Here is a 42,709-nt window from a genome sequence, read left to right as displayed (position 1 = left end):
GCACTTCGATTTCCGTCTCTCTCTGTATGGTGGTCTTTGTTTGTGGGGTGGGGCCGGACGCACGGCGCACCGCTACCCACGACAGAACAGGATCCATTCGTGCCCATCGACCCCTCGATCGCGATCGGCGCCGAACTCCCGGCCCAGGACTTCACCTGGACCGCCTCGGACGTCCAGCTCTACCACCTCGGTGTCGGTGCGGGCGTGCGTCCGCTCGACGCCGCCGAACTGCGCTACCTCGACGACGCCGCCCCGCAGGTGCTGCCGACCTTCGCCACCGTCGTCGCGAACATCCACGCCACCGAGGCCCCGAAGGTCTCCTTCCCCGGCGTCGAGATCGACCTCGCCAAGGTCGTGCACGGCAGCCAGGAAGTCACCGTGCACCAGCCGATCCCGGCATCCGGCAAGGGCCGCACCACGACCCGGATCGCCGAGGTCTGGGACAAGGGCAAGGCCGCGGTGATCGTGCAGGAATCGGTCACCACCGATCCCGACGGCAACCCGCTGTGGACCGCCCGGTCGTCCATCTTCGCCCGCGGCGAGGGTGGATTCGGCGGTGAGCGCGGACCGTCCGAGGCGGTCGCCCTTCCGGATCGCGCGCCGGACCACGAGGTCGAGATCGCCACCCTGCCGCAGCAGGCGCTGCTGTACCGGATGTGCGGGGACCGTAACCCGCTGCACTCGGATCCCGACTTCGCCACCGGTGCAGGGTTCCCCGCCCCGATCCTGCACGGGCTGTGCACCTACGGCATCGTCTGCAAGGCCGCGGTGGACACCGCGCTGGCCGCCGACGCGTCGAGGGTGAAGGGCTACAAGGCCCGGTTCGCCGGTGTGGTCTACCCCGGGGAGACCCTGCTGGTGCGAATCTGGGCGGAACGGGACCGGCTGCTGATCTCGGCTTCCGTTCCGGCGCGCGAGAATTCGCCCGCTTTGGCAGACGTGGTTCTTACGCTCGCCTAAACTTCCGGGTCAGCGCTGTCGGGACGCGCGCCCTCGCTCGGTCTCACCCCCCTCGTTACGACTGGAGTACTTGCATGCCGAAATCGGACAACGCCACCGGGTTCTCCCGGCGCGGCTTCCTCACCGCGGGCGCGGGTGCCCTCGCGGTCACCGCGATGGGCGGGTGGACCCCGGTCTACGCCCTCCCCCTCGACACCGGATCGCTCGGCTCCGGGTCCGGGTCCGCTGGCGGCGCAACGCTGCCCGCGCCGCCGGACTTCCCGACCGACATCGAACTCGCCCAGCAGGCGTACCAGAACTGGTCCAAGGAGATCATGCTGGACGCCACCTGGACCGCGTTCCCCCGTAACGCCGGTGACGTTGTCCGACTGACCAACTGGGCGCACAAGAACGGCTACACCATCCGTCCCCGCGGGGCGATGCACGGCTGGACCCCGCTCACCGTGGAGAACGGTGCCAACGTCGACAAGGTGATCCTCGCCGACACCACCACGCACCTGGCGAGCATCGCGGTCAACGCGGGCAGCCCGGCCACCGTCACCGCGGGACCGGGCGCCACCCTCGGCGCCATCACCAGCGCGCTGCAGGACAAGGGGCTCGGCTGGGCGAACCTGCCCGCGCCGGGTGTGCTGACCATCGCGGGCTGCCTCGCGGTGGATGCGCACGGCGCCGCCCTGCCCGCGGACGGGCAGAGCGCGATGAAGGGTCACACCTACGGGTCGCTGTCGAACCTCGTCACCGAACTGACCGCGGTGGTGTGGAACGGCACCGAGTACGCGGAACGCACGTTCTCCCGCAGCGATCCCAAGATCAAGCCGCTGCTGGCCGGACTCGGGCGCACCTTCATCACGTCGGTGACGATGCAGGCCGGGCCGAACTTCCGGATGCGCTGCCGGAGCATCACCGACATCGGGTGGGAGGAAATGTTCGGCGCCAAGGGCGCGGACGGTCGCACCTTCGAGAGTTTCGTCAAGTCCGACGGCGGCGTCGAGGCCATCTGGTACCCGTTCACCGACAAGCCGTGGCTGAAGGTGTGGACGGTGGCCCCGGACAAGCCCGCCGGGTCCCGCGAGGTCACCGGGCCCTACAACTACCCGTTCTCCGACAACCTGCCCGAACCGATCACCGACATGATCGGTCAGATGAACGCGGGCGTGCCGGGCATCGCGCCGCTCTTCGGCCCCGCGATGTACGGGGTCACCGTCGCGGGACTGGCCGCCACCAACTCGACCGACATCTGGGGCTGGTCGAAGGACGTCCAGTTCTACATCAAGGCGACCACGCTGCGGCTGACCGAGGGCGGCGGCGCCGTCATCACCAGCCGGGCGAACATCGGTCAGGTGATCCACGACTTCACGCACTGGTTCAACGAGCGGATCGAGTACTACCGCGGCAAGGGCGAATTCCCGCTCAACGGCCCGGTCGAGATTCGCTGCTGCGGTCTCGACGAGGCCGCGGACGTGCTCGTCGACTCGGCAGGCGCGCCGACGATCTCCGCGATGCGGCCGCGCCCGGACCGCCCCGAATGGGACACCGCGATCTGGCTGAACGTGCTCGGCGTGCCCGGCACCCCCGGCATGTTCGCGTTCTACCGCGAGATGGAGCAGTGGATGCGCTCGCACTACACGGGCGCCGACTACACCTTCCGTCCCGAGTGGTCGAAGGGCTGGGCGTTCGGCCCGGACAAGCCGTACACCGACGGCGGCATCATCAGCGGCGCGCTGCCGAAGAGCTACCGCGACGGCCTTCCCGCATCCGACAACTGGGACACCGCCGTGCAGGTGTTCAACGAGTTCGACCCGCACAAGGTGTACAGCAATTCGTTCATGGACCAGCTGCTGCCCTGATCCACGCTCCCCGGCCGAAGGCCCGGTGCCGCTGCGGCACCGGGCCTTCGGCCGGTCAGCGTCCCCGCAGCGGAAGCAGCGCGACGAGGACCGCCGCCACCGACACCGCGGCACCGATCCAGTACATGGCGGTGAAGGCCCCCAGCGTCGGTACCGTCACCCCCGAGACGGTGAGGGTGGACGCGGCGAGTACCGCCGCTCCGACCGCGGCCGCCGACGAGGTGCCGACGGATCGGAGCAGCCCGTTGACGGCGTTCGCGGTCGCGGTCTGGTCCACCGGGACCGCGTCGGTGATCAACACCGGCATCGCCGCCAGCGTCAACGCCACCCCGCCGGAGATCATGGCGGCGCTAACGGTCACGTTCGCGACCGACGGCCCGAGCACCGCCCGCAGGAGGTAGCCCGCCGCGATGACGATCGCCCCGACGACCAGGGTGACTCGGGCGCCGCGGCGCCTCGTCATCCGCGCCGACAGCGGGGCCAGCACCACCATCAGCAGCCCGCCCGGCATCATCGCCAGCCCGGCCGCCGCCTCGGACAGCCCGGGGCCATAACCGGATTCGACGGGGGCCTGCAATTCCTGCGTCGCCGTGTACGCGCTGAGGAACATCGCGAAACCAAGCAGGACCGCACACACATTGGAGATGAGTACCGGAGGCAGCAACGAGGTCCGCAGGTCGACCAGCGGGTCCGGGATGCGCAGTTCGAGCCATACCCACACCGTCAGGGTCAGCGCGCCGCCCACCACGCATCCCACCGTGACCGGGGCACCCCAGCCCCACTGCCCGCCCTTCGAGATGGCGAGCAGCAGGGCCGTCAGCCCGGTGGTCAGCAGCACCGCGCCGGCGATGTCGAATCGTCCCCTCGCCCGGACCGTCGACTCGGGGACGGTGAGCGGCAACAGGATCGCCAGCAGCACACCGACACCGCCGGAGACCCAGAACAGCGCCTGCCAGCCGAGGTGCGCGTAGATGACACCGGCCATCGGCATGCCGATCATGCCGCCGATCCCGAGGGTGCCGCTCATCAGCGCGACCGCACCGCCGAGGCGGGCGGGCTCGAGCACATCGCGCAACAGACCGATCCCGACCGGCAGCAGCGCGATCGCGAATCCCTGCATCACCCGACCGGCCACCACCATCGGAAAGCTCTGCCCGAGCGCCGCGACCACCGACCCGCCGACCATCACGACCAGGCACAGCAGCATCATCTTCCGCTTGCCGGTCAGGTCGGCGAGCCTGCCGATCAGGGGTGTGGCCACCGCCCCGGTCAGCAGCGTCGCGGTCACCAACCAGGATGTCGTGGTGTGCGACACGCCCAGCGCCGAGCTGAACGCAGGAAGGATCGGCACCACCAGCGTCTGCTGGAGCGCGACGACCACACCGGTCAGGCTCAGCACCGCGACGATCAGGCGTTGGCGCGCCGCACCGGTCGAGACGTCGGGCGCCGCGACGCCGACCGTCACCCGGTCACACGCGCGGCGTTGCCTGCGTCGATGGGCAGCACGGTGCCGCTGATGTGGGCGCTGGCCTCCGCCGCGAAGAACAGGACCGCGCGGGTGATCTCGGTCGGGTCGAGCCACGGCACCGGCTGCGCGTGCAGCGACTCGAACACCGGGGCGACGTCGTCGCGGGTCGGGGACTCGAGGTCGGGGCGCATCATCGAGTACAGGGCGGCGTTGTGAATCATCGGCGTCGAGATGTTGCCAGGGGAGATCGCGTTGACGGTGATGCCGTCCTGGGCGAGGTCGAGCGCCGAACTCTTGGTCAGGCCGATCACACCCCACTTCGATGCGGAGTACGCCGCCATGTTGGTGTTGCCTGCGCGGCCGAGCATCGACGAGATCGTCACGATCCGGCCATACCCGCGGGAGATCATGCCCGGCGCCACCGCGCCGATGGTGTTGAAGACACCGGTCAGGTTGCTGGCGATCGCCTCGTTCCACTGCGCCGAGGTCATCGACTGGACCGGTGCGGCCACCGAAACGCCCGCATTCGCGACCGCGATGTCGACGCTGCCGAACTCGGCCTCGGCGCGCGCGACGAGGGCGTCCATCGCGGCCCGATCCGCGGTGTCGGCCTTGACCGCGATGCAACGCCGGCCGGCGGCCTCGACCAGGCGCGCGGTCTCGGCGAGGTCCGCCTCGGTGGCGAGCGGGTAGAAGACCACGTCGCTGTCCTCGCAGCGGTCGCAAATCACCACGTCGGCACCCTGCTCGGCGAACGCGACCGCGTGCGCGCGGCCCTGCCCCCTGGCGCCGCCCGTGATCAGTGCGACCTTGCCGTCGAACTCGCCCATGTCGTTGTCCTCCTCGTAGTCGGGTGCACGTCATCACTACCGCGCGGGCCGCGTTCGGCGCATGGCAATCCCGACCACCGGTACCCCGGCGGGCGGGCCACCGTCCACCATGCCCCGAATTGTCCTGTTCCTCCACGGATGGGGACCGGCGGTCGATATCGTGAGCACCCGCCCGCCGCCGACCTCGATGGGGCTCCATGGATTCCGCGCTCGCCACGACCGCCCTTCCGATCGCGCTGGCGATCATCATGTTCGGGCTCGGCCTGTCGCTCACGGTCGCCGACTTCGCCCGCGTCGCCCGGCATCCGCGGGCGGTCGCGATCGCGCTGGTCTGCCAGCTGCTGGTGCTCCCGGCGATCGCGTTCGGGCTGGTACTCGCGTTCGGCCTGTCCCCGCTTCTCGCGGTCGGCATGATGTTGCTCGCCGCGTCACCGGGCGGGACGACGGCGAACCTGTTCTCGCACCTGTTCCGCGGCGACGTCGCGCTCAACGTCACGCTCACCGCGGTCAACTCCGTGATCGCGGTGGTCACGCTGCCGCTCGTCACCAACCTCGCGATCGGCTACTTCGAGCCGTCCGAGGGCGGCGAACTGGGGCTGCAGTTCGCCAAGGTGGTGCAGATCTTCGCGATCGTGCTGGTGCCGGTCGCGCTCGGCGTGTGGGTGCGCCGGATCCGTCCCGTGTTCGCGGACCGGATGGATCGTCCGGTGCGGATCGGGTCGGCCGTGGTGTTGGCGCTGGTCATCGTCGGCACCGTCGCCGCCGAACGGGAGAACGTCGGCGGCTACCTCGCGGACGTCGGGCTGGTCGTGTTGATCTTCTGCCTGGCGAGCCTGGCCATCGGGTACCTCGTCCCGCGGGCGCTGCGCGTCTCCGATCGGCAGTCCATTGCCTGCGCCATGGAGATCGGGATCCACAACAGCACCCTGGCGATCACGATCGCCATCAGCCTCCTCGACAGCACCCGCATCGCGGTCCCGGCGGCGGTGTACGGCGTGGTCATGTTCCCGGTCGCGGCGCTGGTCGGGTGGGTGATCACCCGAAGGCGCGACGACGCACAACAGCACGCGGTGTCTCACGCTGTTCCGTAGCCGATCGTGACCGCGCCCGCGCCTGCCGCGACGAGCACGATCACGAGCAGGAGGACGTTTCCCCCCAACTCCGCCCGTACGCGCCCCCTCGCGAACTCGCCACACACCCGCCGGTGTCGCCGGGGTGCGGAGGCAAGCAGCGCCCCCGCACCCACCAGCATCGCGACGCCGACCGCCGCCGTCGCACCGCCCGCCGCGGGCACACATCGGAGATAGATCGCGCCCAGTGCGGCGAGAGCGGACGCCGACCGTACCCAGGACAGCGTCGTCCGTTCCGGCTGCAGACCGGGGTCAACGCGCACGCCGACGTTCACCCGATCGTCAGGACCGCGAGCAGTGCCAGCGCGACCCCGCCCACCAGCACAGCCACCAGCGCACCCAGGGACGGGACCGGCAGGCTCCGCCCCATCCGCATCGCGCGCTCGACACCGAGCCAGCGAACGAACGCGAAGCCGGCGATCACGGCTGCTCCCGCAAGCATGCCCAACACGAGCACCAGTTGCACCGCAGGCCGGACGATCTCGGCGCCAAACGCCTCGAATCCCACCGCGCCGGCGATCAACCCCATCGCCGTCCGCATCCAGGCAAGGAAGGTGCGCTCGTTGGCGAGGGTGAACCGCGGATCCGGATCGTCGCCGTCCCGTAGTGCGCGCGGTCGCCACCGCCCGCTGCCCGCGGGTCCGGTACCCGCTACCCGCTCCGTGTCCAGGAGGTCAGCGCGGGACATCGCCGAGAATCGCCACCCGCTCCATCACCCTCCGGTGCGGGAAGTAGTCGCTGGCCGCGTAGTGCTGGGTGGCCCGGTTATCCCAGAAGGCAATGGAATTCGGTTGCCAGCGGAACCGGCACTGAAAGTCCGGGACCTTGGCCTGGTCGAAGAGGTGCCGCAGCAGCGCTTCCCCTTCCTCCGGGTCGAGGTCGGGGATGTGGGTGGTGAACAGGCTGTTCACGAACAGCGTCTTGCGGCCGGTCTCCGGGTGGGTCCGCACCATCGGGTGCCGCACCGGCGGGTACAGCTCCTGCATCTGGGCCTGCTTCTCCGGGGACATCGAGCGACCGAACGAGGGCATGAAGTCGTGCACGGCCTCGAGGCCGTCGATCCGAGCCTTGACCTCGTCGGACAGGCAGTCGTAGGCGTTACCCATGTCCGCCCAGAGCGTGTCGCCACCTGCCGGGGGCACGTCGATGGCACGGAGCACGGATCCGAGCGGTGGACGCTGCTGCCACGTCACGTCGACGTGCCAGATGTTCTCGGTGCCCGGACTGTCCTCGCCGCGCTCGAACCGGACCACCGAGGGCACCTCGCCCTGCGGGAGCAGCGGGTGTACCTCCAATTCACCCCAGTTCCGGGCGAAGTCGCGATGCTGCACACTGCTGATGTCCTGATCGCGGAAGACGATCACCTTCCACTCGAGCAGTGCCCGGCGCAGGTCGTCGATCACCTCCGCACTCGGGTCCCGCAGATCCACCCCATGGATCTCCGCCCCGATGAACGGCGTCACCGGCCGAACCTCGAATCGCTCGTACGGCATCGATTCGACACCGTCCGCGTTCAACCGCATTCCGCGTGGACCGAACTCGATGGAGTGCCCACCGATCTCCACCGTCCGCGACGTGGTCAGAGTTGACAAGTTTCCTCCGTAGATGTTGGGCGCCGGGCGTCGCCGACTCAATCCGTGTCCGAACAGGGAGCGCCCAGCGCCCCCACTGACATGTCGATCACGTGGTGCACGGTGTCCTCGAAACTCGTGTGCACCACGATGTTTCCGCTCGCATGGCGTTGCTCGAAGGTCGCGAGCGCGGAGACCGCCATGTTGAGCATCAGGTCCACCCGAGCCACCGCCACCCGGCGCGGCAGGTGGCCGAGGACGCCCATCAGGCGTCGGGAGACCTCCCTGCTGCCCGCGGAGATGCCGGCCATGTCGGGTTCGTCGAAGTCGATGGCCGGCGACACCCGAACCAGGAACTGGGCATAGTAGGAATCGACACCGCGTTCGGCGATGTAGTCCGCAAGGGGAACCACCACCGCCTCGACGAGGGCGCGCACGTCCTTGCCCCGGCCCTCGGCGTCGATAGTGGCGATGAACTGCTCGCGAGCGGCGTTGACGGTCGCCATCCGGCGGCGGAACACCTCAAAGATGAGCCCGTCCCGGCCACCGAAGTGATATTGCACGGCCGAGTTGTTCTTCTGCCCGGCCGCCGAGGCGATATCCCGCATGGATACCCCGTCCAGACCGCGTTCGGCGAACATGCGTTCGGCGACCTCGATCATGACATCCTTGGCACTAACTTGGTTCGACACCATTGTTACACCCCGCTAAATCAGTGTCTTAACAGATCGTTCAGAGCGTAGCTCCTCGGGCTAGAGCTTGCTCGCGGTCGGATCCCACAACTTTCGCGCGGTTTCCCCGATCCGGTTGAGCGAGAACACCGTCAGGAAGAGCGCGGCACCGGGGACCAGCACCAGGTACGGGTTGTCCTGGAACTCGCTCTGGCCTGCGGCGATCATGTTTCCCCACGTCGGCTCGGGACGGGGAATGCTCAACCCGAGGTAGCTGAGCGAGGCCTCCGCGACGATCAGCACCGCGACCACCATGAAGCTGTACGAAAGCACCGGCAGGACCAGGTTCGGTGCGATCTCCCGGACCATGATCCTGCGGTTACTCGCCCCGAGAGATCGGGCCGCGGTGACGAACTCGCGAGAACGCAGGCTCATGGTGTTGGCCCGCACCAGCCGGATGTAGGTGGGCACCACCATGATGCCGAGCGCGATCGCGACGTTGCGGACGTTGGGCTCGAGGATCGTCACCAGGGCCATCAGCAGGATCAGCGGCGGGAACGCCAGCATCGTGTCGCTGAGCACCGAGACCAGGGTGTCCGTGCGGCCGCGATAGTAGCCGGCGACGATCCCGATCGCCCCGCCGACCAACACCCCGCAGATCACTCCGCCGAGGCCAACGATCAGCGAGACCCGGGCCCCGTAGATCAGCCCGCCGAGCAGGTCGAGACCCTGCTTGTCGGTGCCGAGCGGGTTGGCGGACAACAGGTTCGGCGGCTGCATCGACGGGGTGAGCAGGGTCTTCGATGGGTCGCGGGACTCGCTGAGCGGAAGCCAGTCCGCGACCACGGCGGCCAGGGCGACCACGGCAAGCCAGGCCAGGGCCAAGGCGGTGCCCAGGTCGAGCCTGCGCGTCACGCGCGGCGTGGGTTTGCTCTCGACTGCGGGGGTGGCGGGGCGGGCGGTCCGGACGGATTCGGGGGTCAGGGTGTCAGGCACGGCGGATCCTCGGGTCGATGGCGGCGTATGCGATGTCCACGAGCGCATTGATCAGCACGTAGACGATGGCGATGACGAGCACGCCACCCTGGACGACGGGAAAGTTCTTGAGCTGAACGGCTTCGACGATCATCGTCCCCATGCCGGGGAGGTTGAACATGGTCTCGACCACGACGGTGCCGCCGATCAGCCGCCCGAGGCTGACGCCGGCGATGGTGATCAGGGAGACGGTCGACGGGCGCAACGCCTCCTTGACCAGGACGTGCCCGGCTGGCATGCCCTTAGCCTTGGCCGAGAGCACGAAATCCTGCTGCAGCGTGGAGATCATGTCGGTGCGCAGCACCCGGGTGAAGATCGCGATCTCGGTCAACGCCAGGGTCAGCGCGGGCAGGAAGACCGTCCGCAGGTTCTCCCCAAGGCCAGCCGGGTCGGTCAGCCGGGAGAAGCCCTGCCGCGGGAACTCGGGCAGCAGGTACCCGATCACGCACAACACCGCGGCGACACCCATGCCTGCCAGCAACGACCGCCCCCAGCGGGCGCCGAGCGCGCCGCCAACACCGCGCCGGAGAATCGGCCCGAGCGCAACGGCCGCACCGATCAGGACACCGATACCGATGATGATCTGTTGGGCGAGTGAGTGGTTGAAGACGAACAGGTAGATCAGCAGCAGACCGGCGAGGAAGCTGGGGGTCGAGATCAACGCGAAGGACGCGGCCGAGGACACCCTGTCGAAGGTCCGGCCCGCACGATAGGCGGACCAGATCCCGACCGGCACGGCGATCGCGAGCGACAGCACGATCGCCACCAGCGCCAGTTCCAGGGTCACCGGCAGCTTGGACATGATGATGTCGGTGACGTCCTGACGCGGCGGCAGCAGCGAGGTGCCAAGGTCACCGGTGAGCGCCGACCCCGCCCAGCCGAAGAACCGCTCCGCAACCGGCGCGTCGAGGGCAAGTTCGGCCCGCACGGCCTCGTACTGCTCGGCCGTGCCGTTGGGTCCCACGACCGCGGCAGCGGGGTCACCCGGGGTGAACTCGAGGATCAGGAAGGTCAGTGTGGAGACCAGCGCCACCACGACCGCGACATGGGCGAGTTTGCCCAGCGTGTAGCGAAGCAAGGGTAGGGACCCCTTCCGGGAGAAGTCGACGCGACGACGCGTCAATGCAGTGCATTAAACAGAGTGGGAGTTTCCTTGACAACCCCCCAATTGTTCGGTGACACTCACCACATCGTCCGATTAAGAGTGATTCTTATCTCCGATATCGAGGCGCCGCACCCGGCCGTCCCACCGAGTGAAATCCGTCAGTAGCAACGAGGAGAACTCGATGTCCGACCCCACACCGTTGCTGTCCGTGACCAAGCTGCGCACCACCCTCGCCACCCCCGGCGGTCCCCTGACCGCCGTCGCGGACGTCGACCTGACCCTCGATCGCGGTCAGAGCCTCGGCATCGTCGGCGAGTCCGGTTCGGGCAAGTCGATGCTGGTGCGGTCGATCATGGGCATCGCGCCATCCGCGGCCACGGTGCACCCGGACAGCCGGATCCTCTTCGACGGCAAGGACGTCACCCGCCTCGACCGCAAGCAGGCCCGGCACTTCTGGGGCACCGAGATCGCGATGATCTTCCAGGACCCGCTGACGTCGCTGAACCCAGTGCGCACCATCGGCAGCCAGATCACCGACCCACTGCGATTCCACCTCGGCCTCGGCCGGAAGCAAGCCCGGGCCCGGGCGCTCGAACTGTTGGATCTGGTCCGCATCCCCTCCGCGGCCAGCCGGCTCGACGAGTACCCACACCAGCTGTCCGGCGGCATGCGCCAGCGCATCGGGATCGCGATCGCGCTGGCCTGCGATCCCACCCTGCTGATCGCCGACGAGCCGACGACAGCGCTGGACGTCACCGTGCAGTACGAGATCCTCGAACTGCTGCAGTCCATCCAGATGGAGCGACAGATGGCGATGATCCTGGTCAGCCACGACCTCGGTGTCGTCTCTCGGTACACCGACCGGATCGGGGTGATGTACGCCGGCCGACTGATCGAGACCGCCGCGACGACCGGTCTGCGCGGACAGGCCCGGCACCCCTACACCGAGGCGCTGCTCGCGTCGATACCCCGCACCGATCTGCCCCCGCATACCCGACTGCAGGCCATCGACGGGCGGCCCCCGGACCTGCTGCACCTCGAGCCGGGGTGCCGGTTCGCGCCGCGTTGCGGATATGTCCGGGACCGCTGCCGCACCGAGGAGCCCCTGCTGCACCTCGACGACCGGCGTGAGCATCCCGCCGCGTGCCACTTCCCCCTCGGCCCATCCCACCCCGACTCGTCCACCACCGAACTGATCGGAGCGCACTGATGGCAGGCACCGGCACCGCGCACCTGCGCGAGGACGCCATGGTCACGCTCGACCGAGTGGTCGTCGAGTACCCCACCGCGAAGGGCACCGTGCGGGCCGTCTCCGGCATCAGCCTCGACCTCGTGCGCGGCGAGACCCTCGGCCTGGTCGGCGAATCCGGTTGCGGCAAGTCCAGCCTCGGGCGCGGCGTGCTGCAGCTGCCCGCGCCGACGTCGGGTTCGGTCCGACTGCGGGACATCGATCTCTGCACGCTGAGCGGGGACGCGCTCAAGGAGCAGCGCCGGCACGTGCAGATGGTGTTCCAGGACCCGATCTCCTCGCTGAACCCCAGGCGCAGGGTCGGCGACATCGTGGCCGAGGGCCTGCGGATCCAACGACCCGAGATGTCCAAGGAGGAGGTCACCACGGTCGTCGACGGCGTCCTCGAGGCCGTCGGCCTTGACCCCGCCAGGGCCCGCACCCGGCGCGCGTCGGAGTTCTCCGGAGGACAGTGCCAGCGCATCGCCATCGCCCGCGCCCTGGTGCTCGAGCCGGAGTTGCTCGTGTGCGACGAGCCGGTCTCCGCCCTCGATGTCTCGGTGCAGGCACAGATCCTCAACCTGCTCGAGGACATGAAGGACCGCTATGGCCTGACCATGTTGTTCATCTCCCACGACCTCGGGGTGGTACGCAACATCAGCGACCGGGTCGCGGTGATGTACCTCGGCAAACTGTGCGAGATCGCGCCGACGCTCGACCTCTACGACCGGCCCGCCCACCCCTACACCCAGCTGTTGCTGTCGTCGATCCCGACTCTCGACGACGAGGCGGTGACGCCCGTCCGCAAGGTCGACGCGGAGCTGCCCTCCCCCCTCGATCCCCCCTCGGGTTGCCGATTCCGCACCCGTTGCCCCTTGGCCACCGACCAGTGCGCCGCTGTCGAACCGGAACTGCGCGAGGTGCAGCCCGGGCACTACGCCGCCTGCCACCACCCACTGTTGGAGAACTGATGAAGTCGATCACCAAGACCACCACCGCGGCCGTTGCCGCGGCCCTGCTGCTGGCCGGCTGCGGCTCGGGCGGCGGCTCGACCACCGCCTCCGGCACCGGCGGCGACGCCACCCCCGTCGACAACGGTCAGCGGTGCACCGCCGAACGGGTCGGCGGCACCATCTCGATGGGCGAGTACTTCATGCTCCCCAGCTTCGCGCCCGGCCAGGGCGGCTTCGGGGCGCGCGGCGGCGGCCAGTCCGCCGCGGTCTTCGACCGGCTGATGCGCTGGGATCCGGCCACCAACGACTACACCCCGAAGATGGCCGAGTCGATGACCGCCGACGAGACCAGCACGGTGTGGACCCTCAAGCTGCGGCCGAACGTCAAGTTCAGCAACGGCGACCCAGTCACCGCCGAGGCCGTGAAGTTCAGCGTCGAACTGCATAAGGACCCCGCCCTGCGCTCGAGCGCACTGCAGGACGTCCAGTCGATCACCGGCATCGAGGTCGTCGACCCCACCACCGTGAAGTTCACCCTGGACGGTCCGTGGACCACCTTCCCCTACGTCCTCGCCGGCCCCGCCGGTGAGGTGGTCAATCCCGCCGTCTACCAGTCGATGCCTGCGGACCAGTACGCACTGAACCCGGTCGGCGCAGGCGCAGGCGCCTACACCGTCAAGCGCAACGCCCCCGGCGAGGAGCTGCTGCTTGAGCCGAACCCCAACTACTACGGCGGCCCGGTCTGCGCGGCCCTGCGGTTCGTGATGGTGCCCGGCGCCCAGGCCACCTACGACGCGCTCACCACCGGCGAGCTGCAGGCCGCGTTCCTGCGCGAGGCGCCGATCATCGCGAAGGCCAAGCAGGACGGCACCAAGGGCTACTCGGAACTGGCCAACTCCGGCAAGATCCTCGTCCTCAACAACGGCAACGGCGGATACACCGGCATCACCACCGACGTCCGCGTGCGCAGGGCCATCGCAGCGGCGATCGACCCGGCACTGGTCGACCAGCGCATCAATGGCGGCACCGGGGATCCCGGCTCTGCGCTGCTCAGCGAGAAGTCGACCCTGTTCGACGGCACCGCAGGCCCCCAGTACGACCCGGAGCAGGCCAAGAAGCTGGTGGCCGAGGTCAAGGCCGAGAAGGGTTGGGACGGAGGCCTGAAGATGCTGATGGCGTCCACCCCGGAGGGCACCGAGCAGGGCATCGTCCTTAAGGCGCTGCTCGACGCGGTCGGCTTCGACGTCACGATCAGCAACGTCCCCGTCGCCCAGGTCACCGCCCAGACCTTCCAGGGCGACTTCGAGGTGGGTACCGGCGGAATGGTGCTGCGGGATTCACAGCCGTACGCGGCACTGGCGAATTTCCTGGGTACCGGCGGCTCGACCAACATGACCGGCTTCGGCAATCCCGAGCTCGACGCGACGGTGGCCAAGCTCAAGGCTGCCACCAGCCTCGACGAGCAGAAGCAGATCATGGGCGAGGTCCAGACGATCCTCAACGAGCACCAGCCGATCGTCAGCTACGGCGCGGTCGAGGAGTTCGTGGCTGTCAGCCCGACCGTCAAGGGCGTCGTCCCGACCCTGAACGCGGTCATGTTCTTCGACGGCGCCTACCTCGAGAAGTAGCACACGCCTTCATCATTCCTCCCGGGGCGGGCGTATCCAATGCGCCCGCCCCGACCCGTACAGAGAGCACCCCATGACCGCAGAGAACACCGAGTTTCCTGGCCGGATCACGACCAGCCTGTCGACATCACAGCCGTGGTGGCCGCCGCGGACGCAGGCGCCTACCGACGCGCCGAACGTCGTCGTCATGATCGTCGACGACATGGGCTATTCCGACATCGCCCCGTTCGGGTCGGAGATCCCCACCCCGCACCTCGACGCCGTCGCCGACGAGGGCATCCGAATGTCGGACTTTCACGTCACCTCGATGTGTTCGCCAACCCGGGCCGCGCTGCTGACCGGATGCAACGCGCATGCCGTCGGCGTCGGCGCCGTCTGCAACACCGATCCCGGGTTCCCCGGCTACGCGGGCGAGCTGCCCGCCGACCAGCCGACCCTCGCGGAAATGCTGCGGGGCAACGGGTACAGCACCCTGATGGTCGGCAAATGGCACCTGTGCAAGGAGAGCGACCTCAACGCGGCAGGGGACCGTCACTCCTGGCCCCTGCAACGCGGATTCGACCAGTTCTACGGATTCCTGGAGGCGCAGACCAACTTCCACCACCCACACCAGCTGTACGAGGGCAACAACCCGCTGCACGTCGACGAGTACCCCGCTGGCTACTACCTCACCGACGACCTGACCCGACGCGCCACCGAAATGATCTGCGACAGTGTGGCATCCGATCCGGACAAGCCGTTCCTGCTGTACTACGCGCACGGCGCGGTGCACACCCCGCTGCACGCCAAGGACTCGTACATCGAGTCCTTCCGCGGGGCGTACGAGGAGGGCTGGGACGCCATCCGGCATCGCCGGTTCACCCGTCAGCAGGAGTTGGGCTTGATTCCCCGGTCGGCCGACCTGGCGCCCCTGGACGACCCCACCGGACCCGACGTGCCCGCCTGGGCGGACCTCGGCCCGGACGGCCAGCGACTGGCCGCCCGGTACATGGAGGTCTACGCCGCGATGGTCACCTCCATCGACGAGAGCGTCGGCCGGATCCGTGAGGTCCTTGGCCGCCTCGGCCAGCTGGACAACACGGTCTTCGTGTTCCTCAGCGACAACGGCGCGGCAGGCGACGGCGGCACCGACATCGGGGTGTTCAATCACCTCGGCAACCTGGACCGCTCCGCCAAGCGCACGGTCGCCGAGCGGCTGCCCGTCGAGCTGGCCCGGATCGACGAGATCGGCGGGCCCACCTCCTGGCCCGCCATCCCGGTTGGCTGGGCCACCACCTCGAACACCCCCTTCCGCAGGCACAAGTTCAGCACCTTCCGCGGCGGGCACCAGGTGCCGTTCCTGATCTCCTGGCCGCGCGGCCTGGACGGGGTGGGCGGCGAGATCCGGCACCAGTACGCGCACGTGACCGACGTGGTGCCGACCCTGATGGACCTGATCGGACTTCCGGTCACCGTCGAACGGCACGGCCGCCGCGGCCGCGACCTCGACGGGGTGAGTCTGGTTCCGACACTACGCTCGGCCGACCATCCGTCCGACCACCACGAGCAGTACTACGAGTCCTTCGGCGAGCGCGCTTACCTGCGCGAAGGCTGGGAGGCAGTCTCGGTCCGCACCCCGCTGACCCCGTTCCGGGACGACCGCTGGGAGCTGTTCGATCTGTCCGACGACCGCACCCAGTGCCGAGACCTGGCCGCCGAGCACCCGGAGCGGGTGGCGGAGCTGGTACGGGCATGGGAGGAGGCCGCCGGGGAGAACCAGGTGCTGCCGATGGCGGACGGCACCCCGCTGCACTGGTTCCAGCGTCCGCCGCACGAGCAGCGGTTCACCCGGCCGGTGACCCTGCTGCCCTGCACACCCACCCTCGAACGGTTCCGGTCCGGCCACCTGATCGACGGCCGCTCGTTCGAGATCGTGGTGGACCTCGACGCGTTCACCCTGGCCGACAGCGGGGTCCTCGTCTCACACGGCGGACAGGAGGGCGGCTACGTCCTGTACGTCGAGGACGGGTACCTGCACTTCGTGGAGAACGCGTTCAGCCGGATGATCGAGGCGCCGCCGGTGCCGTTGCCGCGGCGGTGCAGCCGCATCACCGTCGCGGTCACCGCACCGGGCAAGGCCCGCTGGTCGGTGCAGATCCGCATCGACGACGAGGTGGTGTCGCGGTCCGGCGAGTTCATTCAGCTGTCTTGGCTGGTGCCCTACAACGGGATCAACGTCGGCGTGGCCCGCCGCTCCCCGGTGTCCTGGGAGCTGGCCAGCAAGTACGGCACCTTCCGCTACAGCGGGCGGATCACGGGCGTCACCTACGTTCCCGGCACGCTGGCCCCGGACGCCTTCCCGATGATGATCGAGCATTTCCGCGAACTGGGCATGGCCACCCAGTGACACACTCGCACACTCTCTTTCGGAGGACCTCATGAACCGTCACTCGATTCCCGTTGTCGGACAACGGCACCAGCCCGCGGCCGCCGTCGACTACCGCGACCAGGAGGAGCCGTTCGTCCGGCCGCAGCCGGTGCGGCCGCCCGCGGGTGCGCCCAACGTCCTGCTGGTGATGCTCGACGACGTCGGGTTCGGCGCCGCGTCGGCGTTCGGCGGTCCGTGCCGCACCCCGACCGCCGACCGGCTGGCCGCCGACGGGGTCAAGTACACCCGCTTCCACACCACGGCACTGTGCTCGCCGACCCGCGCGGCGACCCTGACCGGACGCAACCATCACAGCGTCGGATTCGGCGTCATCGCCGAACAGGCGACGGCCGCACCGGGTTACAACGGAACGCGACCCGACTCGGCGGCGACGGTGGCCCGGATCCTGCAGGGCAACGGTTACGCGACGGGCGCGTTCGGCAAGATGCACCAGACGCCCACCTGGGAGATCAGCGAGGCCGGTCCGTTCGACCGGTGGCCCACCCGTGAGGGATTCGACCGCTTCTACGGCTTCCTCGGCGCCGAGTCGGACCAGTTCTCCCCGGTCCTGTACCGGGACTTCACCATCGTCGATCCCCCCGCCACGCCCGCCGAGGGCTACCACATGTCGGAGGATCTCACGGACCGCGCCATGGAGTGGATCGAGTCGGTGTCCGCGATGGACCCGGACAAGCCGTGGTTCTGCTACCTGCCGTTCGGCGCCTGCCACGCACCGCTGCAGGTACCCGATCGCTACCTCGACAAGTACCGGGGCGAGTTCGACCACGGCTGGGACCGGCAGCGGGAGATCACCCTGGAACGGCAGAAACGGCTCGGTGTGGTCCCGCCGGAGACCGAACTCGCGCCGTGGGCGCCCGACCTGCCGCACTGGGACGAACTGGACGAGGACCAGAAGACCGTCTCGGCCCGGCTGATGGAGCTGTACGCCGCCTTCCTCGAGCACACCGACGACCAGGTCGGCAGGCTCGTCGACCGGTTGCAGCAGCTCGGCATGCTCGACGACACGCTGGTGCTGTACATGCTCGGCGACAACGGCGCCTCCGCGGAGGGCGGCATGGAGGGCTCGTTCAACTACCTCGCCGGACTCAACGGGTACAAGCAGACCACCGCCGAGGTGCTTGAGCGGTTCGACGAGCTGGGCACCCCGACCAGCTACCCGCACTACCCGGCATCCTGGGCGATGGCCCTCGACACCCCGTACCAATGGACCAAGCAGGCGGCCTCGCACTACGGCGGCACCCGCAACGGTCTAATCGCGCACTGGCCCAAGGGCATCACCGACACCGGCGGGCTGCGACACCAGTGGCATCACTGCGTGGACATCACCCCGACCATCCTCGCGGCGGTCGGGGTCCCCGCCCCGGACACGGTCGACGGCGTGCCGCAGCAGCCGATGGAGGGGGTCGCGATGAACTACACGTTCACCGACGCCGCCGCCCCGGACCGGCACACCACCCAGTACTTCGAAATCTACGGCAACCGCGGCATCTACGACCACGGCTGGACGGCGGTGACGCTGCACCGCGCGCCGTGGCTGATGGCGACGCGCGGGCTGACCCTGCCCGCCTTCGAGAAGGACCGGTGGGAGTTGTACGACACCACCGTCGACTGGTCGCAGGCCCGGGACCTGGCGGCCGAGCACCCGGAGAAACTTGAGGAGCTCAAGGAGAAGTTCCTCGTCGAGGCCGCGCGGTACCAGGTGCTCCCCCTCGACGACCGCACCGTGACGAGAAACGCGGCGCCGCGGGACCGTCCGCCGCATCCGCTGCGCGGTCGGACGAGCATCACGCTGTACCCGCACATGAACGGTCTGGTCGAGAAGGCCGCGCCGCCGATGTTCAACCGCTCCTACGTGATCACCGCCGCGCTCACGACCGGCGGCCGACCATGCGAGGGCGTGCTGGCCAGTCTCGGCGGACGTTTCGGCGGGCTGGCACTGTATGTCGCCGACTCGAAGCCGGTGTTCTGCTACAACTTCAGCGGCGGTGGCATGACCTTCGTCCGTCCGGATGTGGAACTGACCGGCGGCACCCGCGAGGTGCGTCTCGAATTTGTCTACGACGGCGGCGGAATCGGCAAGGGCGGCACGGCGATTCTGTCGGTGGACGGTGTCGAGGTGGGTCGGGAGCGGATCGCGGAAACCACCCGCGCGATCTTCAGCATGAACGAGCAGCTCGACATCGGCGTCAACCGCGGCAGCCCGGTGTGCGCCGACATCGTCGGCCGGTTCGTGTTCACCGGGCGACTCGACCACGTCCGCGTTGACCTGCCCGGCGAGGAGCGCCCCGAAACCGTGGAGGCGCGGCGCCGGATCGCGCTGGCGACGCACTGACGATGGCGGGTCGAGCCGTATCTGCGGCCGCACCGGGTACCTGCCCGGCGAACTCGTGCCGCGGTCGGCTCCGCCGCCCGTGAGTCCTTTCGGCCCGCAGGGGGGCCAAAAGGACTCACGGGCGCGCAGCGCTTATGCGGTGAGCACGAGTCCCGAGGTGGGGACGCCGGTGCCGGCGGTGACCAGCACCTTCTCGGCTCCGGGCACCTGGTTGACGGAGCTGCCGCGGATCTGGCGGACGCCCTCGGCGATGCCGTTCATGCCGTGGATGTACGCCTCGCCGAGCTGGCCGCCGTGCGTGTTCAGCGGCAGCGCGCCGCCGACCTCGAGGGCGCCGGGCTGCCGGACGAAGTCCTTCGCCTCGCCGCGCCCGCAGAACCCGAGGTCCTCGAGCTGCATCAGCACGTACGGGGTGAAGTGGTCGTACAGCACCGCCATGTCCATGTCCTGCGGACGCAGACCCGACTGCTGCCACAGCTGGTTGCCGACCAGTTCCATCTCCGGGATGCAGGCCAGGTCGGGCCGGTAGTAGCTCATCATCGTGTACTGGTCCTTGGCGCTGCCCTGCGCCGCGGCCGCGATGGACACCGGTTTCTGCTTGAGGTCCTTGGCGCGCTCCGCGGACACCACCACGATCGCGATGCCGCCGTCGGACTCCTGGCAGCAGTCCAGCAGGTGCAGCGGCTCGGCGATGAACCGCGAGTTCTGGTGGTCCTCGAGGGTGATCGGCTTGCCGTAGAAGAAGGCGTTCGGGTTGGTCGCCGCGTGCTTGCGGTCGGCGACCGCGATCCGGCCGAAATCCTCACTGGTGGCGCCGTACTGGTGCATGTACCGGCGGGCCATCATCGCGACCGTGCCCGCCGGGGTGCTCAGCCCGTGCGGGTACGAGAACGCGTAGTCCGCCCCGGACGAGTCGACGCGGTTGACCAGGCCGGTGTCGACCTGGCCGAACCGATGCCCGGACCGCTCGTTGAACGCCCGGTACGCCACCACCACGTCCGCGACACCCGACGAGACGGCGAGGGCCGCCTGCTGGATCGTCGCGCACGCGGCGCCGCCGCCGTAGTGGATGCGGGAGAAGAACTTCAACTCCGGGATGTCGAGCGCGCGGGCGACCGCGATCTCGATGTTGGTGTCCATCGTGAACGACACCAGACCGTCGACGTCGGCGGCGGTCAGCCCGGCGTCAGCGAGGGCTGCGTTCACCGCCTCCGCGGCCAGCCGCAGTTCGCTGCGGCCGGAGTCCTTGGAGAAGTCGGTGGCGCCGATGCCGACGATCGCCGCCTGCCCTGACAGACCGCTCATGCGGCCGCCCCCTTCGCGTCCGAACCGTCCATGACCAGCGTGACCGTGGCCGTGATGTGCTTGCCGAGCGAGTCGGTGCCGGTGACCGCGACGGTCACCAGACCGTCGTCGATCGACTCGACCGCGCCGGTGAGGGTGAGCGTGTCGTACGCGTACCACGGCACACCGAGGCGCAGCGAGATGGACCGGACGACGGCCTTCTGACCCGCCCAGTCGGTGACGTACCGCTGCACCAGGCCGGTGTCGGTGAGGATGTTGACGAAGATGTCCTTCGAGCCGCGCTGCTGGGCACGGTCCCGGTCGTGGTGGACGTCCTCGAAGTCCCGGGTCGCCAGCGCGGTGGCCGTGATGAACGTGGGCGTGCCCTCGATCGCGAGCGGCGGCAGCGCGTCGCCGACCGCGACGACCGGCGGCTGCGCCGGGGGTACCTGCACGGTCGTGGTCATCGCTGCTCCTCAACGGGTCGCCAGGCGTACAGGGTCCAGGGGCCCCGCTTCTCGTTGTCCGGGTCGGCCGGGAAGTCGAGGAAATCGACGGTCACCGGCTGCCCGATCTCGACGGCCTCGGGGTCGACGCCGCGCAGCTCGCCGAGCATCCGCACCCCCTCCTCGAGTTCGATCAACGCGATCACGAACGGCAGCTGCCTGCCCGGAACCTGCGGTGCCCGGTGCACGACGTAGCTGAAGACGGTGCCGCGGCCGGAGGCGACGACGTAGTCGGTGGTCTCGCCCTTCGGCTTCCACAGCGCCGGCACCGGCGGATGCTGCAGCGACCCGTCCGGCCGCTGCTGCAGGCGCAGCTCGTGGGCGGCGACGCCGTCCCAGAAGAACTGGGTGTCGCGCGAGGCCTGCGGACGCATCAGCCGGACGCCGTCGAGGTCGTCGACAGGGTCGCCGCTGGCCGCGCGGGCCGCGGTGGGCTGCTCGGCCGCGGCGGGCTCCGCGGTGGGCGGCCGGAACTTGAGGATCCGGAACTCCATCTCCGCGACGACCTCGCCGTCGGCGTCCCGCCAGAAGTTGCGGGTGGTGAAGAACCAGCCCTCCCCCAGCCCGGTCTTCTTCGGTCCCACAACATCTTCGAGGACCGACTCGATGGTGACCTCGTCGCCCGGGGCCAGGTACCGGTGGTACGTCTGGTTGCAGTTGGTGGCGACAACCGAGGTGAACCCGGCCTCGTTCAGGATGTCGGTCATCCGGCCGAGCGGGTCGTCGGCCTCGCGCACCGCGCCGAGCCCGCGCATGGTCCACACCTGCGCCATCGCGGGCGGGGCGACGATGCCGTCGTGCCCGGCCGCCTTCGCGGCGTCCGCGTCGACGTAGATCGGGTTGCGGTCGCCGATCGCCTCGACCCAGTTGTTCACCATCGGCTGGTTGATCGGGTCCCGGCCGCGCCGCGGCGCGCTGCCGCCGGCGTTCCGAACCTGCTGCGCGGCAGCGAGAATGTCGATGTCGGTCATCGCCGCGCCACCTTCGGCAGGCCGAGGCCGCCGGTGGAGATGAGGTCACGCATGACCTCATTGACGCCACCGCCGAAGGTGATCACCAGGTTGCGCTTGGTCTGCGCGTCCAGCCACCGCAGCAGGTGCCCGGTCTCCGGGTCCGCCGGGTCGCCCCAGCGTCCGACGATCTCCTCGGCGAGCCTGCCCATCCGCTGGATCTGCTCGGTCGCGAACACCTTCGTCGCCGACGCGTCCGACATGTCGAGCGCCCCGGTCTGCGAGGCCACCTGCCAGTTGAGCAGCTCATTGAGCCGGTAGATCGCGCGGATCTCGCCGAGCGCGCGCTGCACGTCGGGCTGGGTCAGCAGCGGGTTGCCGTCCGGTCCGGGACGCCCGGCCCACTCGCTGACGTGGTCGTAGAGTCCGCCGACGCGGCCGCACGGGCCGAGCATGACACGCTCGTGGTTGAGCTGGGTGGTGATCAGGCGCCAGCCCTTGTTCTCCTCGCCGACCAGCATCGACGCCGGGACGCGGACGTTCTCGTAGTAGGTGGCGTTGACGTGGTGCGCGCCGTCGGCGGTGATCACCGGGGTGGAGGAGAAGCCGGGATCGGTGGTGTCGACGATCAGGATGGAGATGCCGCGGTGCCGGTCCTCGGTGCTGCCGGTCCGCACCGCGAGCCAGATGTAGTCGGCGGCGTGGCCGCCGGTGGTGAAGTATTTCTGCCCGTTGACGATGTAGTCGTCGCCGTCGCGGACCGCGGTGGTGCGCAGCGACGCCAGGTCGGTGCCCGCCTCGGCCTCGGTGTAGCCGATCGCGAAATGCACTTCGCCGGAAAGGATGCCGGGCAGGAACTTCGCCTTCTGCTCCTCGGTGCCGTACACCTGCAGCGTCGGGCCGACGGTCTGCAGCGTCACCGACGGCAACGGCACGTCCGCGCGAACCGCCTCATTGGTGAAGATCTGCTGCTCGATCTCACCGAAACCCTTGCCGCCGAACTCCGTCGGCCAGCCGACACCGAGCCAGCCGTCGCGGCCCATCCGGCGGATGACCTCGTGGTACTCCGGTCCGTGCCGGTCGGTGAGCATCGCCTCGGCCTCGTCGGGCGAGATCAGGTCGGCGAAGTACTTGCGCAGCTCCGCCTGGAGCTTGCGCTGCTCGGGGGTCAGATCGATGAGCATGCTGCCTCCACACCGAGGTCGCGGGCGCTGAGCGCGCCAAGAATGGTCAGTCGGGACGAGGGACCGCCGACGAGGCGGGCCAGGTCCTTGGTCTGCTCGTAGAACAGGTGCGCCGGGTAGGTGACATCGGCGCCCATGCCGCCGTGCAGGTGGCTGCACTGCTGCATCGACACCGGCAGCTGCTCCGCGAGCCAGTAGGCGGCGACCGCGGTGTCCTCGGTGGCGTCGAGTCCCTCGGCGAGCCGCCAGCAGGCCGAGGTCGCGGCCAGTTCGAGGGTGCGGGCGGTGACGTAAGAGTCGGCGAGCTGCTGCGAGACGGCCTGGAAGACCGCGATCGGCTTGCCGAACTGTTCCCGACCGCTCACGTACTTCGCGGTGAGGTTGGTCATCCCGGTGCCGAGGCCCGCCGCCTGCGCGGCGACCGCGGCGAGCGCGATCCGGTACAGCGCCTCGACCGGGGCGCCGGTGAGCAGGGCGCCGGCGTCGATCCGCACCCCGTCGAGCGCCATCGTGTACTCGGGGGCGAGCGAGGCGGTGAAGGTGCGGGTCAGGGTGACCCCGTCGGCGTCGGGGGCGACGACGGCGACACCGGCGGAGGTCGGCACCAGCACGTAGGCGGCCTGCTCCGCGTAGCGGACACCGACCTTGCGACCGGTGACCACGAAGCCGTCGCCGTCGGCGGTCGCCGTGGTGGCGGGGACCGCGGGCAGCGGGGCACCCGGTTCGGCGAGCGCCGCGGTGAGGATCCCGCCGCCCGCGACGCCGGCGAGGAACCGCTGCGGGTCGCCGCCGAGCGCGAGCAGCGGCAGCACACCGAAGCCGAGGGTCTCGAGCACCGGCACCTGAGCGGCCTTGCGCCCGACCTGCCCGAGCAGCACGCCGATCTCGGCGATGCCGAGGTCGTCGCCGCCGAGCGATTCCGGCAGCGGCAGCGACAGCACGCCCTCGTCCGCCAGCCGACGCCACAGCGTGGTGTCCCACACCGGGGCGCCACGGTCCATCGCCGCGAGCGCCTCGGCGCTCGCGGCTGTCTCCAGCACCGCGGCGGCCACCTCGGCCACCGCCTGCTGTTCACTACCGAAAGTGAAGTCCACCTGAGATTTCCGTCCTGTAGAAGTGCGTAGTGGTCAGCCGCGCGGCAGCCCGAGCAGGTGCTCGGCGGCGACGGTGAGCAGGATCTGCTCGGTGCCGCCCGCGATCGACAGGCAGCGGGTGTTGAGGAACTCCCGGGACAGCGGGCCCTCGACCGCGCCGCCGACGCCTGCCAGCTCGAGCGCGTACTCGGCGACCGCCTGCCGGTGCCGGACACCGACGAGCTTGCGCACACTCGACGCCGGACCCGGGTCCTGCCCGTCGAGCTGCCGCAGCGTGGTGCGGTGCTCGAGCAGCGACCCAACCAGTGCCTCGCCGACCAGGAAGCCGATCCGGTCCTCGGTCACCGGGTCGGTGCCGCCGCGGCCGGCCAGGTCGAGGAGCTCCTCCATCGCCTTGCCGAGCGAGGAGCCGCCGCTCATCGCGACCCGCTCGTTGGCGAGGGTGGTGCGGGCCAACTTCCAGCCGCCGTTCACCTGCCCGACAACGCACTCGTCGGGCACGAACACGCCATCGAGGAACACCTCGTTGAACAGGGCGTCGCCGGTGATCTCGCGCAGCGGGGAGATCCGGATGCCCGCGGACTTCATGTCCACCACGAAGTAGGTGATGCCGCGGTGCTTCGGTGCGTCCTTGTCGGTGCGGGCCAGGCAGATCGCCCAGTCCGCCTCCATCGCGAGCGAGGTCCAGACCTTCTGCCCGTTGAGAATCCAGCCGCCGTCGACCTTCTCCGCGGTGGTGCGCAGGGCGGCGAGGTCGGAACCGGCGCCCGGCTCGGAGAACAGCTGGCACCAGATCAGGTCGCCGCGCAGGGTCGGCATCGCGAACCGTTCGATCTGCTCGGCGGTGCCGTGCTCGAGGATGGTCGGCACCGCCCACCAGCCGATGACCAGGTTCGGGGTCTCCAGTTCGGCGCGCACGAGTTCCTCGCCGATCAGGATCTGCTCGGCGGCCTTCGCGGACTTGCCGTACGGCGCCGGCCAATGCGGTGCCAGGTAGCCGGATTCAGCGAACGCCACCCGGCGCTCCGCCTCGGGGAGCGCGACGATCGCCTCGATCTCGGTGCGCACCGCGGCACGCCGCGATTCGAGATCGCCGAGGTCGACGGTGAGGTGCCTGCGGTCACCCGCGCGGGTCAGTTCCGCGACCCGGGCGCGCCAGGCGGCGCCGCCGCCGAGCAGCTGCCGCAGCGCCACGACCCGACGCAGGTAGAAATGCGCGTCGTGCTCCCAGGTGAACCCGATGCCGCCGAGCACCTGAATGCAGTCCTTCGCGGTGTCCACGGCGGCGTCCAGCGCGACCGACGCGGCGACCGCGGCCGCGATCGGCAGCTCCTCACCGGACTCCGCCGCGACGGCGGCGTCCCACGCGACGGCACGGATCTGCTCGGTGCGGCACAGCATTTCGGCGCACAGGTGCTTGATCGCCTGGAACGATCCGATCGGCTTGCCGAACTGCTCGCGGATCTTGGCGTACTCGACGGCGGTGTTCAGGCACCAGCCGGCGATCCCGGCCGCCTCGGCGGCCGCGAGTGTCGCGGCGAGGTCGCGGACCAGCCCCGGCCGCAGGTCGGACAGCACCCGCTCGGCGGGCACCCGCACCCCGTCGCAGCTGACCGACGCGAGCGGAACGCTGACGTCGACGTTCTGCACGGCCTCAACCGACAGGCCCTCCGCCCCGGCCTCGACCAGGCACCAGACCTCCCGACCGGAGACGGTGGCGGGCAGCAACACCCCGAGATCGGGGGCGCCGCCAAGCACCAGGCCTGCCGCACCGCGAAGCACCAGGCCGCCATCGGGGCCCGGCTCCGCCGCGACGTCACCGTCGAGGGCAACCCCGACCGGGAGGGCACCCTCGGACAGCTCCGGTCCGCACTGCTTCGCTGCCGGTTCGCCGCTGCGACCGACGACGAGCGCCGCGAGCGCCGTGGACAGTACCGGGCCCGCGACGAGGGCGGCGGCGGCCTCCTCGAGCATCGCCGCCAGGTCGACGATCTCGCCGTCCGCGCCGCCGACCTCCTCCGTCTGCGCGACCATGAACAGGCCGAGCTCGGCGAGCGCGCTCCAATGCTCGCGCCACGAGTCGGCCGGACCCTGACGCAGCGTCTCGACCGGGTTCGCGGAACGGGCCCAGGATCGGATCGATTCCTGGACCGCCCGCTGCTCCTCCGTCGTGGCAATACTCACAAGCCTGGCCGCCCTTTCCGTGCTGACAAAACAGTCTAGAACGTGTTCTAATCTCTTAGTCGGCTCTCAGTCAAGGCCGGACGCCAAGCGCACATAGAACCTTTAGACATTGAGCAGCACAACAAGGAAGCTCGTTGATGACCTCCTCTTCACGCACCCGTTCCGCAGGCAAGGGCAATGGAACCGTCTCCACACTGACGGACGACGACCTCAGCTCCAACGCCCAGCGTGAACGGCGTAAGCGCATCCTCGACGCGACCCTCGCGCTCGCGTCGAAGGGCGGTTACGAGGCGGTGCAGATGCGGGCGGTCGCCGAGCGGGCCGATGTCGCGGTCGGCACCCTGTACCGCTACTTCCCGTCGAAGGTTCACCTGCTGGTGTCCGCGCTGGCCCGCGAGTTCGAGAAGATCGACTCCCGCAAGAAGATGCCGCCCGGCGACAGCCCGATCGAGCGGATGAACCTGATCCTCGGCCAGATCACCCGGGCGATGCAGCGCGATCCGCTGCTGACCGAGGCGATGACCCGCGCGTTCATGTTCGCCGATGCGTCGGCGGCGGCCGAGGTCGACCAGGTCGGCCAGCTGATGGACTCGCTGTTCGCCCGCGCGATCAGCGACGGCACCCCCAGCGAGGAGCAGCTGCAGATCGCCCGCGTCGTCTCCGACGTGTGGCTGTCCAACCTGGTCGCGTGGCTGACGCGGCGCTCCTCCGCCACCGATGTCGCCAAGCGTCTGGAACTGACCATCGAACTGTTGCTCGGTGGGTACCAGGATCCGGCGACTTCCTAAGTAGACTCTGCGCAGTGAGTGCGCAGGATCTGCCAGTCGAGCTCCGTCGGCGTCTCGTGTCGATCGCGAGGACGCCGCGCCTACTTGTCGCGTCCGATTACGACGGCACCATGGCGCCGATCGTGTCGGACCCGTCGAAGGCGTTCCCCCACGCGGACGCGGTGCGTGCCCTGCGCGCGCTGGCGATCCTGCCGGGAACCACCTCCGCCGTGATCTCCGGTCGCGCGCTGCGCGACCTGGCGATGCTGTCCCGGCTCCCGGTCGAGGTGCAGCTCGTCGGCAGCCACGGGTCCGAATTCGACGTCGGGTTCGTGCACGAGATCAGCGACGACGCTCGCCGCCTGCTCCGGGAACTGACCGCGGAACTGCAGGCCGTCGCCGCCGACGGCCCGGGGGTCGACGTCGAGGTCAAGCCGGCGAGCGCGGCACTGCACGTGCGCAACGCCGCGCCGGACGTCGCCGAGGACGCCCTGGCCCGGGTCCGCGACGGCGCGGCCAAATGGAACGGCGTTCAGGTCACCGAGGGCAAGGCGGTGATCGAACTGGCGGTGATCGTCACGGACAAGGGCGAGGCCCTCGACATCCTGCGACATCGGGAGGGCGCCTCGGCGACCGTGTTCTTCGGGGACGACGTCACCGACGAGAAGGCCTTCGCCCGGCTGCAGGGACCGGACGTCGGCATCAAGGTCGGCGACGGCGAGTCCCTCGCGGAGTTCCGGATCGAGCGCACCGAGGACGTCGGGGCGGCGCTGGCGTTTCTGCTCGAGGAGCGGCGGACCTGGCTGCACGGGGAGAGCGCCCCGCAGATCGAGCGGCTCACCATGCTCGCCAACCCCCGGACCGTTGCCCTGCTGACGCCGGACGCGACGGTGACCTGGCTATGCCATCCGGAGCCGGATTCCGCGGCGGTCTTCGCGCATCTGCTCGGTGGGGTCGGCGCGGGCCACTTCACGGTTGAACCGCTGCGTCCCGGGTTGCCGCTGAGCCAGAGTTACGTCGACGGCACGATGACGGTGCAGACCCGATGGGCGAGCCTGCAGGTCACCGACTACCTGCCGCACGATGTCCCGCAGGGACACACGGAGCTGACCCGGGTCATCACCGGGCGCGCCAAGGCTGGAGTCACCTTCGCGCCGCGCCCCGAGTTCGGTCAGGTGCAGGTGCACCTGGAGGTCGAGGAGAACGGCCTGCGGGTGTACGGCACCAACGACCCGGTGGTGCTGCGGTCGCCCGGGGTCGAATGGGAGATCACCAGCGACGGCATCCAGCAGACCGCGCACGCCGTTGTCGACCCGAGCAATGGCCCGATTGTTCTCGAATTGCGCTGCGGAACAACAGATCTTGGTCCGTCCGCGGTCCCGGAGGCGGAGCGACGCAGCACCAGCGAGGCGTACTGGCAGGACTGGGCGGACGGCCTGGAGCTGCCGTCCCGCAAGACCGGGCTGATGAAGCGGTCCGCGTTGACCCTGCGCGGGCTCGTGCACGCGGACTCCGGCGCGATCCTCGCCGCGGCAACCACCTCACTGCCCGAGGAACTCGGCGGGGTCCGTAACTGGGACTACCGCTACTGCTGGCTGCGGGACGCATCGATGACCGCGTCCGCCCTCGTCGCGCTCGGATCGGTCGGCGAGGCCGAGGGACTCCTCGAGTGGGTGCACCGCGTGCTCGAGACCATCCCCGGACCGGAACGCCTGCACCCGCTGTACACGATCCACGGCACCAATCTGCCGCCGGAGGCGGTGATCGACTCGCTGCCCGGCTACGGCGGCTCCCGGCCCGTTCGGGTGGGCAACGCGGCGAACTCCCAGGTCCAGTTGGACGTGTTCGGGCCGATCGTGGAGTTGATCGCCGACCTCGCGCAGGCCCGCAAGAAGAAGGGTGCCGCCGAGCCGCTGACCGACCGGGACTGGGACCTGGTCCTTGCGATGGTGTCGGCGGTGCAGCGCCGGTGGGCGGAACCCGACAACGGGATCTGGGAGATCCGCGGAACCCCGCGCCACCACGTGTACTCGAAGGTGATGTGCTGGGTGACCGTGGACCGGGCGCTGGCGCTGGCCGCGGACTTCGGTCGAGTGCCGGGCGCCGACTGGGAGGCGCTGCGGCGGGAGATCTCCGACGAGGTGAAGGACCGCGGCTGGAGCGACCGCGCAGGCTCGTACACCGCGGCCTACGAGGGCACCGACCTCGACGCCGCGACCCTGCACATCGGGCTGTCCGGCCTGATCGACCCGTCCGACCCCCGGTTCGCGGCGACCGTCACCGCCACCGAGGCCGAACTGCGGAGCGGCGCAACGGTGTACCGGTACCACCACGACGATGGACTGCCCGGCGGGGAGGGCGGCTTCCACCTGTGCGCGGCGTGGCTGGTGGAGGCGTACCTGCTGGTGGGGCAGCGCGCCGACGCGGAGGCGCTGTTCGCGCAGCTGGTCGATGCCGCGGGCCCCACCGGCCTGCTCGCCGAGGAGTACGACCCGGTCGCGGAGCGCTCGCTGGGCAATCACCCGCAGGCGTACAGCCACATCGGCCTGCTGCGCTGCGCCCAGCTCCTCAGCTGAATCGGCTCCGCCGCCGTGCGTGATGTGCACCCCGGTCGGGGTACCCATCACGCACGGCGCGCAGCGCCTACGACACGATCATGTCCGACGGCGCCCAGTAGGCGCGGAGGGCGACGATCTCGCCCGCGTCGTTGAACCGGAAGGTGTCGATCGGCTCGGTCGTGTATGTCGTGTCGCCCGCCTTCGAGGCGACCCGGAAGTGCGCGGCCGCCTCATTGCCCGCGACGCGAACCCGGAGCAGCTCGGTGGTGTTCTCCATCGCGGCGGCGCGGTCGTAGAACTCTGCCAGGGCGGCCCGCCCGACCTTGGGCTCGCTGCCGACCGGGTCCTCCACGCTGCCGTCCTCCGCGTACAGCGCGGCGATCTCCGCGCCGGTGCCCGTCGCGATCAGGTGCACGTAGCGCTCCACGACTGCCCGCAATTCCTCGGCCGACGCCATCGATGAACCTCCCATGTCACGGGCGGGCACCGGTGGCCGGTTTCGGCACACGCACTGCAGTGACCCGCCCGACGGTCAACCTAGGTCGGATCGGCGACGGTCGCCGGCGGGTCCTACTCAGCGAGACGTGCTGGGGTCACTCGGCGGGGCCACACTGCTGGGGTCACTCGGCGGGGCCACGCTGCTCGGGTCACTCGGCGGGGCCACGCTGCTCGGGTCACTCGGCGGGGCCACGCTGCTCGGGTCACTCGGCGGGGCCACGCTGCCAGGTGCGGGGCGGCGCCGAGGTGCGGCCACGGATGAGTTCGGTGTCGAGCATCTCGACGTCGACGATCCCGGACTGCGCGGTGCGGTGCAGCAACTCGCCTGCCCGCCTGCCCTTCTCCTCCGCGGGCTGCCGGACGGTCGTCAATCCCATGCGCAGCGCCCTGGACACCCCGTCGAAGCCGGTGACGGTCAGTTCGGCTGGCACGTCGATGCCGCGCCACCTGGCGAATTCCAGTGCTCCCAGCGCGAGGACGTCGGTGGTGCACACCAGCGCGGTGATGTGCGGGTTGATCGCCAGGGCGCGTTCGGCTGCGGCGTATCCGGCGTCGCCGGTGTGGTCGGCGCTCTCGATGACAGTGAGCGTCTCGGGGTCGTGGCCCGCGGCCACCATCGCATCCTGCACGCCGCCGATGCGTTCCCGTTGGACGTGGGAGTGGGGCGACCGGAGCCGTTCGGGGTCGGCGCGACCGTTGCGGGCGTCGCGCCCGAGACGCATGCACAGGATCCCGATTTCGCTGTGCCCCAATGAGGTGACGTGGTCCGCCAGCTCGCGCATTGCGCCGCGGTCGTCGATGCCGACCAGTGCGGCGTCGGGGACCCGGCGGGGCTGGTCACACACGACGACGGGCAGGCGGCGTTCCAGGACGGCGGCCAGGTGCGGGTCGTCGTCGGCGACGGAGTAGACGACGAATCCGTCGACGCCTGCCTTGTGAACGGCTGCGGCGGCGTCGTCGGCGGCGCGACCCGGCCCCGCAGGGATCAGCAGCAGGCCCTGCCCCGCCTCTTCACAGGATTCGGAAAGGCCCGCCAGGAAGCTCATTGCCGCGGGGTCGCGGAACGAGTAGCTGAGCGCCTCGGTCAGCAGCAGGCCGACCGCACCCGCCTTGCGGGTGCGCAGCGACCGCGCGACGGGGTCGGGGCCGGGGTAGCCGCGCCGCTTGGCCGCCTCGAGGACTCGAGCGCGCAGCTCGGCGGAGAGCTGATCGGGCCGGTTGTACGCATTCGAGACGGTGGTGCGGGACACCTTCAGCTCCGCCGCGAGGGAGGCCAGGGTCGCCTGGCGATGCGGATGAGGGGAGCGGGGCATAACGGGACGGTACGCGCCCGGTCGGGTGACCGAACGCACGACCCCGCCAATGTACAACGGAAACGGTTTCCATTAATGTTATGGGCATGCCGTTCCCCCCGCCGTCGCCCCACCGCGCCCCGCGCCCCGCTCGCGGCGGGCTCGGCCGCCGGGCCGGGGCGGCACTGGGACTGGCGGCCGTCACCGTCCTTGGCCTGAGCGCCTGCGGAACCGCCGCCTCCGACGCCGCCGGGGACGGGCGCATCCAGGTCGTCGCCTCGACGAACGTGTGGGGCTCGGTCGCGACCGCCGTCGCCGGTGAGCACGCGGACGTCACCGCGCTGATCGACGAACCGTCCGCCGACCCCCACTCCTATGAGGCGTCACCGCGGGATGCCGCAGCCCTGACCGACGCCGATCTCGTCGTGCACAACGGGGGCGGCTACGACGAGTTCATCGACGACATCCTCGCCGCGCTGCCCGACAAGCCCGCCGTTACCGCCGTCGACCTGCTCGGGATCGAGTCCGACCTGCACGCGGGCGACGACCATGCCGGGCACGACACCGCGGCGCCTGCCGACGACACCGAGGCCGGGGACGGACACGGCCACTCGCACGGCGGCAGCAACGAGCACGTGTGGTTCGACGTTCCGACCGTCGACTCCGTCGCCCACCGCGTCGCCACCGAACTCGCCGCACTCGACCCCGCGAACGCCGCCGCATACACCGCGAATGCCGAAGCGTTCCACGGGAAACTGCATTCCGTCGCGGACGTCACCGCTGGCATCGCCGCACGGCACCCCGGGACGGCGATCGCCCAGACCGAGCCGATCGCCCACTACCTGCTCGCGGCAGCAGGCCTGCGCGACGAAACGCCGGCCGACTTCACCCGCGCCATCGAGGAGGGCAACGACCCGCCGCCCGCCGCGATTGCCGCCACCCGGGACCTGCTGGCAGGTAAGAAGGTGTCCGTGCTCGTCTACAACGGCCAGACCGAGGACAAGGTGACCCGCAGCATCCGCGAGGTCGCCGAGGCCGCCGGGATCCCCGTCGTCGAGGTCACCGAGACCCTCCCCGACGGCATCGACTACGTGCAGTGGCAGATCGGCACCGCGGAACGGCTCGCGCAGGCGCTGGACGGCGCCGCCGCCGCACCCGCCGCATGAGCACCGCCAGCGCACTCGAACTGAAGGGTGCCGAACTGTCCTACGGCGCCCGCACGCTGTGGTCGGGGCTCGACCTCGACGTCGCCCCTGGCGAGTTCATTGCGGTCCTCGGCCCCAACGGGTCGGGCAAGACGTCGCTGCTGAAGATGCTCCTCGGCCAGGTTCCGCTGACCGCGGGCAGCGCCCGGATCGCGGGCAGCCCGGTCCGGGTCGGCAACCCGCACGTCGGATACATCCCGCAGCAGAAGTCGATGGACGAGGGTTTGCCGCTGCGGGGTCGTGACCTCGTCGGCCTCGGCGTCGACGGGCACCGTTGGGGCACCGGGCTGCGGGGGCGGCGGACCAGGAGGGCGATCGTCGACGCTGCGATCGCCGAGGTCGGCGCCCAGTCGTACGCGAATGCCCCGATCGGCGCCCTCTCCGGCGGGGAGCAGCAGCGTCTGCGGGTCGCGCAGGCACTGGTCGGCGACCCCCGGGTGCTGCTCTGCGACGAGCCACTGCTCAGCCTGGACCTGGCGAACCAGCATCGCGTGTCCGACCTGATCGACCGCAGGCGCCGCAGCCACGACACCGCGGTCCTGTTCGTCACCCACGAGATCAACCCGATCCTGCCGCTCGTCGACCGCGTCCTCTACCTCGTTGACGGCCGGTTCCGGATCGGCACCGCCGCCGAGGTGATGACCTCGCGGGTGCTGTCCGAGCTGTACCGCACCGAGGTCGAGGTGCTGCACGTACGCGGCAGGCTCGTCGTCGTCGGGACCGGCGACGCGATCGACGCGCTCGGCGGCGCTGGCGAACTGAGCACCGACTGCGCACACCACGAGGACCGCGACGCATGAACGACAAACTCTCCGACGCGCTGTCGAGCATGCTCGACTGGCGGACCACGCTCGACCTGCTGCAGTACGACTTCGTCCAGCAGGCGCTGCTGGCGGCCGCGATCCTCGGCCTGCTCGCGGGCGCGATCGGCCCGCTGATCATCAGCAGGCAGATGTCGTTCGCCGTGCACGGCACCAGCGAACTGTCACTGACCGGTGCGTCCGCCGCCCTGCTCGCCGGGATCAGCGTCGGGGTCGGCGCCATCGTCGGCTCGGTGATCGCCGCCGTCCTGTTCGCGCTGCTCGGCAGCAAGGCGCGCGAACGGGATTCGGTGATCGGGGTCATCATGTCGTTCGGCCTCGGTCTGTCGGTGCTGTTCATGTGGCTCTATCCCGGCCGCACCGGCACCAGCTTCTCACTCCTCGTCGGGCAGATCGTCGGCGTCGGCAACAGCGGTCTGCAGCTGCTGCTGGTGTGCGCGGTTGCCGTGCTCGCCGTGCTGGTGCTCGTGTACCGGCCGCTGCTGTTCGCGAGCACCGACCCCGACGTCGCGCGGGCGCGGGGCGTCCCGGTCCGCGGGCTGTCACTGGTGTTCGCCGTTCTCGTCGGCGTCGCCGCCGCCCTCGGCGTCCAGATCGTCGGTGCACTGCTGGTGCTGTCGCTGCTCATCACGCCTGCCGCCGCGGCCGCCCGGATCACCTCGAGCCCGCTGAGGACGACGCTGCTCGCGATCCTGTTCGCCGAACTCGCTGCGGTCGGCGGGATCCTGCTCTCCCTCGCGCCCGGGGTGCCGGTGTCGACGTTCGTCACCACCATTTCGTTCGTGATCTACCTGATCTGCCGGTTCGTCGGGTCGCGGCGCCGCGCGAACATGGGGCGGCTCGTCGCGGCCTGATGTGTCGGGCGGCTCGTCGCGGCCTGATGTGTCGGGCGGCTCGCGGTCGCGGCCTAGGATCAGCCCCGTGGCGATGATCGATCTCAACAGCGACCTCGGCGAAAGCTTCGGCACCTGGCGCCTCGGCGACGACGACGCGATGCTGGCGCTGGTGACCAGCGCGAACGTGGCCTGCGGTTTCCATGCGGGCGACCCGGCCACCCTGCTGTCGACGTGCCGGTCCGCCGCCGCGCGCCGGGTCCGGATCGGCGCCCAGGTCGGCTACCGCGACCTGGCCGGCTTCGGCCGCCGGTTCATCGACGTCTCCCCCGCCGATCTCACCGCCGACGTGATCTACCAGATCGGCGCGCTCGACGGCCTCGCGCAGGTGTCCGGGTCCGCGGTCGGGTACGTCAAACCGCATGGTGCGCTGTACAACACGGTGGTCCGACACCGCGAACAGGCGCGGGCGGTGGTGGCGGCGGTCGTCGCATACGACCCGACCCTTCCGGTCCTCGGGCTTCCCGGGTCGGTGTTCCTCGCCGAGGCGAAGGCGGCCGGACTGCGCACCGTCACCGAGGCGTTCGCGGACCGCGGCTACCTGCCGACCGGCGAACTGGTCCCGCGCTCGCAGCCGGGGGCCGTGCTGACCGACCCGGACGCGGTCGCCGCGCGGGTGCTTCGGATGGTCGAGGACGGTCGGGTCGAGGCCGTCGACGGCACCGTCCTCGAGGCCCGGCCGGAGTCGGTGTGCGTGCACGGCGACTCGCCGGGCGCCGTCGCGATGGCGGTCAGGATCCGGGAACGGCTCGACGGCGCTGGCGTCGACGTGGCGCCGTTCGTGTGATGCGCATCCTCGACGTCGGGGACAGCGCGATGCTCGCCGAGTTCGACTCCCTCGACGCGGTTCTCGCGGCGTTCCGGGCGCTCGACGGGACCCGCCCGGTCGGAGTCGACGAGGTGGTCCCCGCGGCCCGCACCATCCTGGTGCGTTTCGACCGGACGGTCGTCGACCGGGCGACGGTGCTCGGCTGGCTGCGCGACACCCCGCCGCTGCCGGACGCGGACACCGGGCGCCGGGATACCGTCCGGGTCGGCGTCCGGTACGACGGGCCGGACCTCGACGAGGTGGCGGCGCTGACCGGGCTCGGGGTCGATGGGGTGGTTGCCGCGCACACCGCCGCGACGTGGACGGTCGCGTTCGCCGGCTTCGCCCCCGGATTCGGTTACCTCGTCGGGGGGCCTGCGTCGCTGCACGTCCCGCGCCGAGGGACGCCCCGCACCGCTGTTCCCGCTGGCGCGGTCGGGTTGGCTGGCGAGTTCTCCGGCGTCTATCCGCGATCGTCGCCTGGCGGCTGGCAGCTCATCGGCACCACCGATGCCCGGTTGTGGGATGCGGACCGCGATCCGCCTGCCCTGCTGCGACCCGGCGCCACCGTCCGCTTCCACCCCGTCTAACCCCCCCGAAGCATTGAACGGGGGTTCATGCGTCGATCTGGGCGAGCAGGTGACGCATGAACCCCCATTCAGCGGTTGGCTGGGCCGAGATTCAGCCACCCAGGGCGAACGCGACCAGGAAGCCGAGCGCCGTCGACAGCCCGACCCACCAGCCGCCCTCCCGGTACGCCTCCGGCATCAACGAGTCGGCGAGCACCGCGATCGTGGCACCGCCAGCGAACGCCTGGATCACCGCGATCCGCTGCGGGGAGATGCTGTCGGCCGCGGCATATGCCGCGACCACGACGAGGATCAGCACGACGGCGGTGACCGTCCACAGCAGCGCGGCCCTGCGACGGTCGAAGTTCGGCTGCGCCCGCATCGACGCCGCACCCGCAACCGCCTCGGGCACGTTGCCGACCGCGATCGCGACCAGCAGGACCAGCCCGCCCTCGACACCGAGGGAGACGCCGAGAGCCGTGTTCTCCGGGATCCCGTCGAGCAGTGCACCCAGCATCAGTGCCCACCCGAGTGCGGCGGCGCCGAGCTTGTTCTCGATCAGGCGGTCGGCGACGACGTAGACCAGCGCACCGAGCATCAGCGCGACACCGGCCACCACAATGCCCTCGGCCTCGAACGCGGGCTGGAACAGTTCCGTCGACACGGCGGCCACCATCGCGCCCGACCCGAACGCCATCAATGCGGCCAGCAGCGGACGGGGCAGGTCGTACCGCAACCCGACGAAGGCGCCGACGAGCATCGGCAGCGCGGTCCCCAGACCGTAGAGCAGCGCGGTCACCATGCGGTGATGCTACGGCGCTCCGGCGCCGCCGCCAGGGATGCGCGACAATCAGTTTCGTGGGATGGCTTCTCGTTGAGCGGGTCGGCGCATCGGTCACCGTGCAGGACCGGGGTCGACCCGGCTACGCACACCTCGGGGTCGGGCGGTCGGGCGCCGCCGACCTCACCTCCCACGACACCGCAAACCGACTGGTGGGCAACGCACCCCACGCGGCGACCCTTGAGGTGCTGCTCGGCGGACTGCGAGTGCGCGCCGCCGCGCCGGCCACCGTCGCGGTCACCGGGGCTCGGGTTCCGCTGTCCGTCAACGGGGTTCCGCACCCCGACTACACCGTCGTGCACCTGGCCCCCGGCGACGTACTCGCCCTCGGCCGGCTGACCGGCGGCCTGCGCAGCTACCTGGCAGTGCGCGGCGGCGTGGACGCGCCCGTCACCCTCGGCAGCCGGGCAACCGATACCCTCGCCGGCCTCGGTCCCGATCCCGTTCGGGCCGGCGATCGGCTGCCGATCGGACCGTCCCCCCGGGAGTGGCCCGCATCGGATCTCGTCCCGCCGCCACCCACCCCGCCACGACCGGCCGTGCTTCGGGTGCGGATCGGTCCTCGCGCGGACATGTTCGAGCCCGGCGCGCTGCGCGTCCTGACCGAGCAGGCGTGGACGGTGACCACCGAGACCAACCGTGTTGGCGCCCGGCTCGCCGGACCCACGCCCCTCGTCCGAGCGGTGACCGCCGAACTGCCCAGTGAGGGCATGGTTCCGGGGGCACTGCAGGTTCCCGGCAGCGGGCTACCCGTCCTCTTTCTCGCCGACCACCCGGTGACCGGCGGATACCCGGTGATCGCGGTCGTGGCCGACGCGGATCTGGGCGCGGCCGCACAACTGGTGCCCGGGGACGTGGTCCGCTTCTCCGCAGATCAGCGACTGTGAGCGATTTTTACCCCAGTTGGGGTAAAAATCGCGCACGGGCGCGTCAGCGCCTCTGACGCGCGATGTCGGCGAGGACGACGCCCGCGGCGACGGACGCGTTGAGCGACTCGACGGGGCCCGCCATCGGGATGGACAGGATGCTGTCGCAGGTTTCGCGGACCAGACGAGAGAGGCCCTTGCCCTCGGAGCCGACGACGACCACGACCGGGCCGGTGCCGTCGTACTCGTCGAGGGTGGTGTCGCCGCCCGCGTCGAGGCCGACGACCTGCACGCCCTTCGCGGCCCAGTCCTTGAGGGTGCGGGTGAGGTTGGTGGCCTGCGCGATCGGGAGCCGGGCCGCGGCGCCCGCGCTGGTGCGCCAGGCAACGGCCGTGACCGATGCGCTGCGCCGCTGGGGGATCACCACGCCGTGACCGCCGAACGCAGCCACCGAACGGACCACGGCGCCGAGGTTGCGGGGGTCGGTGATGTTGTCGAGCGCCACCAGCAGCGCGGGCTCCTGTTGGGCGCGGGCATTGGCGAGAAGATCGTCCGGGTGCGCGTACCGGAACGGCGGCACCTGCAGCGCGACACCCTGGTGCAGGCCGTTGGCACTCATCCGGTCCAGATCGGTGCGCGGCACCTCGAGGATGGAGATGCCCTTGTCCGCGGCGATCTGGACGCTTTCGGACAACCGGTCGTCGCTCTCGGTGCCGACCGCGACGTACAGCGCGGTCGCGGGCACACCGGCCCGCAGGCATTCCAGGACGGGGTTGCGGCCGAGGACGTTCTCCGGGCCTGCGTCGCCCTTGCGCGGCGATCCGCCACGACCGCGGGGCGCGCTGCCGCCGGGACGTCCGGAGGCCGCGGCCTTCTCGGCCGCCCGGGCCCGCTTCGCGGCGGGGTGCTTGGTCCGCTCGACCGCAGGCGGGGTGGCCCCCCGGCCCTCGAGGCTGCGCCGCCCCTTGCCGCCGGAGCCGGTGACCTGCCCCTTCTTGGTGCCGCTCTTGCGGACCGCGCCGCGCCTGCTCGAATTGCCTGCCATCACTACCCTGCTTCGTTGCGGTTCTTCTCGAGGGACCACTCTGGCCCGTTTGCCGTATCGGTGACCGCGATGCCCGCGGCGGCGAGCCGGTCCCGGATCGCGTCGGCCGCCGCCCAGTCCCTGTCCGCCTTGGCCTGCTGGCGGGCGTCGAGGGTGGCGCGGACCAGCACGTCCAGTGCGTCGAGGGCGGCGGTGGCGTCGCCGGATTCGCGTGCCCAGTGCGGGTCGAGCGGATCGACACCAAGGATGCCCATCATCGCCCGAACCTGCCCGGCGATCACGACTGCCGTGTCGAGGTCGCCCGCGGTCAGCGCCCGGTTGCCCTCCCGCTGGCGGCCGTGGATCTCGGCGAGCGCCTTCGGCACCCCGAGGTCGTCGTCGAGCGCGGCAGCGAACGCCTCGGTCCAGGTGCCGACCGGTACGTCGCCCGCACGCTCGGCGGTCTTGAGCACGAACGCCTCGATACCGCGGTAGGTCTCGGCGGCGACATCGAGCGCGTGATCGGAGTACTCCAGCATCGACCGGTAGTGCGCGCCGCCGAGATAGAACCGAAGCTCCTGGGGCCGCACCCTTTTCAGAACGTTGGGGACGGACAGCACGTTGCCGAGGGACTTGGACATCTTCTCGCCGCCCATGGTGACCCAACCGTTGTGCAGCCAGTACCTGGCGAACCCGTCGCCGGCGGCGCGCGATTGGGCGAGCTCGTTCTCGTGGTGCGGGAACACCAGGTCCAGTCCACCGCAGTGGATGTCGAACTCGGCTCCCAGGTAGGCACCCGCCATCGCGGAACACTCGAGATGCCAGCCGGGTCGCCCGCGTCCCCACGGCGTCGGCCAGGACGGCTCGCCCGGCTTCTGCGCCTTCCACAGCGTGAAGTCCCGCGGGTCGCGCTTGCCCTCGGCTGCGCTTTCACCCTGGTGCACGTCGTCGAGCTTGTGCCCGGACAGCGCCCCGTATGCCTTCCAGCTGAGCACGTCGAAGTACACGTCGCCCGCGGACGGGTAGGCGTGCCCGGCGTCGATGAGACGCTGCATCAGCTCGACCATCTGGGTGATGTGTCCGGTGGCCCGCGGCTCGACCGACGGCGGCAGCACCCCGAGCTGGTCGTACGCCCAGGTAAACGACCGCTCGTAGGTCGCGGCCCACTCCCACCACGGCCGGCCCGCGTCGGCGGCCTTGTTCAGGATCTTGTCGTCGATGTCCGTGACATTGCGGACGAACGCGACGTCGTTGCCGTGCGCGGTCAGCCAGCGGCGGAGCACGTCGAACGCCACCCCGCTGCGCACGTGACCGATGTGCGGCTCGCCCTGCACGGTGGCCCCACACAGGTAGATCGACGCGTAGCCGGGGACCAGCGGGACGAACTCACGCAGGGCCCGCGTTTCGGTGTCGAACAGTCGCAGGGTCACGACGTGCGATCCTACCGGTCCGCCGCTGCGGTGATGACCAGCGCGGTCGCGACCGCGGCGATGCCCTCACCGCGTCCGGTCAGCCCAAGGCCGTCGGTGGTCGTCGCGGACACCGAGACGGGCGCCCCGAGAACCGCCGAGAGGGTGTCCTGCGCCTCGGCCCGCCGGGGCCCGACCTTCGGCCGGTTGCCGATCACCTGGACCGCGGCGTTGCCGACCTCGAAGCCGTGTTCACGGAGCAGCCTGCGGACCTCGATGAGCAGGGTCGCCCCGCTCGCACCGTCCCACTCGGGGCGGCCGGTGCCGAACACCGAACCCAGGTCGCCGAGGCCCGCCGCGGACAGCAGCGCGTCGCACAGCGCGTGCGCGGCGACGTCACCGTCGGAATGGCCCGCGCATCCGTCCTCGCCCTCGAACAGGATGCCCGCGATCCAGCATGGCCGTCCCGTCTCGATCGGATGCACATCCGTTCCGATGCCCACTCGCACTGCCGCGCACTCCTATTCGTTGGTGTCGGGGTCCGTCAACGCCCGCGCCAGCGCGAGGTCGAGCGGTGTGGTGATCTTGAAGGCGAGGGGTTCGCCGGCGATGGTGCGGACCCGCGCACCGATTCGTTCGACCAGTCCGGCGTCGTCGGTGGCGATCGTGTCGGCGGCCAGGTATGCCCGCCGGAGCAGTTCCGCGGCGAAGCCCTGCGGGGTCTGCACGGCCCGCAGCTGCGACCGATCCGGGGTCCCGGTGACCACGCCGAGCAGGTCCACCGTCTTGATGGTGTCGGCGACCGGGAGGGCGGGCACCACCGCGTCGCGGCCCGCCCGCAACTCGGCGACCACCCTGGCGATCAGGGTGGGCGGGGTGAGCGCGCGGGCGGCGTCGTGCACGAGCAGCAGGTCCGCGTCCCCCGCCGCGGCGATGCCCGCCCGCACCGAGTCGGTCCGTTCCGCTCCGCCGCCGACGACGTCGACGCCAGCGGGCAGCTCACCGCGGATCCGGTCGACATCGTCGGGCGGCACGATCACCACGACGCGGTCGACGGCGCCGGAGTCAAGGAGTCCGCCGACGGCACACTGCAGCAGCGTCCGGCCGCGCAGCGTCACGAACGCCTTCGGTATCCCCGCCCCGAGCCGGGTGCCCTGCCCCGCCGCGGGCACCAATGCGACGACCCGGCCTCCGCTGGGTGCGTCGGCCGGGCCTGTCACGGTGTTCATCTGTGGTGCATTCGTGTCTGCATCGTCCTGCGTCGGGCGTCAGGACGCAGCCGCGAGGACCTCATCGAGAATGGTTTCGGCCTTGGCGTCGTCGGTGCCCTCGGCGAGCGCAAGCTCACCGACGAGGATCTGGCGAGCCTTGGCGAGCATCCGCTTCTCCCCCGCGGACAGGCCGCGGTCCTGCTCGCGACGCCACAGGTCACGAACGACCTCCGCCACCTTGTTCACATCGCCGGAGGCCAGCTTCTCCAGGTTGGCCTTGTACCGCCGCGACCAGTTGGTCGGCTCCTCGGTGTGCGGCGCGCGCAGCACCTGGAAGACCTTGTCCAGACCCTCCTGGCCCACCACGTCACGAACGCCGACGTACTCGGCGTTCTCTGCGGGGACCCGGACGGTGAGGTCGCCCTGCGCGACCTTCAGTACGAGATATTCCTTTGCTTCACCCTTGATGGTGCGAGTTTCGATTGCCTCGATCAGCGCCGCTCCGTGGTGGGGGTATACGACGGTGTCTCCGACCTTAAAAATCATCTGTCCCGTGCCCCTTTCGATCTGCCCAGTTTATCACGGGTTCTCCCGATACCGGTTCCAACGTCCCTGGTCAGACGCACAGTGGGCTGATCAGAGGGGTTGACACGAGGTCACGAACATGCATCGACGGGACCCGATGAGGGGCCCGTCCCCCCGGGATTTGCGCACCCCGCGAACGGTGCGCAACCCGGGAAGATCGACCCGGGGACGCGCGATGTCCGCGTGACTACTACTCTGCCTAGTTGAGTTACACGACCCGACGCCGTGGAGGACACCCCGTGACAGCACTGAACGCGTCGACTCGCCGAGTCGCCACCGCCGTTGCCCTGGCCGCAGCCGCGGCCATCTCGCTGTCCGCCTGCAGCGCGGGCCAGATCTCCCAGACCGCGACGCAGGTCGCCGCGGTCAACGGCAACTACGCCAACCAGGGCGACATCTCGCTGCGCAATGTGCACATCGTGTACCCCGACTCGGCGTCCGAGCACAGCCTGGAAGCGGGCGGCACCGTTGCCCTCGCCTTCACCGCGGTGAACGAGAGCGAGTTCCAGCCGGAGCGGCTCACCAAGATCACCACCGACAAGGCGGCCTCCGTCACCATCGCGGGCGAGGTCGGCGGCCGGGTGATCAAGCCGCAGACCGCGCTGAGCGCGGGCACCCCCGACGCAACGGTGACCGACGACGGCGAGCAGATCGAGTCCGACATCATCCTGGTCACCCTGAACGACGTCGCCGAGACCGTCCGGCCCGGCCTGACCGTTCCGGTCACGTTCACGTTCGAGCGCTCCGGGGAGATCACCGTTGACGCCCCCGTCGACGCGGGCCCGGTCCTCGACCGCCACGAGTCCGACGTCTCCGGCAACGCGGGCACCGGCACGCTGGCCGAACTCGTCGGCGGCCACTGATCCGAACCGCCGCCGTGGGGAGCAAACGAGGCCCAGGGGGGGGGGGAGGGGGGGTTGGGGGGGGGGGGGGAGGGGAGGGGAGGAAGAGCCGGCTCGCAAAGACCGAGAAAA

General features: G+C 70.2%; 38 protein-coding genes and 1 pseudogene. 17 read left to right on the top strand and 22 right to left on the bottom strand.

Annotation, left to right across the window (positions count from 1 at the left end; all coding sequences use genetic code 11):
- Positions 1-99: 99 nt before the first annotated feature.
- Together ACWF62_RS02110 and ACWF62_RS02105 are read left to right on the top strand one after the other, a co-directional pair.
- Positions 100-960, top strand: coding sequence for a MaoC/PaaZ C-terminal domain-containing protein (locus ACWF62_RS02110; RefSeq protein WP_378507406.1), 861 nt, complete (start codon positions 100-102; stop codon positions 958-960).
- Between the two features lie 74 nt (positions 961-1,034).
- The gene (locus ACWF62_RS02105) at positions 1,035-2,807 is read left to right on the top strand and encodes a cholesterol oxidase substrate-binding domain-containing protein (RefSeq protein ID WP_378507407.1); all 1,773 of its coding nucleotides are present in this window, start codon (positions 1,035-1,037) and stop codon (positions 2,805-2,807) included.
- A 55-nt stretch (positions 2,808-2,862) separates the two neighbouring features.
- Here the strand turns inward: ACWF62_RS02105 and ACWF62_RS02100 are convergent, their stop codons facing one another.
- Both ACWF62_RS02100 and ACWF62_RS02095 read right to left on the bottom strand, forming a co-directional pair.
- On the bottom strand, positions 2,863-4,272 hold the full coding sequence (locus ACWF62_RS02100) for an MFS transporter (RefSeq protein WP_452629315.1): 1,410 nt from the start codon (positions 4,270-4,272) through the stop codon (positions 2,863-2,865).
- Positions 4,269-5,105, bottom strand: a complete 837-nt coding sequence (locus ACWF62_RS02095) for a mycofactocin-coupled SDR family oxidoreductase (protein ID WP_378507409.1) — start codon at positions 5,103-5,105, stop codon at positions 4,269-4,271. The genes ACWF62_RS02100 and ACWF62_RS02095 overlap by 4 nt, the downstream gene beginning before the upstream one ends.
- Before the next feature lie 194 nt (positions 5,106-5,299).
- On the opposite strand from ACWF62_RS02095, the pseudogene ACWF62_RS02090 reads away from it, so the two are divergent.
- Positions 5,300-6,196: pseudogene (locus ACWF62_RS02090) on the top strand (bile acid:sodium symporter family protein); the annotation flags it as partial.
- Here ACWF62_RS02090 and ACWF62_RS02085 read toward each other — a convergent pair.
- The 6 genes from ACWF62_RS02085 to ACWF62_RS02060 form a co-directional block, all read right to left on the bottom strand.
- On the bottom strand, positions 6,181-6,498 hold the full coding sequence (locus tag ACWF62_RS02085) for a DUF202 domain-containing protein (RefSeq protein WP_378507410.1): 318 nt from the start codon (positions 6,496-6,498) through the stop codon (positions 6,181-6,183). The pseudogene ACWF62_RS02090 and the gene ACWF62_RS02085 overlap by 16 nt on opposite strands.
- Positions 6,499-6,506: 8 nt before the next feature.
- Positions 6,507-6,923, bottom strand: a complete 417-nt coding sequence (locus ACWF62_RS02080; protein ID WP_378507411.1) for a YidH family protein — start codon at positions 6,921-6,923, stop codon at positions 6,507-6,509.
- Positions 6,910-7,827 (bottom strand): TauD/TfdA dioxygenase family protein, encoded by a 918-nt coding sequence (locus ACWF62_RS02075; RefSeq protein ID WP_452629314.1) that lies wholly within the window; start codon positions 7,825-7,827, stop codon positions 6,910-6,912. The genes ACWF62_RS02080 and ACWF62_RS02075 overlap by 14 nt, the downstream gene beginning before the upstream one ends.
- 38 nt (positions 7,828-7,865) lie before the next feature.
- Complete coding sequence (locus ACWF62_RS02070) at positions 7,866-8,468, bottom strand: TetR/AcrR family transcriptional regulator (RefSeq protein WP_378507413.1); 603 nt, start codon at positions 8,466-8,468, stop codon at positions 7,866-7,868.
- Between the two features lie 90 nt (positions 8,469-8,558).
- Complete coding sequence (locus ACWF62_RS02065; protein ID WP_378507414.1) at positions 8,559-9,473, bottom strand: ABC transporter permease; 915 nt, start codon at positions 9,471-9,473, stop codon at positions 8,559-8,561.
- Positions 9,466-10,590, bottom strand: coding sequence for an ABC transporter permease (locus ACWF62_RS02060; RefSeq protein ID WP_378507415.1), 1,125 nt, complete (start codon positions 10,588-10,590; stop codon positions 9,466-9,468). Before ACWF62_RS02060 ends, ACWF62_RS02065 begins: the two co-directional genes overlap by 8 nt.
- A 208-nt stretch (positions 10,591-10,798) precedes the next feature.
- Here ACWF62_RS02060 and ACWF62_RS02055 point away from each other — a divergent pair, with 208 nt between their 5' ends.
- From ACWF62_RS02055 to ACWF62_RS02035, 5 genes are all read left to right on the top strand, one after another.
- Entirely contained in the window at positions 10,799-11,827 is a 1,029-nt protein-coding gene (locus tag ACWF62_RS02055; protein ID WP_378507416.1) for an ABC transporter ATP-binding protein, read from the top strand.
- On the top strand, positions 11,827-12,816 hold the full coding sequence (locus tag ACWF62_RS02050) for an ABC transporter ATP-binding protein (protein ID WP_378507417.1): 990 nt from the start codon (positions 11,827-11,829) through the stop codon (positions 12,814-12,816). The genes ACWF62_RS02055 and ACWF62_RS02050 overlap by 1 nt, the downstream gene beginning before the upstream one ends.
- Positions 12,816-14,426, top strand: a complete 1,611-nt coding sequence (locus ACWF62_RS02045) for an ABC transporter substrate-binding protein (RefSeq protein ID WP_378507418.1) — start codon at positions 12,816-12,818, stop codon at positions 14,424-14,426. The genes ACWF62_RS02050 and ACWF62_RS02045 overlap by 1 nt, the downstream gene beginning before the upstream one ends.
- Positions 14,427-14,499: 73 nt before the next feature.
- Positions 14,500-16,812, top strand: coding sequence for an arylsulfatase (locus ACWF62_RS02040; RefSeq protein ID WP_452629313.1), 2,313 nt, complete (start codon positions 14,500-14,502; stop codon positions 16,810-16,812).
- A gap of 31 nt (positions 16,813-16,843) precedes the next feature.
- Positions 16,844-19,186 carry an arylsulfatase gene (locus tag ACWF62_RS02035; protein WP_452629312.1) on the top strand — a complete coding sequence of 781 codons (2,343 nt, stop codon included), beginning with the start codon at positions 16,844-16,846 and terminating at the stop codon, positions 19,184-19,186.
- 132 nt (positions 19,187-19,318) lie between these two features.
- Here ACWF62_RS02035 and ACWF62_RS02030 read toward each other — a convergent pair whose 3' ends face one another.
- From ACWF62_RS02030 to ACWF62_RS02005, 6 genes are read right to left on the bottom strand one after another with little or no spacing between them, the layout of a single operon-like run.
- Positions 19,319-20,491 (bottom strand): lipid-transfer protein, encoded by a 1,173-nt coding sequence (locus ACWF62_RS02030; protein ID WP_452629311.1) that lies wholly within the window; start codon positions 20,489-20,491, stop codon positions 19,319-19,321.
- Complete coding sequence (locus ACWF62_RS02025; RefSeq protein ID WP_452629310.1) at positions 20,488-20,937, bottom strand: MaoC family dehydratase; 450 nt, start codon at positions 20,935-20,937, stop codon at positions 20,488-20,490. Before ACWF62_RS02025 ends, ACWF62_RS02030 begins: the two co-directional genes overlap by 4 nt.
- Positions 20,934-21,947: a bifunctional MaoC family dehydratase N-terminal/OB-fold nucleic acid binding domain-containing protein gene (locus ACWF62_RS02020; protein WP_452629309.1), complete on the bottom strand. Its 1,014-nt coding sequence runs from the start codon at positions 21,945-21,947 to the stop codon at positions 20,934-20,936. The genes ACWF62_RS02025 and ACWF62_RS02020 overlap by 4 nt, the downstream gene beginning before the upstream one ends.
- Positions 21,944-23,110, bottom strand: coding sequence for an acyl-CoA dehydrogenase family protein (locus ACWF62_RS02015; RefSeq protein ID WP_452629308.1), 1,167 nt, complete (start codon positions 23,108-23,110; stop codon positions 21,944-21,946). The genes ACWF62_RS02020 and ACWF62_RS02015 overlap by 4 nt, the downstream gene beginning before the upstream one ends.
- Entirely contained in the window at positions 23,095-24,204 is a 1,110-nt protein-coding gene (locus ACWF62_RS02010) for an acyl-CoA dehydrogenase family protein (RefSeq protein WP_378507425.1), read from the bottom strand. The genes ACWF62_RS02015 and ACWF62_RS02010 overlap by 16 nt, the downstream gene beginning before the upstream one ends.
- Before the next feature lie 33 nt (positions 24,205-24,237).
- Positions 24,238-26,388: an acyl-CoA dehydrogenase family protein gene (locus ACWF62_RS02005; RefSeq protein WP_452629307.1), complete on the bottom strand. Its 2,151-nt coding sequence runs from the start codon at positions 26,386-26,388 to the stop codon at positions 24,238-24,240.
- A 137-nt stretch (positions 26,389-26,525) separates the two neighbouring features.
- Here ACWF62_RS02005 and kstR point away from each other — a divergent pair, with 137 nt between their 5' ends.
- Both kstR and otsB read left to right on the top strand, forming a co-directional pair.
- Complete coding sequence (kstR, locus tag ACWF62_RS02000; RefSeq protein WP_378507427.1) at positions 26,526-27,176, top strand: cholesterol catabolism transcriptional regulator KstR; 651 nt, start codon at positions 26,526-26,528, stop codon at positions 27,174-27,176.
- A 14-nt stretch (positions 27,177-27,190) separates the two neighbouring features.
- Complete coding sequence (gene otsB / locus ACWF62_RS01995; protein ID WP_452629306.1) at positions 27,191-29,731, top strand: trehalose-phosphatase; 2,541 nt, start codon at positions 27,191-27,193, stop codon at positions 29,729-29,731.
- A gap of 67 nt (positions 29,732-29,798) precedes the next feature.
- On the opposite strand, the gene ACWF62_RS01990 is transcribed toward otsB, so the two are convergent.
- Positions 29,799-30,170 carry a nuclear transport factor 2 family protein gene (locus tag ACWF62_RS01990; protein ID WP_378507429.1) on the bottom strand — a complete coding sequence of 124 codons (372 nt, stop codon included), beginning with the start codon at positions 30,168-30,170 and terminating at the stop codon, positions 29,799-29,801.
- A 244-nt stretch (positions 30,171-30,414) separates the two neighbouring features.
- Positions 30,415-31,524, bottom strand: a complete 1,110-nt coding sequence (locus tag ACWF62_RS01985; protein ID WP_378507430.1) for a LacI family DNA-binding transcriptional regulator — start codon at positions 31,522-31,524, stop codon at positions 30,415-30,417.
- A gap of 86 nt (positions 31,525-31,610) precedes the next feature.
- Here ACWF62_RS01985 and ACWF62_RS01980 point away from each other — a divergent pair, with 86 nt between their 5' ends.
- From ACWF62_RS01980 to ACWF62_RS01960, 5 genes are all read left to right on the top strand, one after another.
- Positions 31,611-32,669, top strand: a complete 1,059-nt coding sequence (locus tag ACWF62_RS01980; RefSeq protein ID WP_452629305.1) for a metal ABC transporter solute-binding protein, Zn/Mn family — start codon at positions 31,611-31,613, stop codon at positions 32,667-32,669.
- Complete coding sequence (locus ACWF62_RS01975) at positions 32,666-33,508, top strand: metal ABC transporter ATP-binding protein (protein ID WP_378507432.1); 843 nt, start codon at positions 32,666-32,668, stop codon at positions 33,506-33,508. The genes ACWF62_RS01980 and ACWF62_RS01975 overlap by 4 nt, the downstream gene beginning before the upstream one ends.
- Complete coding sequence (locus ACWF62_RS01970; protein ID WP_452629304.1) at positions 33,505-34,383, top strand: metal ABC transporter permease; 879 nt, start codon at positions 33,505-33,507, stop codon at positions 34,381-34,383. The genes ACWF62_RS01975 and ACWF62_RS01970 overlap by 4 nt, the downstream gene beginning before the upstream one ends.
- Before the next feature lie 67 nt (positions 34,384-34,450).
- Positions 34,451-35,209: a LamB/YcsF family protein gene (locus tag ACWF62_RS01965; RefSeq protein ID WP_452629303.1), complete on the top strand. Its 759-nt coding sequence runs from the start codon at positions 34,451-34,453 to the stop codon at positions 35,207-35,209.
- Positions 35,209-35,820: a 5-oxoprolinase subunit B family protein gene (locus ACWF62_RS01960; protein WP_378507435.1), complete on the top strand. Its 612-nt coding sequence runs from the start codon at positions 35,209-35,211 to the stop codon at positions 35,818-35,820. Before ACWF62_RS01965 ends, ACWF62_RS01960 begins: the two co-directional genes overlap by 1 nt.
- Before the next feature lie 91 nt (positions 35,821-35,911).
- On the opposite strand, the gene ACWF62_RS01955 is transcribed toward ACWF62_RS01960, so the two are convergent.
- Positions 35,912-36,601, bottom strand: coding sequence for a ZIP family metal transporter (locus tag ACWF62_RS01955; RefSeq protein ID WP_378507436.1), 690 nt, complete (start codon positions 36,599-36,601; stop codon positions 35,912-35,914).
- A gap of 56 nt (positions 36,602-36,657) precedes the next feature.
- Between ACWF62_RS01955 and ACWF62_RS01950 the strand changes: the two genes are divergently transcribed.
- Entirely contained in the window at positions 36,658-37,527 is an 870-nt protein-coding gene (locus ACWF62_RS01950; RefSeq protein ID WP_452629302.1) for a 5-oxoprolinase subunit C family protein, read from the top strand.
- Between the two features lie 43 nt (positions 37,528-37,570).
- Here ACWF62_RS01950 and rlmB read toward each other — a convergent pair whose 3' ends face one another.
- From rlmB to carD, 5 genes are read right to left on the bottom strand one after another with little or no spacing between them, the layout of a single operon-like run.
- Positions 37,571-38,551 carry a 23S rRNA (guanosine(2251)-2'-O)-methyltransferase RlmB gene (gene rlmB, locus ACWF62_RS01945; RefSeq protein WP_378507438.1) on the bottom strand — a complete coding sequence of 327 codons (981 nt, stop codon included), beginning with the start codon at positions 38,549-38,551 and terminating at the stop codon, positions 37,571-37,573.
- 2 nt (positions 38,552-38,553) lie between these two features.
- Positions 38,554-39,960, bottom strand: a complete 1,407-nt coding sequence (cysS, locus tag ACWF62_RS01940; RefSeq protein ID WP_378507439.1) for a cysteine--tRNA ligase — start codon at positions 39,958-39,960, stop codon at positions 38,554-38,556.
- A gap of 11 nt (positions 39,961-39,971) precedes the next feature.
- Positions 39,972-40,448, bottom strand: coding sequence for a 2-C-methyl-D-erythritol 2,4-cyclodiphosphate synthase (ispF, locus tag ACWF62_RS01935; protein WP_378507440.1), 477 nt, complete (start codon positions 40,446-40,448; stop codon positions 39,972-39,974).
- Between the two features lie 12 nt (positions 40,449-40,460).
- Positions 40,461-41,168, bottom strand: a complete 708-nt coding sequence (gene ispD, locus ACWF62_RS01930; RefSeq protein WP_378507441.1) for a 2-C-methyl-D-erythritol 4-phosphate cytidylyltransferase — start codon at positions 41,166-41,168, stop codon at positions 40,461-40,463.
- A gap of 39 nt (positions 41,169-41,207) precedes the next feature.
- Positions 41,208-41,696, bottom strand: coding sequence for an RNA polymerase-binding transcription factor CarD (carD, locus tag ACWF62_RS01925; protein WP_378507442.1), 489 nt, complete (start codon positions 41,694-41,696; stop codon positions 41,208-41,210).
- Between the two features lie 278 nt (positions 41,697-41,974).
- Between carD and ACWF62_RS01920 the strand changes: the two genes are divergently transcribed.
- Entirely contained in the window at positions 41,975-42,598 is a 624-nt protein-coding gene (locus ACWF62_RS01920; protein ID WP_378507443.1) for a copper chaperone PCu(A)C, read from the top strand.
- The last annotated feature ends 111 nt before the right edge of the window (positions 42,599-42,709 follow it).

It is taken from the genome of Rhodococcus sp. NPDC054953 (assembly GCF_053609225.1).
This window is presented reverse-complemented; position numbering and strand designations above follow the sequence as displayed.

What these genes read in the sequence shown, in the direction of transcription:
- ACWF62_RS02040 (WP_452629313.1), top strand. Translation starts at nt 14,500, where the DNA reads ATGACCGCAGAGAACACCGAGTTTCCTGGCCGGATCACGACCAGCCTG.
- ACWF62_RS01970 (WP_452629304.1), top strand. Translation starts at nt 33,505, where the DNA reads ATGAACGACAAACTCTCCGACGCGCTGTCGAGCATGCTCGACTGGCGG.
- ACWF62_RS02030 (WP_452629311.1), bottom strand. Translation starts at nt 20,491, where the DNA reads ATGAGCGGTCTGTCAGGGCAGGCGGCGATCGTCGGCATCGGCGCCACC.
- ACWF62_RS01990 (WP_378507429.1), bottom strand. Translation starts at nt 30,170, where the DNA reads ATGGCGTCGGCCGAGGAATTGCGGGCAGTCGTGGAGCGCTACGTGCAC.
- ACWF62_RS02050 (WP_378507417.1), top strand. Translation starts at nt 11,827, where the DNA reads ATGGCAGGCACCGGCACCGCGCACCTGCGCGAGGACGCCATGGTCACG.
- rlmB (WP_378507438.1), bottom strand. Translation starts at nt 38,551, where the DNA reads ATGGCAGGCAATTCGAGCAGGCGCGGCGCGGTCCGCAAGAGCGGCACC.
- ACWF62_RS01955 (WP_378507436.1), bottom strand. Translation starts at nt 36,601, where the DNA reads ATGGTGACCGCGCTGCTCTACGGTCTGGGGACCGCGCTGCCGATGCTC.
- ACWF62_RS02080 (WP_378507411.1), bottom strand. Translation starts at nt 6,923, where the DNA reads ATGTCCCGCGCTGACCTCCTGGACACGGAGCGGGTAGCGGGTACCGGA.
- ispD (WP_378507441.1), bottom strand. Translation starts at nt 41,168, where the DNA reads ATGAACACCGTGACAGGCCCGGCCGACGCACCCAGCGGAGGCCGGGTC.
- ACWF62_RS02055 (WP_378507416.1), top strand. Translation starts at nt 10,799, where the DNA reads ATGTCCGACCCCACACCGTTGCTGTCCGTGACCAAGCTGCGCACCACC.
- ACWF62_RS02045 (WP_378507418.1), top strand. Translation starts at nt 12,816, where the DNA reads ATGAAGTCGATCACCAAGACCACCACCGCGGCCGTTGCCGCGGCCCTG.
- ACWF62_RS02035 (WP_452629312.1), top strand. Translation starts at nt 16,844, where the DNA reads ATGAACCGTCACTCGATTCCCGTTGTCGGACAACGGCACCAGCCCGCG.
- ACWF62_RS01960 (WP_378507435.1), top strand. Translation starts at nt 35,209, where the DNA reads ATGCGCATCCTCGACGTCGGGGACAGCGCGATGCTCGCCGAGTTCGAC.
- kstR (WP_378507427.1), top strand. Translation starts at nt 26,526, where the DNA reads ATGACCTCCTCTTCACGCACCCGTTCCGCAGGCAAGGGCAATGGAACC.
- ACWF62_RS02070 (WP_378507413.1), bottom strand. Translation starts at nt 8,468, where the DNA reads ATGATCGAGGTCGCCGAACGCATGTTCGCCGAACGCGGTCTGGACGGG.
- ACWF62_RS01980 (WP_452629305.1), top strand. Translation starts at nt 31,611, where the DNA reads ATGCCGTTCCCCCCGCCGTCGCCCCACCGCGCCCCGCGCCCCGCTCGC.
- ACWF62_RS02015 (WP_452629308.1), bottom strand. Translation starts at nt 23,110, where the DNA reads ATGCTCATCGATCTGACCCCCGAGCAGCGCAAGCTCCAGGCGGAGCTG.
- ACWF62_RS02105 (WP_378507407.1), top strand. Translation starts at nt 1,035, where the DNA reads ATGCCGAAATCGGACAACGCCACCGGGTTCTCCCGGCGCGGCTTCCTC.
- ACWF62_RS02095 (WP_378507409.1), bottom strand. Translation starts at nt 5,105, where the DNA reads ATGGGCGAGTTCGACGGCAAGGTCGCACTGATCACGGGCGGCGCCAGG.
- carD (WP_378507442.1), bottom strand. Translation starts at nt 41,696, where the DNA reads ATGATTTTTAAGGTCGGAGACACCGTCGTATACCCCCACCACGGAGCG.
- ACWF62_RS02025 (WP_452629310.1), bottom strand. Translation starts at nt 20,937, where the DNA reads ATGACCACGACCGTGCAGGTACCCCCGGCGCAGCCGCCGGTCGTCGCG.
- ACWF62_RS01975 (WP_378507432.1), top strand. Translation starts at nt 32,666, where the DNA reads ATGAGCACCGCCAGCGCACTCGAACTGAAGGGTGCCGAACTGTCCTAC.
- ACWF62_RS02020 (WP_452629309.1), bottom strand. Translation starts at nt 21,947, where the DNA reads ATGACCGACATCGACATTCTCGCTGCCGCGCAGCAGGTTCGGAACGCC.
- ACWF62_RS01985 (WP_378507430.1), bottom strand. Translation starts at nt 31,524, where the DNA reads ATGCCCCGCTCCCCTCATCCGCATCGCCAGGCGACCCTGGCCTCCCTC.